We start from the raw sequence: 57,671 nt of genomic DNA on the forward strand, positions 1-57,671 counted from the left end.
CGGTGCGAGCCCGCCATCGGCGCGTGCTCCCCGGGCGCGACTGCGTCCCGCTCGTCGGCCTCGCACCGCGCAGGGCGCTCCAGCACCGTGTCGGTACCGAACGGAGGGCAGCCGAGGTCCTCGCAGCGCCGAGGGCTCCGTCGCTCGCGCGGCGCCGGGTAGAGCACCGGGTGGAGCACGTCGAGCCAGCCGTCGCTCGTGCCGTCGCCCGGGCGCGCGTCGCCCACCGCGGGCACCACCAAGAGCTCGCGCGCGCGCGTCGCCGCCACGTACGCGAGCCGCACCGCCTCCTCACGATCGCGGCGCAGCACCTCGTCGCGGCGCTCGACGAGCTCCGCGGGCACGCAGCCGGCGATCGGCTCCGCCCACAGGCCGAGCTCCGGATCCACGTGCCGCGACGGGAGCTGGTGCGCCGCCGGCGACGCCGGATCCGCCAGGATCACCACCGGGAACTCGAGCCCCTTGGCCCGGTGCACCGTCATGATCCGCACGCCCTCCGTCCCCTCCTCGACGACCGGCGCCTCCGCGACCTCACCCCGCTCGGCGTCGAGCTCGAGCCGCTCCACGAACGCGCGGAACGACGTCGCGCCGGCCGCCTCGAAGCGCCGCCCGAGATCCATCACCCGCAGCACGTTCGCGAGCGCTTGCTCCCCCGTCGGCCAGATCGCGATGCCCGCGTGCGCGCGCGTCTCGTCGAGGAGCCCGCCGAGGGTGTCCGCGATCGGCCGCCGGTTGCGCTCGCGGTGCAGCCGCCCGAGCACCGCGAGCGCCTCCGCGACCTCCCGGAGCGGCCGCGCCCCGCCCTCCACCGCGAGATCGAGCGCCCCGTCGTCCGGCGGTCGAAACAGCGGGTGCAAGCGCCGGAAGCGGTCGCGGTAGAGCAGGAGCACGTCGTCCGTCAGCGCGAAGAGGGGCCCGCGCAGCGTCGCGTAGACGCTGAGCTCGTCGTCCGGCCACTCGATCGCGAGCAGCGCGCTCCGCACCGCCATCACCTCCTCGCGATCGTGGAACGACCGTCCGCCCACGAGCACGTGCGGGATCCGCCGCGCCTCGAGCGCCCGCACGTAGGCGCGGGTCGCGTCCTCCCCGAACGTCTGGAAACGCTTGAACAAAAGACAGATGTGCCGCGCCTCGAGCGGCACCCGCTGGCCCGGGCGCTCGCGCTCCGTCACCGTCCAGCGCCGCGCGCCCGACGCACCGCCGGCGCCCGCGCCGCCGTGGATGAGGTGGTGGACGAAGGCGCCGACCGCGTCCGGGATCGACTGCCGCACACGGAAATCGGAGATCTTGCCGAAGTCGCCGTAAGGCCGCGGCACCGGGAGCGCGATGACCGTCGGCTGCTCCGGCGGATCGTCCCGGAACCGCTCGAGCGCGACGTACCGCGCCTGGGTCGCGGCGCGCTCGCCCTCCGCGGTCCCTCCCTGCATCAGCGGCGCGAACGCCGCGTTGACGGCCTCCTGGATCGACGGGGCGCTGCGGAAGCTCGTCGACAGGTACAGGACGCTCGCGCCGCACGCGACGAGCCGGGCCTTGGTCGCCTCGTAGAGCGCGACCTCGGCGCGGCGGAAGCGGTAGATCGACTGCTTCGGATCGCCGACCACGAAGAGCTTGCCGGGCACCGGGCGCGCCCGCGTCCAGTCGGCCTCGGAGAGGTCGTCGGCCGCGAGAAGGAGCAGGATCTCGGCCTGGAGCGGGTCGGTGTCCTGGAACTCGTCGACGAAGAGGTGCGAGAAGCGGAGGTTGAGCTCCTCGCGCACGCCGCGGCTCGAGCGGAGCAGGTCCCGGGCGCAGAGCAGCAGGTCGAGGAAGTCGAGCTTGCCGGCGCGGGCCTTGAGCGCGTCGTACGCCTCGATCGGCGGCCGGAGCTCGCGCGAGAGGCAGGCCGCGAGATCGGCGCTCGCGGCCGTGAGCACGGCGTCGAGCTCGACCTTCACGCGGTCGCGCTGCGCGAGCACCTCGGCGCGCGTGAGATCCCCGCCGAACGCCTTGCCTGAGCCCTTCCAGCGCCATTCCTTCCAGCGCGCGACGTCGCCGAGCTCGGCCTCCAGGCCGTCGTGGTCGCGCCCGCCCGTCACCTCCTCGCGGCGGCGGAGCTCCGCGAGGTAGCGGTCGAGGTTCCGGAGGCTCTGCGCGAGGTAGTCGCCCTCCCGGTCGGCCTCGGCGCCCAGGTCCGCGAGCGCCGCGAGGCGGTCCAGGATCTCGTCGATGGCGCGCTCGCGGTCGAACGGATCGCGCCGCCAGGGGCGCGTGAAGTCGCGGTGCTCGGCGAGCTTGAACGCCGCGCTCCGGAGCAGGTCGCGCGGGCCCTGCGCGCCGTCGCGCGGGCGGCGGCGCAGGATCCGGCGCACGCCCTCGGGCGGGTCGTTCAGGGTGCGCTGGAACCAGGCGTCGAAGGCCTGGTCGAAGAGCGCCTCGGCCTGATCCGCGGCCGCGACCTGGAACAGCGGGTCGACGCGCGCCTCGACCGGCCACTCGCGCAGGAGGTCGGCGCAGAAGGAGTGGATGGTCCCGATGCGCGCCGCCTCCAGGTGCGCGAGCGCCTCGTCGAGCCGCGCGCGCTCCGCCGGGCCCGCGCCCGGGTCGCTGCGCGCCCGCTCGATCTCGGCCCGGAGGCGCAGCTTCATCTCGCCGGCCGCCTTCTCCGTGAAGGTCACCGCGACGATGCGATCGAGCGTCCCGCCGCCCTCCTCGGGCGCCCTCCGCAGCACGGCGACGATCCGCGACACGAGCGCGGTGGTCTTGCCGGTGCCCGCGGCGGCCTCGACGACGAGCGTCGTCCGCAGATCGTCGCGGATGCGGCGGCGGGCGGGCTCATCCGCGAGCTCCCGCGCGCCGCGCGATCGGACCGCGTCGGCGGTCACGCGCGCCTCCGCGCGGGCTCGAGGCGCTGCCCGGGGGCGCGCGGCAGGAGCGCGCCGGCCAGGCTCGGGGAGGGGAGGAGGACGTGCCGCACTGGGTCGCGTGGGGGAGGCTGTCGGGGGAGTAAGGTGGCGCAGATCGGCGTGGAAGGAAACGCTGCCGTGCCCGGCGGAAGGCGGTCCGTTTTCCGGACGGGCTCATGTAGCCCCTGAGCGTGGATGTTCTTGTGCTAGCAGCAGAGAGAGCTGATCCATGCGCCTCGAGTCGATGAGCCCTGGAGCGCGGTGGGCGTACGCGCTCAAACCCGCGAGCTGGCCCAAGGTGCTCGTCCCGGCCGTGTACGGGCACGCGGTGGGCGCGGCCGTCGCCGGCCGGCTGTCCGCAGGGGCCCTCGCCTTCGGCGCGCTGTGGATGATGGCCGACGTCGCCTTCGTCGTGCTCCTGAACGACTGGGGCGATCGCGAGGTGGACGCCCTCAAGCGACGCATGTTCCCGGACGGCTGCTCGCCGAAGACCATCCCGGACGGCATCCTTCCCGCGAAGGCCCTCCTGCTCGCCGGGCTCGGGGCCGGTGTCTCCGCATTGCTCATGGCCTGGGTGGCCGGCGCCGCGCTCGATCGCCCGCTGCTGCTCCCCCTGGCCGCGCTCGGCCAGCTCGTCTTCGTCGCTTACACGCTGCCGCCTCTCAGGCTCAACTACCGCGGCGGCGGCGAGCTCCTCGAGATGGCCGGCGTCGGCGGCGTGCTCCCCGTGCTGCACGCGTATGCCCAGTGTGGCGTGCTGGCGCCGGCGTGGCTCGTCGCGCTCCTGCCGGGGTTGCTCGTGCTCGCGCTGGCGAGCGCGCTGGCCAGCGGGCTGTCCGACGAGCAGAGCGACCGCGCCGGCGGCAAGCGCACCGTGGCCACGCTGCTCGGCAATGCGGCCACGCGCCGGGTCACCGAGGCCCTCGCCGGCCTCGGCCCGCTCCTCTGGCTCGCGGCGTCCCTCCTCGCCGAGGACGCGCCGCCCCTCTGGTCGGTCGCGCCAGCGGCGGCCGTGGCGCTCTTCTTCAGGGCGCGGCTCCTCGAGAAGAGCCCCGAGGCGGTGACGAACGCCTTCGCCGCGCAGGCGGCCTACAAGCGCGAGCTCCACCGCGCGATCCAGTGGGGCATCGCCGCCCTGTCGGCGGCCGTGCTCGCCGCCGGGCTCCGCGCCGGGGGAGGGCCGACATGACGGGCGTCGCGGTCATCCCCCCGGAGGAGCGCGACGCGCTCGCGCGCCTCACGCCTCTGCTGGGCGCGCGGGCCTCGGTCGCGCCGGGCCGGCCGTGCGCGCCCACCCCCGTCGCCCTGGTCGAGCAGATCGTGAACGGCAGCGAGGACGCCGAGCGGGTGCGCGCCTTTGCCCGCGGGCTCGGCGAGGTGATCTGCGCCGTCGCCGACAACTTCCCCGACAACATCTTCTGGGATCTCGACTACCTGGCCTGCTGCCTGTGGCAGGCCGGGAGCGCGCCCGCGATCGGCGACTTCGCCCGCCGCGTGGTGTCGCTCTGCCTGGGCTTCGGCAACAAGTCGAAGCTGCGCTTCCGCTATGCGCACGACTTCCTCTATGGCTACGACTGGGCTCGCTGGGTGATGCGCAAGCCGGAGGAGCGCGCGGGCATCGGGCCCTTCGACGTCTCGTTCTTCGATTACCTCGACGGCCGGCAGAGGACGCTCGTCGAGCTCGTGGCCAGCAACGACCGCAAGTACTCGCAGCTGAACGGCCGGGAGTACCGCAACCCCTTCTCGTTCATCCGCGAGCCGCCCGAGGAGTCGCAGCTCCACTGCCTGCTCGCGCAGGTCGACCTGATCCCGCTCAAGGCCTGGCGCCTCGACGGCGAGCGCCGCTGGGACCTCCCCTTCACCGATCTGCGCGCCAAGCTGGCCGATCGCCTCGGCCTGTCGCGGGGCGAGGGGCGATGAGCGTCCGGCCGGGCGCGCTTCGAGCGTGGCTCGATGCGTCTCGGCTGGCCTCGCAGCCGAGCATCGCGCTCCCGCTGCTGCTCGGGCAGCTCGTCGGCGCGCGGGCGGCCGGCCGCCCGCTCGACGTGGGGACGCTCGCGGCGGTCCAGCTGTTCGGCCTGCTGAACCAGCTCTTCATCGTCTACGCGAACGACGTCGCCGACCAGGAGACCGATCGCCGCAACCGGACCGCCACGCCCTTCTCGGGCGGCTCGCGCGTGCTGGTCGAGGGGCGCCTCTCGCCCCGCGCGCTCGGCGCCGCGGCCGTCGTGTGCGCCGCGGCGCTCGTGGCCGTCTCGGCGGCGCTCGCCGCGGCGCTGGCGACGGCCGCAGCGCCGCTCCTCGTGCTCCTGGCGATCGCGGCGCTCCTGCTCCTCTGGGCCTACAGTTACCCGCCGCTTCGCCTGTCGTACCGCGGCGGCGGGGAGCTGCTCCAGATGGTCGGCGTCGGCGCGGTCCTGCCGCTCTACGGTTACATCGCCCAGGGGGGCGACCCCGCGCGCTTCCCCTTCGCGCTGCTCGCGTTCCTGCTGCCGAGCCACCTCGGCTGCGCGATCGCCACCGCGCTCCCGGACGAGCCCTCGGATCGCGAGAGCGGCAAGCGGACGCTGCCCGTGCGCGTGGGCGGAGAGCGGGCGGCGCGGTGTGTGGTCCTCCTGAACGGGCTCTCGCTCGTGCTCGCGCCGGTCGGTCTGGGCGCGGTGGGCCTGAGCCCTGGGGCGGGCCTGCTCGCGCCGGCGGTGGCGGCGCTCGTCGTGCTGCTGGCCCGTCCAGCGCCGCCGGGCTCGCGCCTGCTGCTGGTCCGGGTCGCGGCGGCGGGCGCGGCGACGCTGTCGCTGGTCGGCTCGACCCTCATCGCCCTCGCCGCGCGCTGAGGAGCGAGGGCGCGATGTCGCACGAGTTCCTGCTGCTCTCGTTGCTCTTCCTCCTGCCAGGAGGCGTCATCTGGCTCGCGCGCCCGGATCTGCGCCCCCTGATGAAGCGGATGGCGCTCGCCTCGCTGCCGTTCGCGGCGACCGAGCGGCTGTTCTACCCGAGGTACTGGGCGCCGAAGTTCCTGTTCGACCTGGCCGATCGGATCGGGTTCGGCATCGAGGACGTGCTGTTCGTCGTCGGGCTCAGCGGATTTTCCTCGACCGTCTATGCCGTTGTGTTCCGCCGCGCGCCGGTGCCCTGCGCGGCGCAGGGGGCGCGGCCGTGGCGGCGGGCGGCGGCGGTGATCGCGATCGCGATCGCGGTGGCCGGGGCGCTGCTCGCGGCGGGGGTGCCCGTGCTCTATGCGTCGGTGGCGGCGATGGTGGGGGTCACCGCGGCGCTCGCCGCGCTGCGCGGCGATCTGCTCGTGCCGGGCGTGCTCGGAGCGCTCCTGTCGGCGGCGCTCTACCTCGGCCTGTGCCTCGTCTTCGCGGCGCTCGTGCCCGGCGTGTTCGAGCGCACCTGGCGGCCCAGCGTGCTGCTGCCGGGGAGGGCGCTGCTCGGCGTGCCGCTCGACGAGGTCCTCTACGGGCTCGGCGCGGGCTTCGCGGCCACGGTGTTCCCGGCGTGGGCGTTCGGGTTCAGGTACGGGCGCGCCGGAAGCGACGGGGATTGAAATTCCCCCGGCGCTTCCGGCGCGTCTTTTCTTCCGTCGGAGCGGTGTCGCTCAGGGCGGCGGCGGCCGTCGCACGGCCGCCCCATCCATCAGCCTGAGCGTCAACAGCCGTCGCTCAGTTTGCGGTTACAACAACCTCTGAGCCGTTGTACGTGACCATTTGATCCGGAGCAGCCGTGACGTCGACGCCGGCGCCATGATTGGAGCCTACCAGCACGATCCTGAACGTCCTGCTGGCCGGCATTCCGGGATAGCTTCCCTTCCTTGCGCCGATGGTCAACGTCTTGGCAGAGTCGTCCCATGTGAGTGGGATTGTCGAGTATTGACCCTCCTCATAGCTGTAGGTGTCGCCCTCGTCCTCGTAAATAGTGAAGGACCCGTCTTGACCTGTATAGATCCGGATCTCCAGCGGGTCGATGCTCTGCGTTGCATACTGAATGCTGGGACCCATGGGGACAATTGAGCCCGCTTTGACGTAGAGCGGCATCTCGCTCAGCGGCGCGGGGGCCGAAACCGTACGCCCGCCGTCTGTCGTCGCGCCTGTCCAGAAATCGTACCAGGTACCCGCGGGAAGATAGACGGAGCGGCTGGTAGCGCCCGCGGTGGTCACTGGATTGACCAGGAAGGCAGGGCCGAACAGGAACTGATCCTTGATGCCGAATACCTTCTCATCATTGGGATAATCGAAGACCAGGTGCCGCATCATGGTGTAGCCTTCGCTGGTCACCTTCCATGCCAACGAGTAGATGTAAGGCATCAACCGATAGCGCAGGTTGTCGATCTTGAGGAGATTGGCCTTGGTGGCGGCGCTCCAGCTGTTGCTGTACAATTCCCTTGTCCCGCCGCCATGTATCCGGAAGATCGGGTTGAAGGCGCCATACTGAAACCAGCGGGTGAAGAGTTCATTGTTCGCGCTGGTGGTCCAGTCCACGTTGTGGCCCCAGTACCCGCCTATGTCAGTGGTCCAATAGGGCATCCCCGCGATCGAGAAATTGAGCCCCGCAGGGATCTGCCTGGTATAGGTTTGAAAATTACTGTCAATGTCTCCCGACCAGCACGTCGTGGCATATCGCTGCTGGCCGGCAAAGGCGCTGCGGGTGAGGACGTAGACTCGCTTCTGTTTCGGGCCGGTGGCACGCCAATGCTCGTACAACGCCTGGGAGTGTCCCAGGGGATAAGCATTCACGTACAGCGCCCCCTTGCCGAGCTCGGTATCAGCCGCCCGCACGTTGACGGGGTCCGGATAGCCCTGGGGTTCGGTGTTATCGGCCCAGATGCCGTCCCAGCCATGCGGCCCCAGCAGGCGATCATGGATCTGCTGGTACACCAGAGCTCTGGCGTCGGGGTTGAATGTGTCATAGAAATGGTGCGTGCCGCCGCTGGCGAACAGCGCTCCAATGTCGTCGAGCGCATTGTAGTTGGCCATCTCTCCCGCCTTCGTCTCCCTATCCACGCGTTCATACAACGGCCAGATCGATATCATCGTATGAACATTGGCTTCATGCATCTCGGAGACGAGGGCTGCTGGATCTGGATAGCGGTTTTGATCCATGAAGTGGGAGCCCCATGCGTACGGATTCCAGTAGTCCCAGTCTTGAACAATGCAGTCGACCGGAATGTTGTTGTTGCGGTAGCCGTCCTTGATCCTCAGCAGCTCGGCCTGGCTACCGTACTTGTCCTTCGACTGGAAGAGCCCGTAAGCCCACTTCGGGAACAACGGGGCTGCGCCGGTTGCGGTGCGGTATTGGGCCACGACCTGGTCGATGCTTGGACCATAGAAGAAGTAGTAGTCCACCATCTCGCCAGCTTCGGACGAATAGCTGTACTTGGTGTTGTTGGACTTGGTCCCGTCGAAGTTCGAGGCGGAATAGTTGTCCCAGAAGATCCCGTAGCCCCTGTTGGACACCAGCACCGGAACGTTGATCTCCGTGTTGACGTTGATGATACGTCGAGTCGTTCCTTTGCGATTTATTACGCCGTCCTGGTGCTGGCCAAGACCGAACAACGCTTCGTTGGCGGGTGAATCGAAGGAGGTCTCGATGCGATTCGTCCTGACACCCTCGATGGTCGCGGGTGTCAAGGTTTTGCTGTCTTCCGCCAGGATGACGCTATCGTTCAAGTCGGTATAGGTGACCAGGCCGTTGGTCGTGTCGACATTGGCCTTCAAGCGTGAGGTCGTAATGGTCACGGTTCCCGAGTTCTCTGCGATGCAAAAGCTCGGTGTGCCCCACTTCTTATTGACAGATAGAGACGTCTTGTCGGGGAGCGAAGGATCCGTGGCGTACTGGACTCTGATTATGCTTTCGTTACAGACTTCCAGTCTCAATAGGCCGGTTTCCAGGTTGAATGTAATGCCGTTGGCGTCGGCGGTATAGAGCCCGGTCTCCGGCGGCGCAGGCGGGCATTCGAGCTGGTCGCCGCCTCCCTCGCCTCCGGCACCGCCGGCACCGCCGGCACCGCCGCCGGCGCCGCCGACCCCGGTCGTGCTTGACCCACCACCTCCCATCCCGGTCGTGCCAGCGGCGCTGGTCGACGTGCCGCTGGCACCCGGACCGGGGTTGTTGGACTCGCCCGAGCATGCGCTGCCGAGCGGCAAGAGGCCGATCAGAACCGCGTAGAGATAACGGTTAATCAAGTTTTGCATGACTCCTCGCAAGCAACAGAGATCATAATAGTTCTCCTGACTTCGATGATTTATGTCAGCTGTAAGAGCGCGGATTGCCTCCATGCGGTCGGGGCGCGGAGCTGTTTCGCCCTCGCTTCGCACCGCTGAATCAGCATGAGAGCGCCTGGCGACAGCCCGCTCAGCCCCCTCGCTCGGGAGAGGCGGAGCGCGCGACGGAATACGGCGCGGGGAAGCAGCTGATGCCGGACGAACGCTGGGGGCGACTTGAACCGTTGCTCCCGAAGACGGAGCCGAAGCCGCAGGGCGGCCGGCCGCGTACTCCTGATCAGATCGCCCTGACGGGGATCTTGTTCGTGCTCAAGGCGGGGTCCCTCGGAGCACCGACCGCAAGAGCTCGGCTACAGCGGCACGGCTCGCTGGCGCGGACTGCGCGGCTGGCAGCAGGCTGGCGCCAGGGGGCGCAGCCTGGCTCCGTGATGAAGAAGCGCAATGAGCGCGGTGCGCACACAACCTCCCGCGTGGCTCAGCCGAATCCCCGGACGGGCCGATGGGATGACACCGGTGCGCCCGAGGAGCGTCTGAGCGTGGCCCGCCGCAAACTAGGTTACTCCGCTCCCGAGATTGCCATCCGGCCACACCGCCAGGTTCGCCGGATTCTTGACGAAATCATGCCCGGTGGACAGCATCCAGGCTTTCACGACAGGCGTCGAATACGCGATGTCTGTCATGTTCTCTGGCGGGTCGCCCTTGGCAAAGCGCCAATCACCCTCGATCGGCAATCGCTTTCTCGAAGGCCAGGCGAATGGAATCGGTGCAAAAATCGATGAAGAGCGAACAGATGACGAAGAGTTCGGTGCCCAAGGCGACCGAGGAGGACGAAGCGAAAGGACACCCCTCGACGGCAATGTGAACGCTCACATTGCCGATGTCAATTCCAATCAACCGGCCCGCGGGCATCCTCGAATCCGGAGGAGGACGAGGCTGGCGGGGGCTCCTCCGGAGCGCCGCGTCAAGAGGGGGAGCGCTGGATCGCGGTCATCGCTGGACCGCCAGACCCGCTCGAAGCATCGGAGGCAGCCGGATCAACCGTCAAGACGGCGTGCGCGAAGAGCGCGAGGGGGATGTGGGGGTGCCCGCCGGTGAAACAGCGAGCCTCATCGTGGTCAAGGGGGACCTCGCCCATCGCCCTCTCTCGAAGCGCTCTTCAATCGACCAGCGGCCTTCAACGGCACGGATCACGTCGATCGAGCAGGCGCGCCTGCTTCGGGGCCCGCTCCACCGTCTTCAATGCCGGTCGCGGCGCGGTCTCGAACGTTGTGCTCTCGGGCGCTCCGTGCGTTGGTATCGGGTACGATCCTCGGTCGATGACAGCCGCGCAACGCCGGGGCGGTGGCGTCCTGGAACGCCGACGCGCCGGGAGCGCCAGGGGATCGTGCTTCCCCTGGCGCTCCCGGCGCCTTCGTCATCGGTCATCGGATGGGAGCGGCGGCGCTCCAGCGCGCGGGCGGCGGCGTTTCGCTCGCGAAGCCTCCCGCTGTCGGGGGGATCGCCCGCGCACGTCGCGTCACGGCAGCATCAGGACGCACTCGGTCCGGCAGACCGGGCCACCGGCGCCGCCGCCGCTCGGCTCCTCGCAGATGGTCCGGACGATCGCGCCGGGGGGGCAGGTGGCTCCCTCCACGCACTCGATCCAGCAATCGCCGGGCGGGTACGCGTCGGCGCCGCCCATGCCGGTGCCGGTGCTGCTGCTGCTCTCGCCGGAGCAGACCTTCTGCTCGATCATGCCCGCGGGGCAGTAGGGCTCGAGGGGCACGCACTCGGTCCAGCAATCGCCGGGGTAGGGCATGGCGCCCACGCCGGTGCCAGTGCTGCCGACAGAGACGGAGCTGCCACCGCCGCAGACGGTCTGCGGGATGCTGTTCGGCGGGCAGTAGGGCTCGGTGGGCACACAGTCGGTCCAGCAGCCCCCGCCGGGGAAGGGCGTGCCACCCATGCCGGTGCCGCTGCTGCTGCTCGTGTCGGGCACGGGCTCGCCGTCTTCGCAGATGGTCTGCTGGGTCGTGCCCGGCGGGCAGTAGGGCTCGACAGGCACGCACTCGGTCCAGCAGTACTCCTGGCCGGGGTACGGGTCCTGGCCGGGGTACGGGCCGTTGCCGCCGTAGCCGGTGCCGGTGCTGCCCGAGCTGCCGACCGAGACCGCGCTGCCGCCGCAGACGGTCTGCGGGATGCTGTTCGGCGGGCAGTAGGGCTCGGTGGGCACACACTCGGTCCGGCAGCCGCCCCAGTCGCCGTCATAGGCGCCCGTGCCGCCGACGCCGCTGCTGCCGACGGTGCCGCTGCAGACCGTCTGCGGGGTGGTGCCCGGCGGGCAGTAGGGCTCGGTGGGCACGCACTCGGTCCAGCAACTGCCGTCGGGGGGGCGCGGCGCGGCGAAGCCTGGATCGGAGCCGCCGATGCCCCCGCCCGCGGTGCCCCCGCCGGCGCCGCCGGCGCCGCCGGTGCCCGCCCAGCCGCCCGAGCCGCCCGAGCCGCCGACGCCGACGCTGGTGCTGCTGGTGACGGACGAGCCGCCGTCGCAGTAGGTCTGCGGGGTGGTGCCGGGCGGGCAGTAGGGCCCGGTGGGCACGCACTCGGTCCAGCAGCCGCCGCCGGGGTACGGCGGGCTCGCGCCCGCATCGGCGCCGCCGGTGTTCATCCAGCCACCCGAGCCGCCGGCGCCGCTGGTGGTGCTGCTGGTGACGGTGGTGCCTTCGTCGCAGAAGGTCTGCGGGGTTGTGCCGGGCGGGCAATAGGGCTCGACGGGCACACACTCGGTCCAGCACGGCTCGGAAGGCATCGGCATGCCACCAGCGCCCCAGCCGCCGGAGCCGACAGCGCTGGCGCTGCCCCAGCCGCCGGAGCCGCCGGAGCCGACCGTGGTGGTGCCGCCGCACACGGTCTGCTCGATCGTGCCCGGCGGGCAGTACGGCTGGGGCGGGATGCACTCGGTCCAGCACTCGCCCGGATCGACGGGGATGGCGGTGCCGCCGGCGAAGCCACCCTGGCCCGAAGAGGTGGTGCCGCCGCTGCAGATGGTCTGCTCGCTCCAGTCAGGAGGACAGATGCTGTCGGGCACACACTGCTCCTCGCACATCTCGCCGATCTCGCACGGTGAACAGACCGTCTCCCAGTGAAAGCCAGGTCCGCAGTCGGGCTCTGGTGGCGGTGATGGCTCGTCCACGCCCCCACAGCCCTGCCCCTTGGCGCCGGTGAGCACAACGAGCGCGGAGAGCGCAACCAGACCCTGGAGAGAGGAGCGAGCGGCTGACGAACGCGAGATAAGAGAGGAGAAGATCGCGAAACGCATGGGGGTACTCCATCCTGCGTGCCTGTGCGAGACACGCGATCAAGGAACGATGGCTCTGCGCCGCAGCATGCGAGCGCTGCTGCGCGCGGCGTCTCAGCGCCGACTCGGAGAGCTCGCGTGGAGATAAAGCACCGGACATGCCAGGCGCGTCCGCCTGCTCGGCGGCGTCGCCGGCCGCACGGAGCGACGCGTATCGACCGGCTTTTCGCGGTCGCGCGGCGCCCGCTGCGCGCATCCGCCCAGCGCGACGGGGCCATAGTGTGACGGCGGACGCTGCCTACGTGTCACGTTGAGCCAACCGGCGCCACAGGGGGGGCCGGCAGGTAATTGGATTGAGTGACAACGGAATTTTCTTGTTTAGTTGGCGGGGTGGGGCGACCCGACCCAGGTTGAGGTTTTGTGGCCGGACGACCCAACCCGGGGCGACCCGACCCAGGTTGAGGTTTTGTGGCCGGACGACCCAACCCAGGTTGAGGTCCGGCTGGGATGATCCGACCCAGGTTGAGGTTCGCCGCGGGCCGGAGGCGACCCGGGTCGGGATACCGACCCAGGTTGAGGTGCTCGACCCAGGTTGAGGTAGCGGAGGGAGCGGAGGAGGGACCCGACCCAGGTTGAGGGGATCGGAGGGGCTCGCGCGATGTTGAGGTGCTCGCGCGTCCCAGGTTGGGGCAGCGCCCCGATCGAGCGCGGAGCTACTGCGCGGAGGCGGGCCGCACGTAGGGCAGCCGCGCCGCCACCTGCCGGACCTCCGAGGCCCCCTCGAGCAGCTGGGCGATCGGATCCCAGGTGCCCCGGATCAGCGACTCGCGCGCGCCCGGCTTGATCGTGAAGGGCACCGTGAGATCGCTCCCCGCCCGGACGACCTGCTCCTGCAGGTCGACCGTGACGGGGGTCTTCGGGTCGGCGTTCACGCGCGCCACGAGCGCGGCGCGGTCCTCGCGGCTCACCGAGACGCAGGGGATGCCGAGCGTCGTCGAGTTGCCGAAGAAGATCTCGGCGAAGCTCTCGGCGATGACGGCCTTGAAACCCGCCTTCGCGATCGACTGCGGCGCGTGCTCGCGCGACGACCCGCAGCCGAAGTTGCGATCGGCGATCAGCACCGTGGCCCCCGCGAAGCGCGGGTCGTTCAGCGGGTGCTCCCGCTTCTCGCCGCGCTCGTCGAAGCGCACGTCCCGGAAGAGGTGCTCGCCGATGCCGTCGAAGGTGACGCACTTCAGGAAGCGCGCCGGGATGATGCGGTCCGTGTCGATGTCGTCCCCCGGAACGTGAACGGCGCGACCGGTGACGGATTGAATCAAATCGAGTGCCATTGGGATCTCCCTCGGGTGCGAGCGTCGTCAGATTCCGAACACGTCACGAGCGTCGGCGATCTCGCCGCGGACGGCGGCAGCCGCGACCATCACCGGGCTCATGAGCACGGTGCGCCCGGTGGGGCTCCCCTGCCTGCCCTTGAAGTTGCGGTTGGACGAGGACGCGCACAGCTCATCTCCGATGAGCTTGTCGGGGTTCATCGCCAGGCACATCGAGCAGCCAGGCTCGCGCCACTCGAAGCCCGCCTCGCGGAAGACCCGGTCCAGCCCCTCGGCCTCGGCCGCGCGCGCCACCTCCATCGACCCCGGGACGGCCAGCGCGCGCACGTGCGGCGCGACCCTGTGCCCCTGGATGCGCCGCGCGACCTCCCGGAAATCCGAGAGGCGACCGTTCGTGCAGCTGCCGATGAACGCCACGTTGATCTTCGTCCCCTCGATCGGCTTGCCGCCCTCGAGCCGCATGTACTCGAGCGCCTCGCGGATCAGCGCCCGCTCGGACTCGTTCGCCACGTCCTCGGCCGCCGGGACCTTGTCCTTCACCGAGATCGCCTGCCCCGGCGTGATGCCCCAGGTGACCGTCGGCGCGATCTCGCTCGCGTCGATCCGGACGACGTCATCGTAACGCGCGTCCTCGTCCGACGCGATCGAGCGCCAGTACTCGAGCGCCTTCTCCCACGCCTCGCCCTTCGGCGCGTACGGACGCCCCTTCATGTACTCGAACGTCACCTGGTCCGGGTTGACGTAGCCGACCCGGGCGCCGCCCTCGATCGACATGTTGCACAGGGTCATCCGCTCCTCCATCGAGAACCCCTCGATGGTCGACCCGCCGTACTCGTACGCGTAGCCCGTGCCGCCGGACACGCCGAGCCGCCGGATGATCTCGAGGATGATGTCCTTCGCGTAGACGCCCGGCCCGAGCTTGCCCTCCACCTGGATCCGCCGGACCTTGAGCCGCTGGAGGCTCAGCGTCTGCGTGGCGAGCACGTCGCGCACCTGCGTCGTCCCGATCCCGAACGCGATCGCGCCGAACGCGCCGTGCGTCGACGTGTGCGAGTCGCCGCACGCGATCGTCATGCCCGGCTGCGTGAGGCCGAGCTCGGGGCCGATGATGTGCACGATGCCCTGCTTCCCCGACTCGAGATCGAAGAAGGTGACGCCCTGCTCGGTGCACGCCTTCTTGAGCGCGTCGACCATCCCCTCGGCCAGCGTGTCCTTGAACGGCCGCTTGCGGTTGTCGGTCGGGACGATGTGATCGAGGGTCGCGAACGTCCGCTCGGGCATGCTCACCCGCAGGCCGAGATCGCGGAGCATCCCGAACGCCTGGGGGCTCGTCACCTCGTGGATCAGGTGAAGGCCGATGAAGAGCTGGTCCTCGCCGCTCGGCAACGTGCGGACTTTGTGGAGGTCCCAAACCTTGTCATAGAGACTCTTACCCATGATGGCCTCTCGCGGTGCGCTGGATACGGGTGAAGGGGACGGCGTGCGAAGCGAAGCGGACCGGCCCGAGCGCCGGCGCCAGGGCGCGCCAGCGGCCTCCCTCGAAGGCGGCCGGCCGCCGCCGGTCTGGCGGTTCAACGTCGGGCGGGCGGCATGACTATGCGGGCGCGAGAGGATTAAGTCGAATGAAACTTTTTTCACGATCGATTAAGTAAAGCTACATGGACGCGTCGCTGCTCCCCGCGCTCGAGGACGTGCTGATGGTGGCCCGGTCGGGCTCGGTCGCCGAGGCCGCGCGGCGGCTGCACAAGACGCCGTCGGCGATCAGCCAGCAGGTGCGCCGGGTGGAGGAGCGCTTCGGGGTGGCGCTGTTCGAGCGCGACGGGCGCGGCGTGCGGCTGAGCCCGGCCGGCGAGGCGGCCCTCGGCGCGATCACGCGGCTGTTCGACCAGGCGGAGGGGGTGTTCGAGCTGCTCTCGGAGCTGGCGGGGGAGCCGTCGACGACCCTGCGCGTGGCGGCGAGCGACTACCTCGGCAAGGGGCTGCTCGTGCCGGTGATCCGCCAGATGCTCGAGAAGCGCGCGCCGGTGCGGTTCGCGATCACGACGGCGAACTCGGTCGACGCCGCGCGGGGGGTGGAGCGCGGCGAGGTGGATCTGGGCCTCGCGTCGGCGTCCTCGGCGGGCGGCGACCTCGTGAAGCAGCCGCTGTTCGTGCAGCCGTTCCTCTGGGTGGGGCCGCGGCTCAAGGGCACGGCGCCGGCGCTGCGCGAGCGGCTCCGGCACGAGCCGCTGCTCCGGCTGGCGCCCGGCAGCGTGGGGCGGCGGATGCTCGACGCGTACCTGGATCGCGAGCGGATCCGGCCCATCTCGACGATCGACGTGTCGAGCGTGTCGCTCCTCGTCTCGTACGTCTCCGGCGGGCTCGGCATCGGCCTCGCGCCGGCGCTCGCGCTGACCGAGGTGGCGCGCTCGCGGCTCGACGTCGAGGTCGCGGAGGTCGACCCGCTGCCCGTCGAGCTGATGACGCGCGAGAATTTCCGGCGCAATCCGATCGTCGAGCGCTTCGTCGAGCGGCTCGCCGCCGAGGGGCGCCGCGCGGAGCAGCGGACGCGGGCGCTCCTCGGCGGCTGACACCGCGCGAGGCGCGCCGCCGCTCGGCAGGTCGACGGGGGCGCGACACGAGGGCTCGCTTCGTCGACCGGAGCGCGCGCCCCGGGGCGCCAGAGCGACGGTCGGCCTGTGTGGCTCCTCAGGGCTCGCGCGTGTTGCCGCGCGTGTCCTTCAGCATCACGTCGTGGACGCCGCCCTCGTGGATGCTCACCGCGGACGCGACGGTCAGGCGCGCGCGCATGTACAGGTCGCGCAGCGAGGTGGCGCCGCAGTTGCACATCGTCGAGCGCACCTTGGCGAGGGTGACGTCGAGGTTGTCCTTCAGCTTGCCGGCGTACGGCACGTAGCTGTCGACGCCCTCCTCGAACTCGAGCTGATCCTTCTTCTTGCTGGTATCGCCGTGGTCGTAGCGCTGCCAGTTGCGCGCGCGGTTGCTCCCTTCACCCCAGTACTCCTTCATGAACTGGTTGTTCACGCGGACCTTGCGCCCGGGCGACTCGTCGAAGCGCGCGAAGTAGCGGCCCATCATGACGAAGTCGGCGCCCATCGCGAGGGCGATGGTGATGTGGTAGTCCTGGCTGATGCCGCCGTCGGAGCAGATCGGCACGTAGACGCCGGTCCGCTGGAAGTACTCGTCGCGCGCCTTGGCCACCTCGATCACGGCCGACGCCTGGCCGCGGCCGATCCCCTTCTGCTCGCGCGTGATGCAGATCGAGCCGCCGCCGATGCCGACCTTGACGAAGTCGGCGCCGGCCTCGACCAGGTAGAGGAAGCCCTCGCGATCGACGACGTTGCCGGCGCCGACATAGGCCGGCTTGCCGAGCGACTTCACGAAGGCGATGGTGTCGCCCTGCCACTCGGAGTAGCCGTCCGACGAGTCGATACAGAGCACGTCGGCGCCCGCCTCCACAAGCGCCGGCACGCGATCTCTGTAGTCGCGCGAGTTGATGCCGGCGCCGACGATGAGGCGCTTCTCGTGATCCACGTTCTCGAGCGGGTGCGCCTGGTGCGACTCGTAGTCCTTGCGAAACACCAGGTACTGGAGGTGCTGTCGCTCGTCGATGACGGGCAGGGTGTTGAGCTTGTGACGCCAGATGAGCTCATTCGCCTCCTGCAGATCGAGGCCGACCTTGCCGCAGTGGATCGACTTGAACGGCGTCATGATCTCGCGCACCGGCGTGCTGAGCGGCGTCTTGCCGAGCCGGTAATCGCGGCTCGTGATGATGCCGACGAACCTGCCCGTGGGCGTGCCGTCCTCGGTGATCGCAATCGTGGAGTGGCCCGTGCGATCGGTGAGCGCGAGGACGTCCCCGAGCGTCGCGTCGGGGCGCAGGTTCGAGTCGCTCACGACGAACCCGGCCTTGTAGTTCTTCACGCGCCGCACCATGGCGGCTTCCTCCTCGATGCCCTGCGAGCCGTACACGAACGACAGGCCGCCGCAGCGCGCGAGCGCGATCGCGAGCTCGGCGCCCGAGACCGACTGCATCATCGCGCTGGTGATCGGCACGCTGATCGTGAGCGGCGCGAGCTTCGGATCCGGCGGCGTCGCGCCCGGATCGGCCTTGAACCGGACGACAGGGGCCGTGAGATCGACGTTCGCGGGGACGCAGCCCTTCGTCGTCAGATTCGGGACGAGCAGGTACTCGCCAAACGTCCTGCTCGGCTCATCGTAGATGAATGCCATGTCGGCTCCTAGTGCAAGGATCCCCGGCTGTCAAACGCGAGCGGCGCCGTTCTCCGGTGAAAGTCGTGTAATATCGATGGTTTGCGGGGGCAACGGCTGGCTCTGACGGGCGGCGCGAGGGGCGAGGCGACCGGGGCCCGGCCGCCCGCCAGCGTTGCGGCGAGGCGGTGCAGGAGAGCCCGGGCAGGATGACCGGGCTTTCTGGGGGCCGGAGCTAGAGCGGGCGCACCGGCAAGCAGAGCTCGCAGCGGAAGTTGTTGGTCTTGGGATCGTGGAACTCGCCCTGGTAGAGCTCGAAGCAGGGCCGATGGTCGGGCTGATAGCCGCTCTCAGGGAGCCACTTCCCGAAGAGCTGGTCCCAGGCGGCGCCGATCGCGCGCGCGTCGCCGACCCACGCGCCCGCGGCGTACTTGCCGCCGGCGATGTCGGTCACGTTCACGTCGCCGTCCGCCTTGAAGTCCTGCGGGATCACGATGGCGGCGTCGAGGCGGCACTTGGCAGGCTCGGTGACCTTGGGGTTGTCATGCGCGATGTTGAGGCAGATGCGGTCCGGGGTCCACAGATCGCGGGCGCTCGCCCAGCGGACGAGCCGTTGCCAGGCCTCGCCGACGCTCCCTTCCGGGCCATAGGGGCCGACGGTTCGGACATAGGCAACGTGGTAGCTCGGCAGGGTCTTCACGGTCACGTTCATGATCTCCTCCTCGTCCTGGCGGGCGTCCGTGCCCGACGAGGAGGCATCTTGGTCGGGCGCGCAGGCCGCTGCTTTGCACGGATTGCGCACGACTTGACCCGGATTGCGATCCGCTTGCCGCGCGTTGCGCGCGTCCGTGGCGCCACCGTTGCGCCACGCGGACGCGCTCATGCCGAAGCGCTCCTTGAAGGCGCGCGCGAAGGCGCTCGCCGAGCTGAAGCCGTTCTCGAGGGCGATCTCGAGGATGTCCGCGCGCGGCCGCTGCACGAGGTGGCTCGCCGCGGTCTCGAGGCGCGTTCGCTGGATGAACTCGCGAAGGTTCTCGCCCGTCATGGACTTGAACACGCGGTGGAAGTGAAACGGCGAGAACGCCGCCACAGCCGCCAGCGTGTCGAGGGAGAGGTCCTCCGCGCGATGGGCCTGGATGTAGTCGACCACGCGGTTGACCCGCCGCTGGTACTCGGCGCGGCTCCTGTCTGACGTTGCCACAGGCGGAGGGTAGCTGATGGCTGGTTGCAGAAAAAAGTGCCTCGGCGGCGACCGCACCCAGGTTGCCGACCGCCGACCGCACCCAGGTTGAGGTCGCCGCCGACCGCACCCGGGTTGAGGGGGGCACGACCGCACCCAGGTTGAGGGGGGCACGACCGCACCCAGGTTGAGGTGATCGGGTTGCGACCGACGACGGTCGAGGCCAGGCGACCGCACCCAGGTTGCGCGCACCCACCCAGAGCGCGCGCCTCGGTTTGTGTGAGCCGGAGGTTCCGCTATCCAGCCGATGGCGCCAAGGCTAGCAGCCGTCGCTGCGACGGCCGTCGAGGTGGCGGACCACGTGGCGGCCGCCACCCGTCGCACCCGTCGCGTCGGCATAAGTCATTGAAATGATTGCTCACGATCCCTGGTACGGCATTTGTTCATATGCCCCGGCCATGAGCCAGCCTCGTGAGATCGCTCCCGGCGCCACCTACCTCATCACCCGTCGCGTCCTGCGCCGGCATCTCCTTCTCCGCCCGGATGCTGCCCTCACCCAGTTCCTGGTCTACGCTCTCGCCGTTTCGACCCGTCGATTTGGCATCGAAGTCCACGCTCTTTGCGCGATGTCAACGCATCTGCACCTCGTCGTGACCGATGTGCAAGGCGTTTTGCCGCGCTTCTTGCAGTTTTTTCACCGCATCGTTGCGCTTGGAACGAAGGTCCTCCGCACGTGGGAAGGACCGGTGTGGGACCACGAACCCACGAGCGTGGTGCGGCTGCTGACGCGCGCGGCTGTGGTGGAGAAGATCGCCTACGTCCTCGCGAACCCCGTAGCCGCTGGCCTCGTCCGCCACGCGCACGAGTGGCCTGGGGCCAAGTCGGATGTGAGCAAGCTCGGCGGTGGCGTGCTCCGTGCAGCGCGTCCATCGGTGTATCTTGATCCAGAGAATCGGCAGTGGCCGGAGGAAGTAACGCTTTCGCTCGCGCTACCACCCGCCATCGAGCACGACAACCCAGAAGGCTTTCGCCGTGAAGTCGCGGCCGAGCTTGAGCGGCAGGAAGCGCAAGCCCATGAAGAGTTGCAGCGGCAAGGGCCCCGAATATTAGGCATCAAAGGCGCCAGTACGGTCTCCCCTTACAGCCGCGCGACGAGCTTCGAGGCGCTGCGCGATCGCAATCCGACGTTTGCCGTCGGCCGTAACCAGGGCGATGCATGGCGAATCGCTGGTGCCGCTGTGCGAGCGTTTCGTGCGTCATACCGTGCGGCGCTCGAACGATGGCGTGCCGGGGTACGAAGCGCCGTCTTTCCGGCGGGCACGTGGTGGATGCGCATCTATCACGGCGCCAGCGTGGCGGACGTCGCGCTCACGATGTAGGCACCTCGGCGGTGCGTCACAGCGCCACAGCGGGGCCGGCTAAGGCGCCGTCGTGGGGAAGGTCCGTCTGGGGAAGGTGAAGCGAGCGGCAGCGTTCACGTGGCGCTGGGGATGCATTGCCGCGCTGGGCTCGCGCGAAGCCGCGTTAAGGTTGTGGCCGGCCGGGTCTGAGCGAATGGCACCTTGGGTGCCGGTGAAGTGGACCTCCCCAACCGATGGAGCGATCCGGCTGGGGCCATTCGGGTTGGGTTCGTGGCGGATGGTCGACCGAGCCAGGTCGTCTCAACCCGGTTCGACCGTTTTCAACTGGCCCTCTTCACCTGGTCGGCCGATCTCCGGCAGGCCGCAGGCCTCAACCCGGATCAGGCCGTAGGCCTCAACCTGGGTCGGGTCGGCGGGGGCGGCCTTCGGCAGGCCGCGGGCCTCAACCTGGGTCGGGTCGTCTACTCGAGCTCCAGCTCGACGAGTCGGATCTCTCCCTCCAGGAACCCCGTCTCCCGGAAGTACGTCACGTACTCCACCCGCCCTCCTTCCCGCGCGAGCTCCGCGTGCACGAGCCCGGCATAGGGCCACGCCTCCGGGGTAGGCGGGACCTCGGCGGTGAAAACTACCGCGCTGTCCGACCATGGCCCCTCCGGCGCCCGCGCCGTCCGGAGCGAGATCTCCGACGATACCGGCTCGCTGTACAGCGCGATGTACCTGCCGACGTGCTCGTTCCAATGCACCGACATCATCGGTGCCCCCGCCATGACCGGCTCCGCCTCCTCATGGCCCTCCACCCAGCGCCCGTCCGAGAAGAACCGCCACGCGTCGCGCTCCGTTGCCTCCGCGAGCGCGGCTCGCGCGACGAGGCACGGGCACGTGAGACCCGAGCACGCGCAGGCGTAGGCGTAGAGCATCCCCTCGCGGACGAGCGCCGCCGACGTGAGTGATGGCTCATCCGCACCGAAGAGGAGCGTCGGATCCGCAGCGCCCGGGCGTACCTCCGGGCGTGCGAGGGGCGCATCGAAGCTCTCCCAGACCGCGATCGACGAACCCATCATGTCGAAGTCGAACGCCCCGAGCCGCCCCGTCACCTTGCTGTAGAAGACGAGCGCACGGTCGGTCGCCTCGTCGACGACGATGGGGCCCGGCCACAGCGCATAGCGCGCTCCGCAGTCCTCCTCGCACGTCTCCTCCGCCCGAGGGTCGGAGTGCGCGAGGTTGAACGCGAGCTCCTCCTCGGTGAACGGCAGGAACTCCCGCGGCGCGCCGGCCGCGTCGAGCGGCTCGGTGAGCGACGAGAGCCCATCCGACGCATCCAGATCGTCGGTCGCGCAGAAGGTGCTCGACCTCCACAGCGCTCCGTCTTCCCCCGGCATCTCCAGGGTCGTGTCGCCGAACACCCACGCCGATCGGTCGCCCCACCGCGCGCTGTAGCCGCCGTCCCGCCCTCGAATCGCCGGGGCAAACTCCAGCGCGCCCAGGTCGCGCACCGCGCGCACCGCAGCCTCGGGCGCGTCCCCGCCACACCCGGCGCACAGGAGAGCGAACCCGGCGGCTCCCATGGTCCTTCGATAACGCATGCGCGCGAGGGTACCATGGGGAGCCAGAAAGCCGCCGCTGTCGGCGTCGCTCCGCCGCCGGACCACACTCGACCGCGGCGCCGACGGGCCGCCGCGCGCGCGAGGGCTCTGGCGGGGAGGATGGCGGCGATCCGCAAAAGGCGAGGAAAGCTACTCCGCTGCTCGGCTCACGGTCCGGAGGAACACCATCTCTCCGCCGCTATCAGATCTGCCGGCAGGCGGCAGCGCAGCGGCGGCACTCGTCAGCGCACGTCTTCATCTGCGTATCGCCAGTGAGCTTATCGCAGCTCGCCGCGCACTGTTCGCAGAGGCTCGCGCACACGCTCATCATCTGGGTGATCTGCGGCGAGCTGCGCAGGAGGAGCTTCGACGTCGCCTCGCAGATGTCGGCGCAGTCCTGGAGCAGCCGCATGTGCGGGGCGCTCACGTGAGAGCCTCCCATCTCGAGGCAATACTGAGCCGCGTGCGTGCAGATCGAACCACAATCCTGGGTGAAACGGGCCACCTCCCGGAACGATCTGTCCCCCGGAAACTTGATCATGAGAACCCCCTTGACCCAACTGGCCGACTCTCGCCACGAGTAAGCCTCGCGACAAGGCGGCAACTTCGGTATCTGGAGGGTGCATGGATTCGATGGCTTTCGCATGTCGGGCCATCCCGCATATAGGCCTCGGAACAGCGACCGACGCCGAGACCGCCGTGCCCTGAACGCGCCCCGCGAACAGCCGGGACGCCGCGAGACATGCGCGAACGCCCCGCTCGAACGGCTGTTCCCGCCCTGGTCGCTCTCTCTGCGCGACAGCGCGACACCACGACATGCTAGCTCGCGATCGACACCCGGACGTCGACGGTCAGATCGGCGAACCGCACCGGAGCGGCTGGATCGAGCAGGGTGGCGGTCCGTCAGGACCGTGCCTGAACACTAGCACCCAGGCGCGCGGCAGATACCCATCTTCAGGCGGGCGATCTCCTGGAGCTCCTCGGCGATCTCGAGCGTGCGCATCGCGGCGGCGCGCGCGAGCGCCTGGGCCTCCTCGGTGACCGCGAGGCGCGTGAGGAGCCGGCGGCCCATCTCGTGGTGATGGCCCTCGTCCGGCTGGATGACCTCGCGGTAAAGGCGCGCGGTCTCGGCGTCGCCTTGCGACTCGCAGTAATCGATGAAGGCCTGGTTGTGCACCTTCGCGAGCGCCTCCCGCGTGAACTGGCCCGCTGCGACGCGCTCGACCGTCGAGCCGAGCCCCTTCAAGTACCCGAACATCGGCGTGGGCGGCCCGAACTTCGCCGGGATTGCGGCGGGGTCGACGCCGAGCGCGCGGAGCCGCTCGGCGATGAGCCGGTAGTGCCTCGCCTCATCGCCGCACTGGCGGGCGAGGGCGAGCTTCACCTCCACGTCGGTCTCGGTGGTGAGCCAGAGCGCAGCCTCCTCGGTCGCCTCGAGCTCCTTCTTGAGCGCGGTCGCGAGCAGCGCCGGGATGCCGACGCCGCTCGCCGGCTCCGCCGCGCGGGCCACTGCGCCGATGTGGGCGAGGCGCTCACCGACCTTGCGGTCGAGCTCGTCGAGAAATTCCTCTGGCTTCATGCGGGACATGATGGGCGCGCCCTGTGCGGCGGGTCAATAGGCCGCGCTTCCGGCGGCCAGGTGGGTGTACGCTCCTCGAATGGCCTGGTGCTTCCTGCCGTCGTGGATCGATCTCGAGTCGGTCTCGATCTCGTTCGACCTCCCCGCTCGCACCGTCCTGAGGCGCACCGGAATCGCCGCGCTCGCCACGTCGAGCGCGACGGCGCTCCGCCTGACGCTCGCGCCGGCGCTCCTGCGGATCACCTTCGAGCCGTACCTCGTCATCAACCTGCCGCCGCCGCTCGGCGACATGGGGCTCCAGCAGGTCGAGTACGACTTCCGTTCAGGCGCGATGACGCCCAACGTCTTCTATACGGGAGGGCTCGTCCAGGTCGGAAAGGGATCGGCGGAGGACGAGGCGCGCGCCTTCATGCGCGGACTGGTCACGTCGACGCCCATGGCCATGCCCCCGTACGACCCCACCCGCGATCCCGATCTCGTCGTGACGGTGCGTCAGGTGCTCTCGAACCTCGAGTCCGGCAGCAGCACGGCCGTGCGGGGCGCCCGCTTGTCCGCGCGGCTGACGCTGCACCAGGAGCTCGCGGGCGGGGTGGGCTCGGACGGGTTCCGCATCCCGGCCGGCGCGATGATCGCGGCCAGCGTCGATATCGAGGGCACGCGGCAGGAGATCGAGACCGCGCCGCGCGTGCAGCGCATCGAGGTCGACTGCTCCTCGGCGGTGCTCCACAAGGGGGGAGTCGACCAGGCCGACGTCCGTCGCTTCGTCGTGAAGCGCGGCGGCGAGATCGCCGTCGAGCGGGTCGAGCCGCTCGGCGCGGCACGCCAGGCAGCGGGCGCCGAGTCGCTCGTGCGCCTGTTCGGCGCCCTGGTCGCGGGCGGCGGCGTCGCGCTCGACCCGCAGCGCCTCGGGCCGAGCGCCGTGGAAGGGCTCGTCAAGGAAGAGATCGCGCGCGCCCTGCGCCCCGCGCTCGTCGAATGGGTGCAGCAGAACGCCGACGTCGTCGTGGGGATGGACCTGCGGCAGGTGCTCGGGATACCGGTGGAGGGAGGCGCCGTGGCATGACGACGGAGAGCGCGGGCGCTCGGAACGTGCGCGCCGCGCTTCTCCGGGCGTCGAGCGCCCGAGGGGTGTTATAAGCTCCGGAATGCGACTCTCCGCGATCCACATCTATCCCGTCAAAGGTTGCCGGGGCCTCGCGGTCGACGCGGCCGCCGTCGACGCGCTCGGCCTCGCCGGCGACCGGCGGTTCATGATCGTCGACTCCGAGGGAAAGCCCCTCACGCAGCGCCCGCTGCCGCGCATGGCGCTCATCGAGACGCAGCTCTCCGAGAGCGCGCTCACGCTCGGCTTCGCCGGCCGGCCGCCGATCTCCGTGCCGCGCAGGGCCGAGGGCGCGCGCCTGCTCACGGTCGAGGTCTGGAGCAGCAGCGGCCTCCTGGCCGAGGATTGCGGTGACGAAGCCGCCGCGTGGCTCAGCGGCGTCCTGGATCACCCGGCGCGTCTCGTCCGCATCGGCGAGGCGTTCCGGCGGCCCGTCCTCAAGGCCTCGGTGGCAGGCCCGGAAGACGTCGTGTCGTTCGCCGACGAGTTCCCGCTGCTCGTGATCTCCGAGGCCTCCCTCGCCGATCTGAACGCTCACCTCGAGGGCCGGAGCGCCGCGCCGTTGCCGATGGATCGCTTCCGGCCCAACCTCGTCGTGAGCGGCTGCGCTGCCTTCGACGAGGACCGGTGGGGCCGCGTCCGCATCGGAGACCTCGTGCTCCGCGCCGGCGGCCCGTGCGCCCGCTGCGTCGTCACCACGACCGACCAGCTCACCGCAGAGCGCGGCCCGGAGCCGCTCCGCACGCTGGCCACGTACCGGCGCGACGCGCAGAAGCCCAGCGACGTGAACTTCGGACAGAACTACATCCAGGAGACGAAAGCCGGCACGTTGCGCGTGGGGGACGAGGTGACGGTCGTGTGACCGAGCGCCCGAACGGCTCCTGCGTGGCGGCTCTTCAGGTGTCGCGGCGGCTCCGGGGAGGGCATGCGGCGGGCCTGCCTGCGCGGCGCGGCGCGGATCGCGGCGCGGTCGTGATACAAAGGGCCCATGAGAAAGCACGCGCTTCGTTCATGGATCGTCTCGCTCGCCGTTGTGACCCTGCTCTCCTTCGTGTCGCTCGGCAGCGCGTACGCCGGAGAGGCGGAGAAGAAGCTCGCCCTGGAGCTCACGCACCTCGTGATGCCGAAGGACGTCTACAATGCGCTCCTCGATCAGCTGATGACCAACATGGGAGCCTCGATGCAGCAAGCGGGCGCGAAGATCTCGGCCAGGGACGCCAGCAAGCTGAAGGCGGTGGTCGCCGAGGTGCTGCCGTACGACGAGCTCGTCCAGTGGAACGTCGAGATCTACGCGGGGAAGTTCACCGCCGATGAGCTGAAGGAGCTCATCAAGTTCTACGGCACCCCGGTCGGAAAGAAGGCCGCGAAGCTCCTCCCGGAGATCAGCGGCGAGGTGGGGAAGAAGGTCGGGACGGTCATCGTCCAGCGGATGCCCGCGGCGATGAAGAAGGCCGGTATCCAGTAGAGGGCGCGGCGCTCGGCGGTGCGCTTTGCGCGCTACCGCCTCTGGGCCAGGAAGCCGGCGACGGCGTCGAGCAGCGCCCGCGGCTCGTCAGAGCGCACCCAGTGGCTGCTGCGCTCGAAGATACGTAGATCCGCGCCCGGGATGAGCCGCGCGATCTCCTCCGAGAGATCGGGTGGGCAGATCCAGTCGTGTCGGCCGGCGATGACGAGCGTGGGCACCGCGATTTCGGGGAGGCGCGGCGTGAAATCGAATCTCCGCATGAACCCCTCCAGGCCGACGTTCCACGCGTCGACGTTGTAGATGGTGCGCGCGCGGGCCTCGGCCGCCTTCTGTGGATCGAAGGTGGTCGAGTAGAGCGGCCCCATGATCTGGAGGAGGTCGGCGAACTGCTCGTCGCTCTCGAGCTCGCCGGCCCAGAGGCGTTCGCACGCCGCTCTCTGCTGCTCCGTGCCGCGCTCCGCGACGATCCGCTTCGCCCGGTCGATGAGACGATGGCTGGCCGCCGTGGCCACCAGGATCAGATGAGAGATGTTCCGCTGGTATTCGAGCGCATAGGCCATGGCCACCATGCCGCCATAGGAGGTGCCCATCACCACGATACGATCGAGGCCGAGGTGCAGGCGTAGCGCCTCCATGTCCTCGACGTTGTTCTCGAGGGTATACGTTTCCTTTGGCCCGCGCGCGGAGCGGCCCTGTCCGCGATGATCGAAGTAGACGAGCTGCGCCTGGTCGGCGAGCGGCGTCATCCCTCCCTTGTGCGAGGAGTGATCTGCGCCAGGTCCGCCATGTACCACGAACATCACCGGCTTTTCGCGCATCCGCGGGCCGTCGGGGGCGAGGCCCATGCCCTCGATGTCGAAGTAGAGCTCGGTGTCTCGGATCCTGGCGCGCACCGCGTCAGGGTATCCGATCGCGGGGCGCGGTGGCGCGGGCGTGGGGTGCGTAAGGAGTAGCAGTGGAGGCGCAGCTTGTTGCCGGGGCAGCAGGGATCGCCGGGGCGCTGTCGCGGCCGGTCGCCGTCAGGCGACGCCGTGTCGTGCCAGCCAGTCGAGCTGGCGGTGCCAGGCGTCGGCGGCGGCTTCCGGCCGGTAGCTCGGCCGATAGTCGGCGTAAAAGGCGTGCGGGACGTCAGGGTAGACCCGGATCTCGGACTGCGCGGCGCCGGGCGCGCGGCCGGTCTCGGAGGCGGTGCGGAGCGCCTCCTGCAGCGCGGTGACCGTCGGGAGGGGGATGCCCTGGTCCTGTCCGGCATAGAGGCCCAGCACGGGCGCCTGCAGCGCGCTCGCCACGTCGATCGGGTGCTTGGGCTGGGCCTCGGTCCGATCGCCGGTCAGGCGTCCGTACCAGGCCACGGCCGCCTTCAGCGCCGGGTTGTGCGCGGCATACAGCCACGTGATGCGCCCGCCCCAGCAGAAGCCGACCGCGGCCGCCTTGCGGACGTCGGCCTTTCCGGAGGCTTCGGCGAAGGCCACGCTCGCATCGAGGTCCGAGAGCACCTGACGGTCGGGCACGCGGCCCGCCAGAGCCCGGAACTCGTCGACGGTGCGGAGGTGGCTGGGGTCGCCTTGCCGAACGAACAGATCCGGGGCGAGGGCGTAGTAGCCGCGGTGCGCGAAGCGACGGACCACGTCGCGGATGTGCTCGTGGACGCCGAAGATTTCCTGGATCACCAGCACCAGAGGGAAGGGGCCACCGGAGGCGGGGTGGGCGCGGTAGCCGGGGAGGTCACCGGCGGGCGCGGGAAGGGTGATCGCGCCGGCGATGAGTCCGGCGTCGTCGGTATGGATGGGCTTCGGAGCGTTGCTCTCGGCGATGGGCGTGGAGGCGGTCATGGCGGGCGCCCAGCAGCCTCCGTGCCATGGACCGACCCGACCCAGGTTGAGGTTCGAGGAGGTTCGAGTTTCCGACCCGACCCAGGTTGAGTTTCCGACCCGACCCAGGTTGAGGTTCGAGCCTCTGACCCAGGTTGAGGTTCCGACCCGACCCAGGTTGAGGTTCGAGCCTCTGACCCAGGTTGAGGTTCCGGAGGTTCCGACCCGAGGCTCTGACCCAGGTTGAGGTGCCGGGGTGCCGGAGGTACCAGCGACGGAGCCGCAGCTACCCTGCAGCGCGCACACCCTCGCCGGCGACGGCCTGCGGCCGCCATTGCGCGACGTTGCCGGTGCGCTCGGCGAAGAATTCCCGCGTGCGCCGCCACGAGAGCTGCGCCGCGTCGGCGTGGTACGCCGGCCGCGTCTCGTTGAAGAACCCGTGGCGCGTCCCAGGGTACACGAACGAGATCAGCTCCCGCCCCGCAGCCCTGAACGCCTCCCCCACCGCTGGCGCCCTCGGGGTGATCGCCGGATCCTCCTCCGCATAATGCACCTGCAGCGGAAACCGCACGTTCTTCACCTGCTCCAGAGCCGGCGCCTGCCCATAGAACACCGCGCCCGCCGCGAGCGCCACGCCTGCGACCGCGAGCTGCCCCACGAGCCCTCCGCCCAGCGAGAACCCGACGGCGGCGACGCCCCCAGACCGCACGTCCGACCGGCCGACGAGGTGCGCCGCCGCCGCCCTCGCGTCGGGCAGGTACGTCGACGTGTCGCGGTTACCGAACCAGGCGAACACCTTCTTCAGCCGCTCCTGTTCGTCCGCCGGCAACCGCGCGACCACCTCGTCGCGGTCGGCCGCGCGCAGCAGGCTCACCCCCCGGGCCACCTCCGCCTCGGTGAAGGTCCGGTGCGTCGTGTCGTGCGAATACAGGTTCGGCGCGAACGCGAGGTACCCTTCCTGCGCGAAGCGCCTTGCCAGCTCGATCGTATGGACGGTGAGCCCCAGCCCCTCGTGGAGGATCAGCACCGCCGGCGCCGGCGAGCGCCCGCCCGACGCCGGGCGGACCTGCACCGCCTCCACCGGCCCGTGGGGCCCCTCGAACGACGTCCTCTCGACGCCTGCGCTCGCGGCGCTCATGCCTGCACCTCGGCCTCGGGCGCCTTGTCCTTGCGGGCGGGCTTCAGCTTGCTCGGCGGCCGCTTGCCGAACGGCTCCCCGGCCACGATCTCGGAGCGGACCCCGTCGACCCCCACCGGGATGTCTCCGGTCAGCGTCACCCGGTAGAGGACGCGCTCGACGTCGAGGTGCCCGAGGTCCTGTGGCCCCAGGTGCGCCGTGGCCCGGTTGTCCCAGAACGCAATGCTGCCCGGCTCCCACCGGAACCGCACCGTGTACGCCGGGCGGCTGATCTGCTCGAAGAGCAGGTCGAGGATCGCGCTGCTCTCGCGCGCCGACAGCCCGACGATGTGGCTGGTGAAGCCGGGGCTGACGAACAGCGCCCGCTCGCCGGTCTCGGGGTGGACGCGCACCACGGGGTGGATCGAGATCAGCGGGTTCTCGCGCACCTTGCGCAGGTACGGGCTGTCCTGGTCCTGCGGCGCGAACCGCAGCCCGAAGCGGTGCTCCGCCCGCAGGCCGTCGACGAGCACGCGCAGCGGCGCGGACAGCCCTTCGTAGGCTGCCACGAGGTTCGTCCAGGTCGTGTCGCCGCCGTAGGGCGGCAGGATATGCGCCCGCAAGATAGATGCCGCCGGCGGGTTCACGGCCGCGGTGACGTCGGTATGCCAGCGGTTCTCGTAGCTGAAGCGCCTGCCATAGCGGCGATCGTAGCGGCGGCTGTCGATGGCGAGGATCTCCGGGTGCTCGTCGAACGGCTCGTCCTCGTGCGGATGGGCGTAGGTCACCTCGCCGAAGCGCGCGGCGAAGGCGATCTGCTCGGCGTGGCCGAGCGGCTGGTTCCGGAAGAAGACGACCTTCCACTTCAGCAGCGCCGCGCGGATGGCCGCCACGGCCTCGTCGGGCAGCGGCTTCGAGATGTCGGCGCCGTGGATCTCGGCGCCGATGTGCCCTGCGAGCGGCTTCACCTGGATGGCTTGATCGGATGCTCTCTGGCTCATGGGTCTCCTCCGCGTGGTCCCCCCGCCACGTCCTTCGTGACGGTCGGTATGCGGGCGCCGTGCCAGGGTGCGAGCGGCGGCGTGCGCGTGGGGACACACGAGGCAGGTCGCGCGTGCGGAGGTTCGTTTGGCGGGGGACCGACGTGGCCGGGGCAGCGCGCGATGGTGAGCGTTGTCTGTCTATCTATGCGCCTTGCTTCGGCGTGAGGGTCCGGATACGGACGCGACGATCGGCGGATAGCACCGTGAAGGCCCCCTCGAGCTCTGCACCGCACTCGCGAAAGAGCGCTGACACCATCTCCGCCCGCTCTGCGTAGGGAACGCCCGCGAGCCGCAAGAGGACCACTCCACGGTGAGCGCGACCTTCGCGCACGACGAGCTCGCCGAAGTCCTTGTCGCCCGTCAGCACGATGGCATCGTGCTCCGCGGCCAGTCGGAGGACCTCGCTGTCCGAGATCGTCGGTGCGATCTCGGCGACGTGCAGGACGGCGACGCCATCCGCGCGGAGGCGCTCCAGCATGGGGGCGGCGATGTTCTCATCGGCCAGGATCAAGAAGCTGCTCGGAGGGTGCGGACCCGTTCAAGGCGCACGGCATCGACAGCAAAGGCGACGGCCGCCGAGAGGTCTTCCCGGGTGAGCTGGGGATGGGCCGCCAGCAGATCATCGAAGGTCATGCCGCCGGCCAGCTCCTCGAGGACATGCTCCACAGTGATGCGGGTTCCGCGGATGACGGGCTTGCCCAGCATCACCTCGGGGTCGCTCGTGATTCGATCCATCTCGTGCATGCCGTCCTTTCGCGACCCAGCGTAGCACCGGTGGACGAGCCGAGGGGGAGACGCCGAAGACCAAGCGGCGCTGGTGCCGCGCTTGCGGTGCGTTGCCCTCGGGAGGCCGCGCCCGAGCGCACGCTACCCACGGCGAACGCCGCGCGCTGTGCCATACTGCTTGGCCATGGTGGCCCCGGCCCATCGCATCCACTACACGTACGCCGAGTACCTGGCCCTCGAGGCGTCCAGCAACGTCAAGCACGAGTACCTTGACGGCCAGATCTACGCGATGGCGGGAGGTACGCCCGAGCACGCCGCGCTCGCTGCGGCGGTCATCGGCCTCCTCTTCCCCGAGCTTCGCAGAGGTCGATGCCGTGCTTACGACGCCGATCTTCGCGTGCGTGTGCCGTCGACGGGCCTCGCCACCTACCCCGACGTGACGGTCGTGTGCGGGCCGCTCGAGCGCGACACCCAGGACGAGCAGGCGGTGACGAACCCCACGCTCATCGTCGAGGTGCTGAGCCGCAGCACCGAGGAGTATGACCGAGGCGACAAGTTCGAGCATTACAAGCGCCTCCCCTCCTTGCGCCAGTACGTCCTCGTGTCGCACCGGGAGCGGTGCATGGAAATTTGGACGCGCGACGCCGATGGCGGCTTCACGTCTGCCATCGCGCGTGAGGGCGACGTTGCGCTCCTGGCGTCGATCGGCGCGCGGCTCGATGTCCGTGAGCTTTACGAGGCAGCGGCCCAGCCGGGGGCCTGAGCAGAAAGCAGGAGGCTGCTCAACGCGCCACGAGCACCGCGACGATTGTCCGTGTCGCCGCGCTCCGGCGTCCGCTTCGCCGTTCTCACCGTGTGCTGCGGCTCAGCCCCGCGCGGAGGCGATTCAGGTGGATCTCATGATGCTGGAGCGCCGTGTGGCCGATTGACCGTAGAAACTCCACGTAGACACGCATTGCGCCCGCGGCGCGAGGGATGTTCCCCAGCGCCTCAAACACGATTCCGATGTTCCAGCTCGACGCAGCTTCCCCCTCCCCCTCCCGATCACCGATCTCAGGCGATCGCCATCTGTTGATTGTAATGTTCGATGGCCTGCAAGGGATCCCCGAGGCTGACATGGGCATTCCCCAGGACGCCGAGCGCCTCCGCCTCGCCCAAGCGATCACCGAGCTCTCGGAACACCCGCAGACAGGTTGTCTGCCTCCCTGAGGACGAAAAGGAAATGTTCGGCGAGGCGCGCTTCTACGACCTTCGTCCCAGTACGGGGCGGCGACGAGATAATCGACGCTGATGAGGAGCACGATGATCTTGGCCGCTTCGATCCGGCCGACGGTCTGCCGGGCCCTGTCCTCGCCGGCTTCGACGTGCCCCTGATGCCAGGAGCGAATTACACCCTGACGCCGCAAGACGGCAAGATGCCTCTCCGGCGTGTCCCGATGGTGCGCGTCGGTGAGCGCGTAGGAGATGAAAACGTCGACTGGCGTGCGCTGCGCGGCCACGGCCGTAAGCGTACCAGGACCGGCGCGAACGGAGCTGCCCACGGCAGCAAGCGCCGTCTGGTCGAGCGCCGCGAGACCGGTCCTTTGCCCCCCGAGCCGTCAGGCTTCAAGTCCAGCTGACCCCTCGGCGGCAGGCGCCCACGGCGTCCAGCTCGCCGATCGGTACACATGGCTCCACGAGGCGCGCCGCACCATCCCATCGCCGATCCCCCGCCAACCACCGCGCGATCTCGATCCGCCCCGCGCTCACCGCCCGCCGCGCCGCCCGCCCCGTCGAGTAAGCTGCGCCGCATGAAGGTCCCCCGACTCACCGGACGCGCGCTCACCGCGGCGCGCCTCGCCGCCGAGGCGCCCGGATCCTCCGCCGCGCTCCGGGAAGTGATGAAGCGCAGCCTGGGCATCGATCGCCTCGCCTCGCTTCCGGACGCCTTCCGCGACGACGTCCCCGCCGAGGCGCGCCCCCTCCAGGCCGCGCCGCCGCGGCGCTGGGAGGACGCCGGGCTCGGCGCGCCCCCCGTCCGCGACTGGCCCAGGCCCTCGGTGGCCTACGCGGCGGCCTACCGCAGGGGCGCCACCACCCCGCTCCGCGTCGCCGAGCGCGCCCTCTCGGCGCTCGAGGCGCTCGCCGCAGAGCGCCCGTGCATGAACATCGCCGTCGCCACCTCGCGCGAGGCGACGCTCAGGGACGCCGACGCGTCGACCGCGCGCCACGCCGCGGGGCGGCCGCGCGGCCTGCTCGACGGCGTGCCCCTGCTCGTCAAGGACGAGTTCGACGTCGAGGGCCTCCCGACCACGCTCGGCTCGCCCTGCGGCCCGCAGCCGCCCGCGCCGCGCGACGCCGCCGTGGTCGCCCGGCTCCGGCAGGCGGGCGCCGTGTTCCTCTGCAAGACCGTGCTCACCGAGTGGGGCATGTCGCCGATCGGCAACAGCGTCCACCAGCGCATGCCCCACAACCCGCACCACAAGGAGCGCGCCGCGGGCGGCTCCTCCACCGGCTCCGCCGTCGGCGTGGCGCTCGGGCTCGCGCCGCTCGCGGCCAGCGGCGACGGCGGCGGATCCATCCGGGCGCCCGCCGCGCTGAACGGCGTCTTCGGCATCAAGCCGACCTTCGGCCGCGTCAGCCGCGCCGGCGACGGCTTCAAGGGCTCGGTCGCCCACGCCGGCCCGATCGCCAGCAGCACGGCCGATCTCGCGCGCTTCCTCGACGCCGTCGCCAGCGAGCCCGACCCCGACGACGACCTCACCGCATGGGCGCCCCCGCCGCCCCCCGGAGGCTTCGGCGCGCGCCTCGGCGCCGGCGTGCGCGGCCTGCGTATCGGCGTCGACGAGGCGGAGTGGCGCGACGCCTCCACCCCGGTCGCGAGCGTGTGCTGGGGGGCGCTGCGCGCGCTCGAGCGCGAGGGCGCGACCCTCGTGGATGTGGAGATCCCCCTCGCCAGGCACGCGGCCTCCATCGGCTACCTCGTCATCGGCCCCGAGTCGCTCGCGGCGTTCCAGCGCGCCTGGAGGGAGCAGCGCGGCCTCATCAGCGAGGACCTGCGCGTCACCTTCAGCCTCCTCTCGGGCGTCACCGCGCTCGAGCAGATCGACGCCGCGCGGCTGCGCGCGGGCATGCGGCGCGAGGTGGCGCGCGCCCTCGCCGGCGTCGACGTCCTCGCGCTCCCGACGACGGCGATCACCGCGCCCCGCTACGCGCAGGCCGAGGAAGGCCGCGCGTTCCTGGATCCCATCGCCCTCGACGGCATGTGCCGCTTCGCCTTCCTCGGCAACCTCACCGGCCTCCCCGCCGGCACGGCGCCCGTCGGCGTCGACGCCGAGCGCCTGCCCATCGGCCTGCAGATCCTCGGCGACGCGTGGGACGAAGCGGCCGTCCTCGCCGTCCTCGCCCACCTCGAGCGATCGGAGCTCGCGAGCGCGCGGCGCCCCCCGGGGGCGATCGATCTGCTCGAGCTACTTGATCCCATCGAGTCCAAGGAGAGGTCGCGATGAGCCAGAGCGCCGGAGGTCATCCTCCCGACGTGAAGCCGGCGCCAGCGCCGTGGACGCTGGCTGGCGATGCAACCCTCGTGATGCTCGAGCTCCCGGAGCGGCTGCTCCAGGAGCAGAGCTTCATCCCGGAGGCGCTCCGCCCCCGCTTCGAGGGGCGCTACAGCCTGCTGATGGCGCTCGACTACACGTCGTCGAACGTGGGGCCTTATCGCGAGCTCCTGTTCATCCCCGGGCGCTTCCGCACGCGCCGCGGCCTCTGCTGGTCCATCAGCAAGATCTACGTCAGCTCGTGGGACAGCGTGGTGAACGGGCAGCTCAACTGGGGTATCCCCAAGGAGCACGCCGATTTCGAGATCGCGCGCGAGGCGGACGGGAGCGAGCGCTTCCGGGCATCGCAGGGCGGCGACGTCTTCGCCGATCTGCGCTTCGCGGCCGCGGGCCCGAGCCTGCCCGCCTCGAGCGCGCTCGTGCCCGCGCGCCTCCGCCGGCTGGTGCACCACCGCGACGGGCACGACTATTTCTGCGCGCCGACCGCGCGCGGGCGCGCCCGCCACGCGCGCCTGCTCGAGGCGCGCGTCGATCCCGCGCGCATGCCGCGCGTCGACGAGGGTCGTGTGGTGTTCGCCGTCCGGCTCTCCGGCTTTCAGGCCGAGTTCCCGGTCGCCGACGTCGAGCCCCATCGCTCGCTCTGATCTCTCACCGCGGGCAGCTGCCCCGCAGCGGCGTCAGGGCCGCTCGGTCGCGCGAGCGCGCAGATCAGCTGAGCGCGATCATCGCGGCCGTCGCCGCGTAGTCGACGCGCTGCGCGCGGTAGGGGTACGTCGGCGGGAAATGCTCGAGCGCCGCGCGGAGGCGCCGGCTCGACGCCCTGTCGAGCGGGTCGAAGCGCAGGCCCACGGCGCGCCCCGGGTCGCCCAGGCGCCGGCCGTGGAGCGTGCGCGCGATGGTCGCCGTCGCGTCGATCCAGACCTTCGTGTCCGGGATCCGGAACGAGACGATCACCGGCTCACCCGTGAGCGGGCGGGCGCTCGTCAGCACGAGCATGCCGTCGATCGACAGGTCGATCGCCCGGGTCCCGAGCAGCCGGAAGCCCCGCTCGCGCACGGCCTGGCACTCCACGATCGCAGCGCGGCGCGTGGCGCGGCGCTCGCTGGCGAGCAGCATCTCCATGGTCGTTCTCCTTGGCGCGGTACGCTACGGAGGACGGCTACAGGTGGACAAGAAACTTACAGCGTAGCGTCCCGCGCTTCGGCGGGTCGATGACGAACGCTGGTCGTTGAGGAGCGGGTGGGGGGATGTCGGCGCCCCTGAGGGCGCTCGCGACGAGGCGCCCGCGGCCGCTGGGGGGCGCCGCCCCGCCAGGAAGGCGGGGCGGCGTGCGGCCGTGGGCTTCTATCCGCCGGTCAGCGGCCCGCGCGGCGCCGGCGCAGGGCGAGGCCGGCGAGGGCGGCGAGCATGGGCAGGAGCGCGGCAGCGCCACGGGTGCTGCCCGCGGGCGTGGGCCGCGCGGCGCAGAAACCGTTGCCCTCGGCGAAGATGCCGGTCGGGTCGTTCTCGCTCTCGGGCGCGCAGGTGCCCGCCGTGCTGTCGGTCGAGCTGCACACCTCGCCGGACGGGCAGGTGTTGCCCTCGGCGCCGCGGCAGCCCTCCACGCAGGCGTGCTCCTCGCAGATCATCCCGCTCGTCGCGCCGCCGCAATCGCTGTCCTGCCGGCACGCCGGAGGCGTCTGATCGTCGTCGCCGTTGTTGGGATCGGTCTCGCCCTCGTCGATGGCGCCGTTGTGGTTCGCGTCCTCCACGCCGTCGGTCACGCCGCCGTCGTCCGTGTCCGGATCGAGCGGGTTCGTCGTCGTCGTGGGATCGGCGTCCGCGATGCAGGTGCCCGCGTCCGCGTCGGTCGCCGCGTTGTCGCAGGGCAGGCCGAGCTCGGTGCCGTCGAACAGCCCGTCGCCGTCGCTGTCGGGGTCGAGCGCGTTGATGAGGTCATCGCCGTCGTGGTCGTCGCTGAAGTTCGGCTCGTCGCCGTCGATCACGCCGTCGTCGTCGCTGTCGGCGTCGTTCGGGTCGGTGCCGATCTCGTCCTCGAGCGAATCGACCAGCCCGTCGCCGTCGCTGTCCGCCGGCGTCCCGTCGTCCTCGCCGAGGTTGGGATCGGTCTCGCCCGCGTCGACGACGCCGTTCAGGTTGATGTCCTCGTGACCGTCGGGCACGCCGCCGTCGTCGGTGTCGGCGTCGAGCGGGTCGGTCTTGGTCGCGCCGGCGTCCCCGTCGGGGCGGCAGTGGCCCGCCTCCGCGTCGGTGCCCTCGCGGTCGCAGGGCAGGCCGAGCTCGGTGCCGTCGAACAGCCCGTCGTTGTCGCTGTCGACGTCGCGCACGTTGATGAGGCCGTCGCCGTCGGTGTCCTCGCCGGGCTTCGGCTCCTGGCCGTCGGGCACGCCGTCGTCGTCGGTGTCGGCGTCGTCCGGATCGCTCCCGATCGCCTCCTCCTCCGCGTCGGGCAGCCCGTCGCCGTCGCGGTCCTCGTCCACCGCGTCGTCGTCGCCGTTGTTGGGATCGGTCTCGCCCTCGTCGATGGCGCCGTCGTGATCCGCGTCCTCCGCGCCGTCGGAGATGCCGCCGTCGTCCGTGTCCGAGTCGAGCGGGTGCGTCGTCGTCGCGGGGTCGGCGTCCGCGACGCAGTTGCCCGCGGCGGCGTCGGTGGCGGCGTTGTCGCAGGGCAGGCCGAGCTCGGTGCCGTCGAACAAGCCGTCGCCGTCGCTGTCGGGGTCGAGCGCGTTGATGAGGTCGTCGCCGTCGTGGTCGTCGCTGAAGTTCGGCTCGTCGCCGTCGATCACGCCGTCGTCGTCGCTGTCGGCGTCGTTCGGGTCGGTGCCGATCTCCGTCTCGATCACGTCGATCAGCCCGTCGCCGTCGCTGTCCGCCGGCGTCGCGTCGTCGGCGCCGTTGTTCGGATCGGTCTCGCCCGCGTCGATCTCGCCGTCGAGATCGAGGTCCTCCTGGCCGTCGGGCACGCCGCCGTCGTCGGTGTCGGGATCGACCGGCGAGGTCTTGGTCGCCCCCTCGTCCGCGTCGGCGCGGCAGTGGCCCGCGTCGGCGTCGGTGTCCTCGTTGTCGCAGGGCAGGCCGAGCTCGGTGCCGTCGAAGAGCCCGTCGTTGTCGCTGTCGACGTCGCGCACGTTGATCAGCCCGTCGCCGTCGGTGTCGTCGGCGGGGTTCGGCTCCTGGCCGTCGAGCGCGCCGTCGTCGTCGGTGTCGGCGTCGTTCGGATCGCTCCCGATCGTCTCCTCCAGATCGTCGCTCAGCCCGTCGCCGTCGGTGTCCGTCGGCGGCACGTCGTCGGCGCGGACGTTCGGATCGGTCTCACCCGCGTCGACGACGCCGTCGAGATCGAAGTCCTCGTGGCCGTCGGGCACGCCGCCGTCGTCCGTGTCGGCGTCGAGCGGGTCGGTCTTGGTGGCGCCGGCGTCCCCGTCGGCGCGGCAATGGCCCGCATCGGCGTCGGTGGCCGCGTTGTCGCAGGGCAGGCCGAGCTCGGTGCCGTCGTAGAGGCCGTCGTTGTCGCTGTCGGGGTCGAGCGCGTTGATGAGGCCGTCCTCGTCGGAGTCCTCGTCGAAGTCCGGCTCATCGCCGTCGATCACGCCGTCGTCGTCGCTGTCCGCGTCGTTCGGGTCGGTGCCGGCCTCGAGCTCGTCGGGATCGTCGATCCCGTCGTTGTCCGAGTCGCAGCCGTTGTTGAACACGCCGTCGCAGTCGTTGTCGATCGAATCGCCGCAGACCTCGGCGCCCGTCGGCTCGCAGACGCAGGCGTGCGTGTCGGGGTCGCACGTCGGCGACAGCGGCCCGCAGTGCGCGTCGGTGAGGCACTCGACGCACTCGTTGGGCTCCGCCGCCGTGTCGCAGTGAGGCGTCGGCGCGGCGCACTGCGCGTTGGTCTCGCACGCGTCGATGACGACCTCGGTCGGCGGCACGCCGTCGGTCGGGCCGTTGCCGTCGGTCGGCGTGTCCTCTTCGGGCGAGCCCTGCTGCCCGGCGGCGTTGACGACCGCCTGGTTGGCGATGACGCCCGAGGCGCCGGCGTCGACCGTCACCCGGAAGGTCACCCGCGTCGACTGCCCGGCGGGGATCGACCCCCCCGCCGTCCCGTTCGCGCCCGTGCCGAGCCGCACGCGGACCGTGCGCGTCCCGGCGTCGTACTCGCCCTGGTCGTCGCCGGCCGCGTCCGTCTTCGCGCCCATGTTGGCGCCCGTCACGATCGAGAGCGAGTCGGGCACATAGCTGACGCCCGCGGGCAGCGGATCGGTGAGCACGGTGTTGATCGACGCGTCGTTGCCGCTGTTGACGACCTCGATCGTGTACTGGAGCTGGTCGCCCGGGAGCAGCAGCCCGCCGTTCACGTCGACGGCCGACTTCGAGGAGGACGTGAAGTCCGGCTTGAAGGTCGAGATCGACGTGATGAACCCGGCGAGGAAGTACAGGTCCAGGCTGCTCGACGCCACGATGGGCGCCGAGGTCTGCCTCGGGTTCACCAGCGAGGTGATGTCGAAGACGTCGATATCCATGCCGGCCATGGACCCCTGGGTCCCGGCGAGCTGCGGGAGGTCACCGACATTCGACACCGGCGCGCTGAAGTAGGAGCGCGTGCCGTTGAAGAAATTGTCGACCGGGTTCAGGGTGTCGCCGAGCGCGGTCCCGTTGAACGAGAACTGGTCTCCCTCGTGGGCCAGGTCCCCCTCGAACGCGACCATCCCGATCTTCGCGTCGTAGCCCGCGTTGGGCACCAGGAACCCGTCCAGGGTGGTGTTCTGGGGCGACCCGTCGGCGACCGTGTCGAGGCCGTCGAAGAGCGCGAGGTTGCGCGGCGGCTCGGAGGCGAGCTCGTAGAACACGACCAGCCACCACCCGGCGAAGTGGTTGTTGAAGTTGCTGTTCGTGAAGCTATCGCTGTTGACGCCGCTCACCCGGTACGCGCCGGAGCCTCGCTCCTGCACGATGGCGGTGATGTCCGCGACCGACTGGTAGTAGACACGGCCCGAGCTGATCGTCTCGACGCTGTCGATGGCGGTCACCGCCTCGGAGAAGCTGCCCGTGCCGGGCCGCTCCAGGGTGACGGCTTCGTCCGGGTCCCCGGTGGTCCCGAGGTGCGCGCCCCAGTAGAGGTACGCGTGGGTGACCGTCGCGCCGGCTGGCACCTGGAGCACCGCGGTGGTGCTTGCCTGCGCTGCGGTGATGCTGGTGCTCGCCTCCGCGTCGCCCTCCGCGGGCGAGTCGGCGCGCCAGTACGTGTCGGGCGCGCTGTCACCGATGTTGGTGCCGCAGGCGCCGATGTCGCCCACCACGGGCGAGTCGATGTCGTCCCTGCCGCACTCGTGGCCCAGCGTGTTCCCGATGAGGAGGAAGTCGCCCCGCTGGTCGACCTGCTCGCGCAGACGGGGCTCGGCGTACGCCGCGCCGCCCTGCCCGCCAACGCAGGCGAGCCCGACAAGACTACCTATGACCCAACGTCTCTTCACGGCGCCTCCTGCTGCTGCTTCGGCTTCTTCTCGAGGATCTTGAACTGCACGCGGCGGTTCTTCTGGCGTCCCTCGTCGGTGTCGTTCTCCGCGATCGGGACGTCGGGCCCGTAGCCCTTCGACGCCAGCCGCTCGGCCTCGATGCCGCGCTGGACCAGCGCCTTCATGACCGACTCGGCCCTCGCCTGGCTGAGCTTGATATTGTACGCGCGTCCGCCGCGCGGGTCTGTGTGCCCTTGCACCTCGATCTTGGTGATCTCCGGGTGCTCCTTCAGCACACCCGCCACCTCATCGAGGAGCGGATCGCTCACCTTCTTGATGGTCGCCTTGCCGGTGTCGAACTGCACCTGCTGGAGGATGACGATCTCCGTCTCCGTCATGCGCACGGCGACGGGGCAGCCGTTCTTCGCCGGATCCTGATCGGGCTTGCCCTTCTCGTCGGGGCAGGCGTCCTTGTCGTCTCGCACCGTGTCGCCGTCGCGGTCGCCGGGGCAGCCGTTCGTCGCCGGATCCGAGGTGCGGATACCGGGGATGTCGGGGCAGGCGTCCTCCGCGTCGATCACGCCGTCGCCGTCCCTGTCGGGCGGCGGCGGGCAGCCGTGCTTCTTCGGATCCTCGTTCGCCGGGCCGGCCTCGTCCGGGCACGCGTCGACGTCGTCCGTGATGCCGTCCTTGTCGCGGTCCCCGGGCGGCGGGCAGCCGTGCTTCTTCGGATCGTCGTTCGCGATGCCGGGCGTGTCCGGGCACGCGTCGACGCGATCGAGGAAGCCGTCCTCGTCGCGATCGGACGGCGGGCAGCCGTTCTTCTTCGGATCCGGGTCGCCGACGCCGGGCACGTCCGGGCACGCGTCCTTCTCGTTGACGATGCCGTCCTTGTCGCGGTCCGGATCCGCGCGCCGGACCTCGGGCGAGTACGCGAGCATCGCGACGGCGCGGAAATCCGGGGTGCCGATGCCCGAGGTGAAGCCGGGGCCGGCGGCGACGCCGAGCTCGAAGTCGCGGAGCGTCGGCGCGAAGCGGTAGCGCAGGCCGAGCAGCGCCTCGACGTTCGTGTTGCGGGCCTCCGGGTCCTCCAGCACCGTCGATACGGTCGCCTCGGGGCCGATCTGGAGCTGCTCCTCCGAGCCCAGCAGCAGGCCGACGCCCGCGCCGCCGTTGAACATCAGGCCTTGCCGCACCTGCGCGAACGTCTGCGCGGGGCGCAGATCGACGCCGGCCGCGGCCGACCAGACGAAGCCCGGGATCCGGCCGCCGGCGAGGATCTGCGGCAGGCCGCGGACCGACTCTTCGCCCACGAACGAGCCGTCGCGGTCGCCGGTCGGCACCCACACGAAGCCGCCGACGGCGAGCTGGAACGGGTCGAAGTAATCGCCGAGGAGGCGCAGGCGCAGCCCGACCCGGAGATCGCCGAGCTGCACGTCGCTCGGCGACCTGAACGAGAGGCCCTCGGCCGCGGGGCTGTCGCCCTGCTGCAGCACGGCGAGCGGCAGGTCGACGTTGACGTGCAGCCGATCCCAGAGCGTGAGCGAGGAGTTCAGGTGCAGGAACAGCTGGTGGCCGACGATCGCGCCGAGGTTCTCGTCGCTGCCCTCCCGCGTGAGCACGAGCGGGTTGTGCGCGTAGTCGCCGAGCAGCATCACGTGCAGCGTCGCGCTGCCGTCCTGGTTCGGCGAGGCTGCATACGGCGACGGCACACCGAACATCCGGTCGCCGGCGGGCGCGGGGCTGAAGCGGTTGAGGGCGAGGCCGCGCGCCGGTCCCGCTTCCTGAGCGGACGCTGGCGCGGCCCACGCCGCCGCGGCTAGGGCGGCGGCGCCGCAGATCCATCGAGGGGGCAAGGGGGCTCTCATGCGCAGGATCACCTTGGGTGCTTTGGGCGAGCGGCCGTCGACTGCTCCGGCGCGCAGGCAAGTTGGGGGAAACGCGGCGTACTCGACGAGGAGGATCGGCGAGCAGCCTCGAAATCCCGGGCCGTCTTATAGGCTTCGCAGGACGCTACCGGTGGACTTTTCGCTGTGCGGCCGTCCGAATTCGGATCGGCCTCGACAGGGCGGCTCTCCTGCGAGCCGGCCTTCGCAGCGCGGCCTATGCAAGGCGTGTGCGCGCCTCGCCGTCGCGTGGGGCGGGTGGTTTGTCGGGGATCTCGCGGCCCCAGCCGGCTCTGCGGCGGGCCGATTGAGGCCTACAGACATCAGCACTGCGGCCTCGGTGCGGCGGTATCGACCAGGATCGAGCGGGGGCGCGCCGGCGCGCCGGCGCGCTCGGCCGGCGGGCTCTGCGGTGCTCGCGGCCCCGGCGCTGCGTCGCCGGAGGCCTGGGTTCCCCGTGGGATCAAAAGTTCGTTCGGACGGTGCCGCTGAATTGAAAGATGTCAGGGTTCGAGCCGATCTTGCCAACGGCGGTGAACCTGGATCCTGGCGTGGCGGCCAGCATCGGCGAGCGGAGCGCGTCGATCGGTGAGGTCGACTCGGCCTGGCTCGTCGCGTAGGGCGAGCTCCTCGTGATCTCTGCCCGGAGATACGAGCTGCCGCTCGTCACGACGCCACCGAGCGGCGCCGGCGCGTCGAGGTCTCGGCCTGGGTACGGGCGGAGGGCACCGGCCGGTTCCCGCGTCCGCGTGAAAGGACCCGTGTCGGGCGCCGCCCAGGACTCGCTACGTCAGGCGCCGCGGGCTCATCCGGGGCCGCCGGCGGCTCGCGGTGGCCGGGCGCCGCGTCCGTCCGGGTCGTGTCGACTGGCGTATTCCGCGCGGGAGGCGCGTTCCAGCGCTCCATCTCGTGGGTGCATCGACTACCATCGTCTCCGAACGGCGGCTGCCACCGGCGACTCCAGACGACGGAGGTTTCGACGATGAACCTTTTTCCCGACGAGATGCGGCGGGATCCTTATCCCCTCTACGATCAGCTGCGGACCGGCTCTCCCGTGTTCCATGTCGCTCCGCTCGATCTCTGGATGGTCTTCGATTACGACGGGGTGAAGCGGGCGCTGACCGATCATGACGCCTTCAGCTCCGCGGTGGCGCCTCCCACCGGCAAGGCGCCGGACTGGATCGTCTTCTCCGACCCGCCGCGCCACACGAAGCTTCGATCCATCGTCCTGCGGGCGTTCACGCCGCGCTCGATCGCGGGCCTGGAGCCGCGCATCCGGGAGCTGTCGCGCGATCTCCTGGATCCGTGCATCGAGCGCGGGGAGATGGACCTCGCGGCGGACTACGCGGGGCCGCTGCCCACGATGGTGATCGCCGAGATGCTGGGCATTCCCCCCGAGGACCGGGCGAGGCTGCTGCGCTGGAGCGAGGTGATAGTGAACCTCAGCCACGCGATCTCCGGCGGCGAGGAGGCGGCGAGGGCCGTGAGCGAGCACGCCGTGGTGAAGGAAGAGATGAAGGCGTATCTCGCGGACCTGATCGAGGCGCGCCGGAGGGCGCCGGCGGAGGACCTCTTGACCCGGCTCGTCGAGGCCGAGGTGGACGGCGAGCGGCTGACCGAGGGAGACATCCTGAACTTCTTCCAGTTCCTGCTCGCGGCGGGCACCGAGACGACAACGAACCTGATCGACAACGCGATCCTGTGCTTCCTCGAGAGCCCGGCGGAGCTCTTCCGCCTCCGGGCGGCGCCCGAGCTCTTGCCCTCGGCGATCGAGGAGGTCCTGCGCCACCGCTCGCCGCTGCAGATGGTGTTCCGTGAGACGAGGCGCGCCGTCGAGGTGCACGGCCAGGTGATCCCGGCCGGGAAGCTGGTGCTGCCCGTGATCGGCTCCGCGAACCGGGATCCGCATCAATTCCACGACCCTGGCCGCTTCGACATCGGGCGCGACCCCAACCCGCACGTCGCGTTCGGCCACGGCATCCACTTCTGCATCGGGGCGGCGCTGGCGCGCCTGGAGGCGCGGATCGCGCTGCCGGATCTCCTCTGCCGTCTGGAGGGCCTCCGGCTCGCGAGCGACGAGCCGTGGGAGCCGCGCAAGGCGATCATCGTGCACGGTCCGGCGCGCTTGCCGATCCGCTTCGAGCCGGGGAGGCGCGTCGCGGTGCACGCCGCGGGGGCGCACACGCCGTGTTCCGGGTGAAGGCGGCGCCGCAGGAGGCCTGCGACCACCTCAGGTCTTGTCCGTTCCGCTCGACGACGCCATCAAGTCGTCCACGAACCGGCGCATCAGGCGCACCAGGTCGCTGAAGTCTTCCTCACTCCACTTGGCGAGGACAGGGGCCGCAAGCCTCTGACGCGCGGCGTCCAAGGCGTCCGTCATCTGCCGCCCCTCGTCGGTGATCACCGCCTCATGGATGCGACGATCGGCTGGGCTCGGTCGACGTTCGATCAGCCCTAGGCTCTCAAGCTTTGCCACCTGGCGACTGACGGTCGTGTAGTCGCGCCCGGCTCGGTCCGAAAGCTCGACCACGCCGATCGGCCCGAAGCGCTCGATCCCCACCAGCAGCCGAAAGAGGGCTTGATCCAGGGAGATGCCTGCCTCCGCGAGCAGCGCCTGATCGCGCTGCGGCTGGTTCATGAGCGCGGTCAGATCGACCATGGCTCCGTGGAGCTCGCGGAGCTCGCGAAGCTTCTTTTTTGTAATCCGTGTATTTTGCACAAATTCCCTTGACGCTTCGGAGGGCGCAGTTATATGCATGATACACATATCTGAAACGCGGTCCAAAAAAGCGGAGCTCGCGGTGGAATCTATTTTTTCGACGGATGTCCTGATCGTCGGCGCAGGTGCTGCTGGGTTGACCCTCGCCATCGAGCTCGCCCGTCGGGGCGTTGCGTTCCGGCTCATCGACAGGCAGGACGGGCCATTTCGCGGCTCGCGCGGCAAGGGGATCCAGCCGCGCAGCCAGGAGGTGTTCGAGGATCTGGGCATCCTCGACCGCGTCGTTGCGACAGGCGGCCTGTACCCACCCCCGCGGGTGTATCGCGACGACGGAGGCTACGAGGAGTCGCAGATCATGGAGCCTCAGGACCCGACGCCCGGCGAGCCCTATCGTCTGCCGCTCCTCGTGCCTCAATTCCTGACCGAAGCCGCGATGCGCGAGCGTCTGGCGGAGCTCGGGAAATACCCGGAGTTCAGCCGCGAGCTGAAAGGCTTCGAGCAGGATGGCGAGGGGGTCAACGCCCGCATCGCCGGCCCGACGGGCGAGGAGACCGTCCGCCTCCGCTATCTCGTCGGAGCGGACGGCGGCCGGAGCGTCGTGCGGCACGCGCTCGCGATCGGCTTTCCCGGCAAGACCCTGGGGGTGCGCGCGGTCGTCGCCGACGTCGTCCTGGAGGGACTCAGCAGGGCCGCCTGGCATCGCTTCAACGAAGGGTCGATGGAGAAGCAGATGTCGCTGTGCCCGCTCGCCGGCACCGACATGTTCCAGTTGCAGGCGCCGATTCCTCTCGAGGGTGATGTCGATCTCTCCGCGGAAGGCCTTACAGCGATGGTCACGGGCCGCACGGGCCGAGGCGACGTCGTGATCCGCTCGGTCTCCTGGGCCTCCGCCTACACCATGAACGCGCGCCTCGCCGACCGTTACCGGGACGGGCGCGTCTTCCTCGCCGGCGATGCCGCGCACATCCACCCGCCGACGGGTGGGCAGGGCCTCAATACGAGCGTGCAGGACGCCTACAACCTCGGCTGGAAGCTCGCCGCCGTTCTGGCAGGCGCGCCGGAGGCGCTGCTCGCGACCTACGAGGAGGAGCGCCGGCCGGTCGCCGCGGAGACGCTCGGCCTGACAACGAAGCTCCTGGAGGCGGCCAAGCGAGGCGCCATGCGCCGCGGACGCGAGGTGCATCAGCTCGATCTCGGATACCCGGAGTCGTCGCTGGCCCTGGAAAAGCCGAAACGCAGCGGCGGCATCCTCGCGGGCGGCCGAGCGCCGGACGCGCCCGTCCGCGGCGTTGCGGGGATGCCGACACGGCTCTTCAAGCTCTTCCAGGGTCCGCACTGGACCTTGCTGGGTTACGGGCCGGACCGGCTCTCGGCCGTCGAGCCGCGCCCCGGACTCCACATCCACGCCGTCGGGCCGCGCGGCGACATTGTCGATGATGGCGGCCATCTCCGCGCTGCTTATGGCGTGTCGCTCGGCGACTGGGTGCTCGTCCGGCCGGACGGATATATCGGCGCCATCGTGTCGTCCGATCATGCTCCCGCTCTGGAAGCCTACCTTGCCAGCGTCGGGCTCCCATCACGAAGATGACAAGGACGAGAGCGCGCTCTCGCCACGCCGCAGGCTGTGGAGTTCACCGAGCCAACGGCGCGGCCCCTCGCGTCAAGGGAGACGGAACATCGACCAGGGCACCTGGACGCCGGTACCACCGGTCTGGCCGATCAGGTTCGCGGGCTCCGCCGCGGGGTCCAGCGTGATCGACGCGATGTAGCGATCCCCCGTGACCGCCACCGGGCCCTTGACCAGGTTGTGCTCCGCGTCGTAACCGGGTGGTAACCGTCTTCCAACGGACGTGGATCCGGCATAAGATGAGAAGCAGGGGGGTTCAATCGAGATGGATTCCCATGCCGAGAAGTTTGCCAAGCTCGCCGAGCGAATCGAACGCGATTTGAAGCGTATCGATGATGCTAGAGTTGCTGCTCGGCTCAAGCCTGTGCGGGCACCAGAAAGGGTACCTCATTGGTTTACTCGCGTCCTTTCAAAGCTTCGACGTGGTTCGAAGGCTCAGCCGAGCGCCGAGGACGAGGGAGCTCGTCGATTTGAAGAGGCTCAACGCCGTCTGGAATCACTTGAGAGATACGGGGCGGAGCTGGCACGAGCGGCTGCGCAGGAGGCTGCGAACGCCAGGGAATGGGAACTACGCGCGATGCTCGCGGTTCGAGCGGGTGACGATGTCCTCGCGCGCGAAGCGCTCTGCCGGCAGCGCGAGGCGCTCGAAGGTGCATCGGCGCACGAGCGGCAAGCAGCAGCGATCTCGGCGGCGATGGCCGAGTACACGTCTGCTCTTGCCGCCATCAAGGCATCTCCGCGTTGATGGGGCTGCGACGGACGACACCAGACCGACAGAGCACGCGCCCGGGTAGCCCGCGTCGATGACGGAACGCAGGCAGGTGCGTCCTCCACGGCCGGGATGAGCCGCGTGACCCGGTGCTGCGCTTGACGTCGCCCGCCGTGATGATCGCACGCGGCGCGACACCCCCCCTCGATCACGCGAGGCGAGTCGCTCGCCAAGGCATCGGTGGGCCGCAGCGGCAGCCGGCCTCCGCCGACCTCAGGGACCCGCGCCGCAGGTCCTCGGCGGCACGTGCGCCCTGCGCAGGGCAGGTCGCGACGCCTGGCGCGCGGCTTGCTGTGCCTGCGCGACGAGCCGATGCGCCGCACCAACGCCACGCCCACGACGCCGCCCAGCTCGCCCGCCCAGGCGGCGCCGGCCCCCCAGCGCGACGGCCGGACGACGAGCACACCGCGCCGCGAGGCTCGCCTCGGCGACGTCCTCGCTGCGACCGATTTCTCGCCGGGCGCTCTCGCGGCGATCGAGCGCGCCGCGCGCCTCCCCCTCTCGGCGGGCAGCACCTTGCACCTCGTTCACGTGCTGCCAGCGCCCGCCTCGCCCGCGGAGGGCGAGAGCGCGGAGCAGGCCGCGCGGCGCTCGCTCGACGAGATCGCGGCCCGCGCCCTCGATGTCGCCCGAGGCGCGGGGAACGCAGGTCTGCAGGTCGCCCCGAGCGTGCTCGTCGGCAGAGAGTTCGTCGAGATCATCGGTCATGCGCGCAGCCGCGGCGCGGAGCTGATCGTCCTCGGCAGGCACGGGGAGCGCCCGATCCTCGATCTCCTGCTCGGGTCGACGGCCGAGCTCACCGTCCGTCACGCGGACACTCCCGTGCTCGTCGTACAGCGCCCCCCCGCCGGCGCCTACAGGCGGCCGCTGCTCGCCGTCGAGCTCTCGGACGTCGCGCTTCGGAGCGCCGCGCTCGCGACGAAGGTCATCGACCCCGAGGTGAGCCGCATCCGGGCGATCCACGCCTACCACGTGCCCTTCGAGGACAGGATGGCGCTCGCCCTCCCCTCGATGGAGTTCGCGGCCTACAAGGCTCGATACCATGACGACGCGCGCGCCGGCCTCAGGCGCCTCCTCGGCTCGTTCGACGGGCTCGGCGTGACGTGGGAGTCGTCGGTCCGGCGCGGCGACGCGAGGCGCGCGATCGTGCGCGAAGCCGGGCGGTGGAAGGCCGATCTCATCATCATGGGCACGCACGGGCGCTCGGGGATCTCGCGCGCTCTCCTGGGCAGCGTGGCCGAATCCGTCATGCGCTCGGCGCCGTGCGACGTGCTGGTCGCGCGCCCGTCCACGTTCGCGCTGGAGCTGCCCTGAGCGGCGCGGCAACGAAGCATGCTCCGGCGGCGCCTGGACGCGCGCGTCGACTCGACCCGCCGAGGGCAAGACGGCGTGAGCGCCGGTAAGACGGTGAGACGATAGGGGGTTGGCTCTGCGGCCCCTTCGGATAGGCTGCGCCGTCGCATGATGCCGGAAGCTGCCCTCACGCTGGCCATCCTCGGAGCCACGATCGTCCTGCTCGTGAGCGATCGCCTGCGGCTCGACGTCGTGGCGATGATGTCCTTGCTCGCGCCCACCCTGTCCGCCTTCATGAGCTCCACGGGGACCGTGGCGATCCTCCTGCCGGTGGTGGGGACCGTCGCGTTGAAGCGCGGAATTGCGCCCGCGAGGCTCCTCATGCCCGTGGGGCTGCCGCTGCAGCTCCTGGTGCTCGCGACCACCGTCATCGTCGTCCCGCTCGTGTGGGGCTTCTGACCGCGGGAGGCGCCGCGTCAGGCCGCCCGGCGACGCGCCGGGCGCGGGCGGGCCTCAAGGCTCCTTCTTCTTCCACTTCTTCTTTTTTGGCGGCGGCAGCTTCGTCTTTCGATATCCTCGGCGCGATCGTCCTCTCGACCATCGCCGGCGAGCCAGTCATCCATGCCTGATACCTTCATCCGCAATCCGATCCTGCCGGGCTTCAACCCCGATCCGTCCATCGTCCGCGTCGGCGACGACTACTACGTCGCGACCTCGACCTTCGAGTGGTACCCCGGCGTGCAGATCCACCACTCGCGCGACCTCGTGCACTGGCGTCTGCTCTCGCGTCCGCTCAACCGCGCGAGCCAGTTGAACCTGCTTGGCGACGGCGATTCGTGCGGCGTCTGGGCGCCGTGCCTGACGTATGCGGATGGCCTGTTCTGGTTGATCTACACCGACGTGAAGCGCTACGGCCGGACCAGCGTCGGCGGCGCGTCCGGCGCGTCCATGCGCGACTTCCACAACTACCTGGTGACCAGCCCCACCATCGACGGAGAGTGGTCGGATCCCGTTTATCTCAACTCGAGCGGCTTCGACCCCTCGCTGTTCCACGACGAAGACGGCCGCAAGTATCTGAGCAACATGCTGTGGGACCACCGGCCCGGCCGCAATCGCTTTGCCGGCATCGTGCTCCAGGAGTACTCGCACGCCGAGCGCAAGCTCATCGGGCCTGTCACGAACATCTTCAAAGGCACGCCGATCGGCTACACCGAAGGTCCGCACATCTACAAGCGCGGCGGCTACTACTATCTGATCACCGCCGAGGGCGGCACGTACCAGGGCCACGCCGTCACCATGGCGCGCTCCCGTGACCTCACCGGCCCGTACGAGCTGCACCCCGAGACGTACATCCTGACCTCGCGCGCTCGCGCTGACGTCGCGCTGCAGCGCGCGGGCCACGCTGACCTTTGCGATACGCCGTCGGGCGACGTGTACATGGTCCACCTGTGCAGCCGTCCCATTCCGAACCGCGGGCGCTCGACGCTCGGCCGCGAGACCGCGATCCAAAGGATGGTCTGGTCGGACGACGGCTGGCTTCGCACGGCCGATGGTGAAAATATCCCGCGCGTCGAGGTCCCAGCCCCCGGCCTGCCCGCGCATCCCTTTCCCGCCCCGGCCGCGCGCGAGGACTTCGATTCACCGCAGCTGCCGATCGACTTCCAGTGGCTGCGCTCGCCCTACCCCGACGAGCTGTTCAGCCTCACCGCACGTCCCGGTCATCTCCGGCTCTACGGCCGCGAGACGCTCGGCAGCCTGTTCCGCCAGTCGCTCGTCGCACGCCGCCAGCAGGCGCACTGCTACACCGTGATCACGTCGGTCGACTTCGCGCCCGAGGAGTATCAGCAGATGGCCGGGCTCATCTGCTACTACAACGCGAGCAAGTTCCATTACCTGCACATCTCGCACGATGAGACGGTCGGGCGCTATATCCGGATCATGTCGGCGATTCCGGATGGGGTCATGGCGGACGCCTTCACCGCACCCGTCCCCATCCCGGGCACCGCGCCCGTGCACCTGCGCGCCGAGCTCGACCACGACCGGCTCTACTTCGCCTACAGCCTCAACGGTACGGACTGGAGCTGGTTCCCCGAGCACCTGGACGCCAGCATCCTCTCGGACGAGGCCTCCGCGCCTGGCCTTCCCAACTTCACCGGTGCGTTCGTCGGCATGGCGTGCCAGGACATGTCGGGTACCGCGCGCCCAGCCGATTTCGACTACTTCGAGTACCGCGAGCGCGAGTACCTGATCGACCCCAGGCGCCCGCAGCGTCACTTTCCCGGGAGGGAGGCGGGTAAGGAACCTCGTTGTTGACCGCGGGTCGCTGGAGCTGTGGCGCCCGAGGGGGTCGACGACGAGCGCTTCGCCGAAGCGGGAGGCGCGATCGGGCTCGCGCTCGCTCGGCTGAGCTCTCTGCAGCCCGTCAGGGTAGTGAGCAGGCCGGGGCCCTCAAGGCTCCTTCTTCTTCTTCCACTTCTTCTTTTTTGGCGGCGGGAGCTTCGTCTTGTTCGGGTCCTTCGGCGCCCACGGAACGCGCGTGTCGATCGGCAGGATGTCCTCGTGCGGCAGGGCGCGCTCGCCCTCGCGCTTCACCGCGAACGACGCCGAGACCACGTTGACCTTGTGCGCGCCGACGTCGGACAGATCGCCTTTGACGCGGAGCCCGAGAGGGATGCAGAATATCCTCTTCCGCTCTTCTTCATCCATGTCGCTCGCCGGCGGCGCCCCGTCGCCCGGGCCGCGCAGCTGGCCGAGCCGACTCGGATCCTCCATCGCCTGCTGGAGCTGCTCGAGCACCTCCTCGGCGCACACGAGCTCCGGCTTGGGCTTCTTCCTGCTGCCGGACGGATACTGCACCTTGGACTGGACCTTGACCGTGACGGTCACCGGCTGCCGGTCAGGCCCCATCTGCAGCGCGCTCCCGGCGAGCGCCCCCTTGGCCCCGTCCACGATGCGATCCCACGTGGGGCCGTCCCCGGCCGACGCGCTCACCAGCCGGACGCCGAGGACCTGGCCGTCGGCGCCGAGCTTGACCTCGAAGGTCGCCCGCGCGTCGAGGGGCGCGGCCGAGGAGCGCACCATGTCCGCCAGGGTGCTCGCCACCGCGCCCGCGGCGGGGACGCTGATCCCCACGCTCTTGTCCTTGCTGTGCAGCGTCTCGTTCAGCACCGTGCCCGCGATCGCCGGATCCACCGGGCGAGCGCGCGGGGCGGCCGTCGGGGCGGCGCGCGGCGCGTCAGGGCCGGGGAGCACGCCGGGCACGGTCCAGAGGGGCGTCCCGAGCCCTGGGGCGAGCGCGATGCTCCCGCCCTCAGCGGGCGGCGCCCCGCCGTACTCGTCGCCGGGCGGCGCCGTCCCCGGGGCCCCCGGGGCCTCTGCGGCGGGCGCAGGGGCCTCGGCGGTGGGCGCGGGGGCACCGGGAGCCTCGACGGCGGGCGCGGCGGCCTCGGCCGCAGGCCGGGCGGCGGCTCCGGCTGCGGGCGGCGCCGTCTCCGGAGGCGCGGCCTTCGGCTCGGCGGCGGGGGCGGCCGGCGCCGGTCTCGCGCGTTCCATCGAGGCGACCTTGGCCGCTGCGGCGCCCGGCGCGGGCGCCTGCGCCTTCTCGGTCGGAGCGGCCTTGCCGATCTCGCCGGCCGCCTCCGGCTCACCCGCGACCGGCTCGCCCCCGGCCGGCGCCGCGGTTGCGGCCTGGGGAGCCGGTGATTCCAGCTCGAAATCGATGCCATCCACGATCGCGGACGGCTCGGCAGGGCCCTCCGGAGGCCGCTCCGGCGTCGGCGCGGCGAGGATCGCGGCGTGCGCCGCGACCGCCATGGCCAGGGCCACGGCATCGCGCCCCCGCAGGGAGATGCTCACCGCCTCCTCGTGCCAAGGCAAGCGCGCATCGACCAGTTCTAGCACGCCCCCCGGCGCGCGGACCTGCATCCCCGGTGGTCGCCCGCCCACCGGCGCGAAAAGCACGATCGCGGCGCGGCGCGGCGCGCTCGCGCTCGCCGCGCGGCCGCTGCGGCCGGTGTTTCGCGCCCGTCGTATCGCTGCGCTGTAAGCTGCGCTGTAAATCGCGTGCCGACGTGCGGTGTCAGAGCACCGGCGTGCCCGGCGCGGCGTCCTCGACCGTGATGGTGCGGACTCGCCCCTCGACCTCGGCGGTCAGCAGCATGCCTTCGGAAACGAGCCCTTTGCCGAAGTCGCGCGGCGGCAGGTTGCAGATGACGACGATCCGCTTGCCCACCAGCTCTTCCGGGGCGTAGCTCGCCGCGATGCCCGAGATGATGCGCCGCGGGGCGCCGTCGCCGGTGTCGACGCGCAGATCGAGCAGCCGGTCCTTCTTCTTCACGCGCTCAGCGCTCGTGACCACGCCGATCCGGAGGTCCAGCCGGGCGAAATCGTCGAACGCCACGGGGCTCTTGCCCTGGCGCGCCGGCGGGGCGGCCACCTCGGCGCCGCCGCTCGCCCCGGGCGCGGCCTTCGAATCGGCCTTCGCGCCGGCCTGCGCATCGGCCTTCGCCGGCTCGGCGTCCGGCCGTGGCGGGGCGAACCGGGCGAGCAGCTCGGCCTCTTTCTCCTTCTCGAGGCGCGGGAAGATGGGCGAGCCCCTGCGGAGCTTCTCTCCGGGGGCTCGCGAGGGGAGCGCCATCGGCCAGCGATCGCTGCCCTCCTCGAACGCGATCGGCGGCAGCCCGAGCTGCTCGCGCATCCTGCCCGCCACGACCGGCATCACGGGGGAGATCATCACGCTGATCGCCTCGAGCTGCTCGATCAAGGTCGCGATGATCGTCCCGAGGCGCGCCGGGTCCGTCTTCTTGGCCACCCACGGAGCGGCCTTGTCGATGTAGAGGTTCGCCGCGGCGATCACCGTCCAGATCGCGTCGAGCGCGCGCGTCGGCTGGTTCGCGTCGAACGCCGTCGCCGCGGCCGCCGCGGCCTGCCGCTGCGCCCCGGCGAGCTCCTCCTCGAGCGGGCCCAAGGCCCCCTTCGCGGGCACCTCCTCGGCGAACGGGAGCACGCGATTCAGCAGGTTGCCGAGCGCGTTGCCGAGCTCCGAGCCATACCGCGACAGCACGTCCTGGAGGCTGAAGTCGCCGTCCTGGCCGAACGAGATCGCGCGCATCAGGCAATACCGCACCACGTCCGCCCCGACGAGGGGCGCGCCGGCCGCCGCGCCCGGGCCGCCGGGCAGGGCCGCCGCGGCCGCCTCGGAGAGGGCGGCCGCCACCTCGACGGGGCTGATGGTGTTGCGGAGCGTCTTCGACATCTTCTGCCCGCTGTACGTGAGGAACCCGTGGGCGAAGACCTGGCGCGGCAGCTCCGCCTCGCCGTAGCCGGCCGAGAGCAGGAATGCGGGCCAGTAGACGGCGTGGAAGCGCAGGATGTCCTTGCCGACGAGGTGCACGTCCGCGGGCCAGAAGCGCGTGTTGTCCTCCGGCTCCCGGAGGGCGGTCATGTAGTTCGCCAGCGCGTCGAACCAGACGTACATGACGTGCTTCGGGTCGTCGGGGACGGGGATGCCCCACTCGAACGTGGTGCGGGAGACCGACAGATCCTGGAGCCCCTCGCGCACGAAGCTCACCACCTCGTTCAGGCGGCTCGCCGGCTGCACGAAGGTCGGGTTGCGCTTGTAATAATCGAGCAGCGCGTCTCCGTACCTGGACAGGCGGAAGAAGTAGCTCTCTTCCTTGACGCTCTCGGCGGGCTTCTTGTGCAGCGGGCAGACGTTCCCGGGCTGCTCCAGGTCCTTCTCGGTGTAGTAGGCCTCGCACCCGACGCAGTAGAGCCCCTCGTAGTGGCCGAGGTAGATGTCCCCGCGCGCCTTGATCCGGCTCCAGAGCTCCTGCACGGCCTTCTTGTGGCGCGGCTCGCTCGTGCGGATGAAGTCGTCGGGAGCGCAGCCGAGCTTCGGCCACGTGGCGCGGAAGACGGCGGCGATCTCGTCGGCGTGGGCGCCCGGCGCGACGCCGCGCGCCTCGGCGGCGCGCTGGATCTTGAGGCCGTGCTCGTCCGTGCCGGTGAGCATGCGGCTCTCGTGGCCGCGCAGCCGGTGGTAGCGGCACAGCACATCCGCGGCGATCGTCGTGTAGGCGGTGCCGAGGTGCGGGACGTCGTTGATGTAATAGATGGGCGTCGTGACGTAGAAGCGGCTCGCCATGGCAGCGCCCTCTTAGCATGGAGCGCTCTCCCGCGGCGAGCCGGCGCGGCGCCGATCAGATCAGCGCGTCCTCGGGGAGCTCGGCCTGGTGCAGGACTCCATCCGTGAACACCTGGCCGTCGATCTCGTAATAGAGCCGGAGCTGCACCCTGCGCGCGTCCGGCCGCGGCGACACCGAGCCCGGCGTCGCGGTGGATCCCTGGAAAATCTTGCCGGCGAAGCTGAACTGCTGGTTCGGGCCCCACCCGGTATACACGAGCGGGATCGTCTCGGCGTGGACGAGCGCGTCGTGGCCGTCGAACACGTGGACATCGATCCATGCGCTGGCGCCCCACGCCGAATGGCTGACCCACGCGTCGAGGTCCAGGTGTATCTGGATGTCTGTCCCCGCGATCGGCCCCTGCGCGGGCCTCGGGAACGCGTAGACCTTCGAGGCCCGAAAGGCCCGGACGTTCGTGATGTCGGGGCGCCGCTGCGCCCCCGCGCGGTAGACGACCGGCTGCGCCGGGATCCGCGGCGGCGGGCCGCCCACGTCGAACCAGTAGTTGTCGCCGAAGCGCGTGTCCCACGCCTCGCACCGGCGGCTGGTCTGCGAGAAGCCGTGGAACCAGATCTCCGCCTGGGTCGCGTCGTCGGGCACCGAGATCTCCAGGGCCGCGGGCCTGTGCGCGACGACGTGCCCGGGCGGGTTCCCCGGGGCCCGCACCTCCTCGACGACGCTCCCCTGCACGATCGCGCCGCGCGGGTGAAAGCGGACGTAGGCGGTGATGTCGCCGATCTCGGCGCCGCGCCATGTCGTGAAGCAGCGCGATAGGCGGCTCAGCTCATACTCGATCCTGAGCTTCCCCCCGCGCTCGATCGGACCCTGCTGCGCGTGCTGCCAGTCAGGCAGGAACTGGAGAACAGCGGTCGTTGCCATCGGGACCCTCCTTGCATGGACGCGTAGCCAGGAACGGGCAGCAAATGCAAGCGGGGCGACGTTTCGGTCGGCGTGAAGGCCGATCGCGCGTCGGCCGATCGCGCGGGTGCGGTTTCGGGGGGCGTGACGGCGGATCGCGCCCGCTCGGACGGCGCGACCCAAACCGGGCCCAGCGGTCAAGCGCTCGGCCTGGGGAGCCCGCCGTGACCGAGCCGCCGTGTCGGGCTGCGGTGGTCGCTCGCCCGCGGCGCGTTCATGACCCGGGCGCGCGACAGGCTCGGGGACGAGACCGCTCAGGAGTTCGCCCTGAGCGCGGTGAACTCGCCTGGATCGTGGATGGTGGGGGGAGTGGTCCCGCCACCGATGAAGTCTTCCGTCCGGTCGTACATGCCGAAGTGGGTCACCGGCGCCGAACCGCCCTTCGCCGGGAAACCATCCGGGCCTGCCTTGACCCCGAGGGCGTTCATCAAGCTGCAGTAGTACTTGTTGATCGGCGCGTTGGCGAGCGACGGATCGGTCCCCGTTTCCTGGGAGTACCCGTCGACCTCTTGCGGAGCGCCGTCGGCACACGTGATCTCGCTGTTGCCGGTCGTGAGATCGGGCGAGCCGTCATCGACGTTCACGGCCCAGCCGGTCTTGAAATAGCCGCCGGCGCTGCCGGCCTGGACGATCGGCAGGTTGTTGAGGTTGAGGGCGCAGCCGTCCGACATCTCCTGGAACCAGACGGCCGCGCAGTTGTCGAGGAGCGTCCCGTCGCCCTCGTCGATACGGTTCAGCTGCCCGACGAGGTGGGCGAACTTCCTTGCATAGAAGTCGTCGATCTTGAGGAGCATGTCGATCACACCCGGGACGCAGGGGCCCTGCACTCCCGCGCTGTCCAAGCGACTCGAGAGACCTTCGCTCTCTTGCGTCAGGCCGAGCCCCGTAAAGCTGTAGTTCCCGGGGTACTTCAGGAAGATGACGGGGTTCGCGTTGCACGCCGCCGCGAGCACGGCGAGGTTCGAATAGAGGTCGGCTCCGTCCAGGCTGTCCGAGATTCGCTGCATCAGCCGGTCTTCGCCGAGCGGGGTTGTGCTCGCCAGGTCGATGTTTTCTTGCGTCACGCCGAGCGCTGTGGCGAGGGACGTGTCGCACTGCGCAGAAGCCACCACGTGTCCTGTCGAGTGGAGGAGCTCCTTCCAGGCTGCGAGCTTCTGCTTGTCGGCACGGCTCATGTCGAACCGCTCGAGCCTCTGCAGATCGTCCTTCACGATGTCGAGGACGCTCTTGCCGCGCATCGCCGCGTAGGTGTCCGGAGACGGCGGCTTCCCCGCCTCGAAGACGCCCGTGAGGCTGCTGAAGGCCTGCTGCGCGTTGAGGCCCCTGAAGAGGGTCTCGGCGGCGGAGTAGGAGATCGCCGACTGAGAGTTGTCATTCTGACCACCCGTGTTCAAGAGCAACGGAGTGCCTTGCGGGCTGAGCTGTCGTGCGATGACGTGGTCCAGCGAGGGACCGGTCGGCATGGCGTTGAACTTCGTCGCCGTGTTGAAGCTGAACGGGTCGTTGCTGTTGGGAGTGACCGGGTGGCAAGTGAAGTACGACCCGACCACCTGCGTGTGGTGATCGTTCCCCTGCCCCCGAACCATCGTCGCCGTCCACTCGTTCATCGCGCGGATGCCTCGGGGCATGAGGAGCTTGTCGACGTAAGGCGCCAGGTGCTTGAGCGTCGTCGACTCGAGGTCCGCGGCGGTGAGCGGTCCGTGCGACTTCTTCGGGAACCACCGCGTCGTGATGCAGCCATAGTGCGTGTACATCACGATCAGCCGCTTCGGTGGCGTGGCCGGCTGCGCCATCACGGAGCGGTCGAGGATCGAGCCGAGGAACGGCGCCGCGACGCAAGCTCCGCCCAGCCCCCGGAGGAAAATTCTTCGGTTCACGCGCTTTGCCATGATCGTATTTTTCCTACCTCAGTGGAGATAACGCCCGGCTGACACCCGGAACGCCCTCCGGATGCCCGCGTTCGCCACGTCTCCGTCACCCCTACAATGCCCGCAGGCCCGTGAACGTATTTGGATTTCGCTCGGCCGGGAGCGCTCGTCGAGCGGAAGGATGCCCCGCGCGTCACGGGCGACAGCGGCGCCGGGAAAGAGCTCGTCGCGCGGCGGGAGGCGGCGGTAATTGGCGCCTATCGCGACGCGTCGCTGCCCGCGATGCTATGTTGAGACCATGACGAGGAGGTCGAATCGCGCCCTGTTTGCGTTTGCCGTCTCTGCGTTGCTGGGCGCATGCGGTGGGGAAACAGCGCCCTCCACCCCGGAGGCGGGCGGGACGACGGGCTCGCCCGCCGGCGGTACGGGGACAGGCGGCGCGGACGCGAGCAGCAGCGCCGCGGGGACAGGCACGGACGCGAGCAGCGGCGGTACGGGGACAGGCGGCGCGGACGCGAGCAGCGGCGCGACGG

45 protein-coding genes (2 of these 45 cut by a window edge) are annotated in these 57,671 nt (G+C 70.3%); 19 read left to right on the forward strand and 26 right to left on the reverse strand.

What is annotated here, in order from left to right; translation table 11 throughout:
- Positions 1 to 2,861: the 5' portion of a UvrD-helicase domain-containing protein gene (locus tag WME82_RS00440; RefSeq protein ID WP_438041206.1), read on the reverse strand. Its footprint begins 880 nt before the window's first position; only the first 2,861 of its 3,741 coding nucleotides appear in the window; it begins with the start codon at positions 2,859 to 2,861; its stop codon lies off the left edge, out of view.
- Positions 2,862 to 3,111: 250 nt separating this feature from the next.
- Between WME82_RS00440 and WME82_RS00445 the strand changes: the two genes are divergently transcribed.
- From WME82_RS00445 to WME82_RS00460, 4 genes are read left to right on the forward strand one after another with little or no spacing between them, the layout of a single operon-like run.
- Positions 3,112 to 4,071, forward strand: a complete 960-nt coding sequence (locus tag WME82_RS00445) for a prenyltransferase (protein WP_438041207.1) — start codon at positions 3,112 to 3,114, stop codon at positions 4,069 to 4,071.
- A complete protein-coding gene (locus WME82_RS00450) occupies positions 4,068 to 4,802 on the forward strand; it encodes a ferrochelatase (protein WP_437743595.1) in 735 nt (244 codons plus the stop codon). The genes WME82_RS00445 and WME82_RS00450 overlap by 4 nt, the downstream gene beginning before the upstream one ends.
- Complete coding sequence (locus WME82_RS00455) at positions 4,799 to 5,716, forward strand: prenyltransferase (RefSeq protein ID WP_437743596.1); 918 nt, start codon at positions 4,799 to 4,801, stop codon at positions 5,714 to 5,716. The genes WME82_RS00450 and WME82_RS00455 overlap by 4 nt, the downstream gene beginning before the upstream one ends.
- A 14-nt stretch (positions 5,717 to 5,730) precedes the next feature.
- The gene (locus WME82_RS00460) at positions 5,731 to 6,432 is read left to right on the forward strand and encodes a lycopene cyclase domain-containing protein (protein WP_438041208.1); all 702 of its coding nucleotides are present in this window, start codon (positions 5,731 to 5,733) and stop codon (positions 6,430 to 6,432) included.
- A 115-nt stretch (positions 6,433 to 6,547) separates the two neighbouring features.
- On the opposite strand, the gene WME82_RS00465 is transcribed toward WME82_RS00460, so the two are convergent.
- The 5 genes from WME82_RS00465 to leuC form a co-directional block, all read right to left on the reverse strand.
- A complete protein-coding gene (locus tag WME82_RS00465) occupies positions 6,548 to 9,076 on the reverse strand; it encodes a glycoside hydrolase family 31 protein (protein WP_438041209.1) in 2,529 nt (842 codons plus the stop codon).
- A 581-nt stretch (positions 9,077 to 9,657) separates the two neighbouring features.
- The gene (locus tag WME82_RS00470) at positions 9,658 to 9,837 is read right to left on the reverse strand and encodes a hypothetical protein (RefSeq protein WP_438041210.1); all 180 of its coding nucleotides are present in this window, start codon (positions 9,835 to 9,837) and stop codon (positions 9,658 to 9,660) included.
- A 785-nt stretch (positions 9,838 to 10,622) separates the two neighbouring features.
- Positions 10,623 to 12,173 carry a hypothetical protein gene (locus WME82_RS00475; protein ID WP_438041211.1) on the reverse strand — a complete coding sequence of 517 codons (1,551 nt, stop codon included), beginning with the start codon at positions 12,171 to 12,173 and terminating at the stop codon, positions 10,623 to 10,625.
- 923 nt (positions 12,174 to 13,096) lie between these two features.
- Positions 13,097 to 13,714: a 3-isopropylmalate dehydratase small subunit gene (leuD, locus tag WME82_RS00480; protein ID WP_438041212.1), complete on the reverse strand. Its 618-nt coding sequence runs from the start codon at positions 13,712 to 13,714 to the stop codon at positions 13,097 to 13,099.
- Between the two features lie 27 nt (positions 13,715 to 13,741).
- A complete protein-coding gene (gene leuC, locus WME82_RS00485; protein ID WP_438041213.1) occupies positions 13,742 to 15,151 on the reverse strand; it encodes a 3-isopropylmalate dehydratase large subunit in 1,410 nt (469 codons plus the stop codon).
- Positions 15,152 to 15,372: 221 nt separating this feature from the next.
- Between leuC and WME82_RS00490 the strand changes: the two genes are divergently transcribed.
- Complete coding sequence (locus WME82_RS00490) at positions 15,373 to 16,284, forward strand: LysR family transcriptional regulator (protein ID WP_044963587.1); 912 nt, start codon at positions 15,373 to 15,375, stop codon at positions 16,282 to 16,284.
- A gap of 118 nt (positions 16,285 to 16,402) precedes the next feature.
- On the opposite strand, the gene WME82_RS00495 is transcribed toward WME82_RS00490, so the two are convergent.
- Both WME82_RS00495 and WME82_RS00500 read right to left on the reverse strand, forming a co-directional pair.
- On the reverse strand, positions 16,403 to 17,947 hold the full coding sequence (locus tag WME82_RS00495) for an IMP dehydrogenase (protein WP_438041214.1): 1,545 nt from the start codon (positions 17,945 to 17,947) through the stop codon (positions 16,403 to 16,405).
- Positions 17,948 to 18,161: 214 nt separating this feature from the next.
- Entirely contained in the window at positions 18,162 to 19,127 is a 966-nt protein-coding gene (locus WME82_RS00500; RefSeq protein ID WP_438041215.1) for an AraC family transcriptional regulator, read from the reverse strand.
- 437 nt (positions 19,128 to 19,564) lie between these two features.
- Here WME82_RS00500 and WME82_RS00505 point away from each other — a divergent pair, with 437 nt between their 5' ends.
- On the forward strand, positions 19,565 to 20,485 hold the full coding sequence (locus WME82_RS00505) for a transposase (protein WP_438041216.1): 921 nt from the start codon (positions 19,565 to 19,567) through the stop codon (positions 20,483 to 20,485).
- Between the two features lie 443 nt (positions 20,486 to 20,928).
- Here WME82_RS00505 and WME82_RS00510 read toward each other — a convergent pair whose 3' ends face one another.
- The 3 genes from WME82_RS00510 to WME82_RS00520 form a co-directional block, all read right to left on the reverse strand.
- Positions 20,929 to 22,050, reverse strand: a complete 1,122-nt coding sequence (locus tag WME82_RS00510) for a DUF4185 domain-containing protein (RefSeq protein ID WP_438041217.1) — start codon at positions 22,048 to 22,050, stop codon at positions 20,929 to 20,931.
- Between the two features lie 202 nt (positions 22,051 to 22,252).
- Positions 22,253 to 22,591 (reverse strand): four-helix bundle copper-binding protein, encoded by a 339-nt coding sequence (locus WME82_RS00515; RefSeq protein ID WP_437297157.1) that lies wholly within the window; start codon positions 22,589 to 22,591, stop codon positions 22,253 to 22,255.
- Between the two features lie 381 nt (positions 22,592 to 22,972).
- Entirely contained in the window at positions 22,973 to 23,629 is a 657-nt protein-coding gene (locus WME82_RS00520; protein ID WP_437715035.1) for a ferritin-like domain-containing protein, read from the reverse strand.
- Positions 23,630 to 23,708: 79 nt separating this feature from the next.
- Here WME82_RS00520 and WME82_RS00525 point away from each other — a divergent pair, with 79 nt between their 5' ends.
- The 3 genes from WME82_RS00525 (at position 23,709) to WME82_RS00535 (ending at position 26,196) form a co-directional block, all read left to right on the forward strand.
- A complete protein-coding gene (locus tag WME82_RS00525; protein ID WP_438041218.1) occupies positions 23,709 to 24,692 on the forward strand; it encodes a hypothetical protein in 984 nt (327 codons plus the stop codon).
- Between the two features lie 82 nt (positions 24,693 to 24,774).
- Positions 24,775 to 25,593: an MOSC domain-containing protein gene (locus WME82_RS00530; protein WP_438041219.1), complete on the forward strand. Its 819-nt coding sequence runs from the start codon at positions 24,775 to 24,777 to the stop codon at positions 25,591 to 25,593.
- A gap of 126 nt (positions 25,594 to 25,719) precedes the next feature.
- A complete protein-coding gene (locus WME82_RS00535) occupies positions 25,720 to 26,196 on the forward strand; it encodes a DUF2059 domain-containing protein (protein WP_437743609.1) in 477 nt (158 codons plus the stop codon).
- A gap of 32 nt (positions 26,197 to 26,228) precedes the next feature.
- Here the strand turns inward: WME82_RS00535 and WME82_RS00540 are convergent, their stop codons facing one another.
- From WME82_RS00540 to WME82_RS00565, 6 genes are all read right to left on the reverse strand, one after another.
- The gene (locus WME82_RS00540; protein WP_438041220.1) at positions 26,229 to 27,089 is read right to left on the reverse strand and encodes an alpha/beta fold hydrolase; all 861 of its coding nucleotides are present in this window, start codon (positions 27,087 to 27,089) and stop codon (positions 26,229 to 26,231) included.
- A gap of 126 nt (positions 27,090 to 27,215) precedes the next feature.
- Positions 27,216 to 28,028, reverse strand: a complete 813-nt coding sequence (locus tag WME82_RS00545; protein ID WP_438041221.1) for a dienelactone hydrolase family protein — start codon at positions 28,026 to 28,028, stop codon at positions 27,216 to 27,218.
- 265 nt (positions 28,029 to 28,293) lie between these two features.
- On the reverse strand, positions 28,294 to 29,145 hold the full coding sequence (locus WME82_RS00550; protein WP_438041222.1) for a dienelactone hydrolase family protein: 852 nt from the start codon (positions 29,143 to 29,145) through the stop codon (positions 28,294 to 28,296).
- A complete protein-coding gene (locus WME82_RS00555; protein WP_437748140.1) occupies positions 29,142 to 30,125 on the reverse strand; it encodes a TauD/TfdA dioxygenase family protein in 984 nt (327 codons plus the stop codon). Before WME82_RS00555 ends, WME82_RS00550 begins: the two co-directional genes overlap by 4 nt.
- A 184-nt stretch (positions 30,126 to 30,309) precedes the next feature.
- Positions 30,310 to 30,678: a DUF5615 family PIN-like protein gene (locus WME82_RS00560; protein ID WP_438041223.1), complete on the reverse strand. Its 369-nt coding sequence runs from the start codon at positions 30,676 to 30,678 to the stop codon at positions 30,310 to 30,312.
- Complete coding sequence (locus WME82_RS00565) at positions 30,675 to 30,911, reverse strand: DUF433 domain-containing protein (protein WP_438041224.1); 237 nt, start codon at positions 30,909 to 30,911, stop codon at positions 30,675 to 30,677. Before WME82_RS00565 ends, WME82_RS00560 begins: the two co-directional genes overlap by 4 nt.
- Positions 30,912 to 31,077: 166 nt before the next feature.
- Between WME82_RS00565 and WME82_RS00570 the strand changes: the two genes are divergently transcribed.
- The 3 genes from WME82_RS00570 to WME82_RS00580 all read left to right on the forward strand — a co-directional run bounded on the left by WME82_RS00570 (position 31,078) and on the right by WME82_RS00580 (position 35,073).
- Entirely contained in the window at positions 31,078 to 31,656 is a 579-nt protein-coding gene (locus WME82_RS00570; protein ID WP_438041225.1) for a Uma2 family endonuclease, read from the forward strand.
- Positions 31,657 to 32,683: 1,027 nt separating this feature from the next.
- Entirely contained in the window at positions 32,684 to 34,381 is a 1,698-nt protein-coding gene (locus tag WME82_RS00575; RefSeq protein WP_438041226.1) for an amidase, read from the forward strand.
- Positions 34,378 to 35,073, forward strand: a complete 696-nt coding sequence (locus WME82_RS00580; RefSeq protein ID WP_438041227.1) for an acetoacetate decarboxylase family protein — start codon at positions 34,378 to 34,380, stop codon at positions 35,071 to 35,073. Before WME82_RS00575 ends, WME82_RS00580 begins: the two co-directional genes overlap by 4 nt.
- A gap of 64 nt (positions 35,074 to 35,137) precedes the next feature.
- Here the strand turns inward: WME82_RS00580 and WME82_RS00585 are convergent, their stop codons facing one another.
- From WME82_RS00585 to WME82_RS00595, 3 genes are all read right to left on the reverse strand, one after another.
- Positions 35,138 to 35,551: a PilZ domain-containing protein gene (locus tag WME82_RS00585; protein ID WP_438041228.1), complete on the reverse strand. Its 414-nt coding sequence runs from the start codon at positions 35,549 to 35,551 to the stop codon at positions 35,138 to 35,140.
- Between the two features lie 233 nt (positions 35,552 to 35,784).
- Positions 35,785 to 39,891, reverse strand: a complete 4,107-nt coding sequence (locus WME82_RS00590) for a DUF3344 domain-containing protein (RefSeq protein ID WP_438041229.1) — start codon at positions 39,889 to 39,891, stop codon at positions 35,785 to 35,787.
- A complete protein-coding gene (locus WME82_RS00595; RefSeq protein ID WP_438041230.1) occupies positions 39,888 to 41,741 on the reverse strand; it encodes an OmpA family protein in 1,854 nt (617 codons plus the stop codon). Before WME82_RS00595 ends, WME82_RS00590 begins: the two co-directional genes overlap by 4 nt.
- A gap of 1,000 nt (positions 41,742 to 42,741) precedes the next feature.
- Here WME82_RS00595 and WME82_RS00600 point away from each other — a divergent pair.
- Entirely contained in the window at positions 42,742 to 43,959 is a 1,218-nt protein-coding gene (locus WME82_RS00600; RefSeq protein ID WP_438041231.1) for a cytochrome P450, read from the forward strand.
- Positions 43,960 to 43,989: 30 nt separating this feature from the next.
- On the opposite strand, the gene WME82_RS00605 is transcribed toward WME82_RS00600, so the two are convergent.
- On the reverse strand, positions 43,990 to 44,517 hold the full coding sequence (locus tag WME82_RS00605; protein ID WP_438041232.1) for a MarR family winged helix-turn-helix transcriptional regulator: 528 nt from the start codon (positions 44,515 to 44,517) through the stop codon (positions 43,990 to 43,992).
- Between WME82_RS00605 and WME82_RS00610 the strand changes: the two genes are divergently transcribed.
- Entirely contained in the window at positions 44,516 to 46,066 is a 1,551-nt protein-coding gene (locus WME82_RS00610; protein ID WP_438045017.1) for an FAD-dependent oxidoreductase, read from the forward strand. The two genes, WME82_RS00605 and WME82_RS00610, sit on opposite strands and share 2 nt — an antisense overlap.
- A 72-nt stretch (positions 46,067 to 46,138) precedes the next feature.
- Here the strand turns inward: WME82_RS00610 and WME82_RS00615 are convergent, their stop codons facing one another.
- On the reverse strand, positions 46,139 to 46,267 hold the full coding sequence (locus WME82_RS00615) for a hypothetical protein (protein ID WP_437859423.1): 129 nt from the start codon (positions 46,265 to 46,267) through the stop codon (positions 46,139 to 46,141).
- A 103-nt stretch (positions 46,268 to 46,370) separates the two neighbouring features.
- Between WME82_RS00615 and WME82_RS00620 the strand changes: the two genes are divergently transcribed.
- The 4 genes from WME82_RS00620 to WME82_RS00635 all read left to right on the forward strand — a co-directional run bounded on the left by WME82_RS00620 (position 46,371) and on the right by WME82_RS00635 (position 50,480).
- Positions 46,371 to 46,850, forward strand: a complete 480-nt coding sequence (locus tag WME82_RS00620) for a hypothetical protein (protein WP_437906472.1) — start codon at positions 46,371 to 46,373, stop codon at positions 46,848 to 46,850.
- Positions 46,851 to 47,186: 336 nt separating this feature from the next.
- Complete coding sequence (locus WME82_RS00625; protein WP_438041233.1) at positions 47,187 to 48,188, forward strand: universal stress protein; 1,002 nt, start codon at positions 47,187 to 47,189, stop codon at positions 48,186 to 48,188.
- A 147-nt stretch (positions 48,189 to 48,335) separates the two neighbouring features.
- Positions 48,336 to 48,626, forward strand: a complete 291-nt coding sequence (locus WME82_RS00630; RefSeq protein WP_438041234.1) for a hypothetical protein — start codon at positions 48,336 to 48,338, stop codon at positions 48,624 to 48,626.
- A 162-nt stretch (positions 48,627 to 48,788) separates the two neighbouring features.
- Positions 48,789 to 50,480, forward strand: coding sequence for a glycoside hydrolase family 43 protein (locus WME82_RS00635; RefSeq protein WP_438041235.1), 1,692 nt, complete (start codon positions 48,789 to 48,791; stop codon positions 50,478 to 50,480).
- Positions 50,481 to 50,615: 135 nt separating this feature from the next.
- Here WME82_RS00635 and WME82_RS00640 read toward each other — a convergent pair whose 3' ends face one another.
- The 4 genes from WME82_RS00640 to WME82_RS00655 all read right to left on the reverse strand — a co-directional run bounded on the left by WME82_RS00640 (position 50,616) and on the right by WME82_RS00655 (position 57,147).
- Positions 50,616 to 52,022: a hypothetical protein gene (locus tag WME82_RS00640; RefSeq protein ID WP_438041236.1), complete on the reverse strand. Its 1,407-nt coding sequence runs from the start codon at positions 52,020 to 52,022 to the stop codon at positions 50,616 to 50,618.
- A gap of 223 nt (positions 52,023 to 52,245) precedes the next feature.
- Positions 52,246 to 54,312, reverse strand: coding sequence for a methionine--tRNA ligase (metG, locus tag WME82_RS00645; protein ID WP_438041237.1), 2,067 nt, complete (start codon positions 54,310 to 54,312; stop codon positions 52,246 to 52,248).
- A gap of 55 nt (positions 54,313 to 54,367) precedes the next feature.
- A complete protein-coding gene (locus tag WME82_RS00650; protein WP_438041238.1) occupies positions 54,368 to 55,231 on the reverse strand; it encodes a DUF6209 family protein in 864 nt (287 codons plus the stop codon).
- 293 nt (positions 55,232 to 55,524) lie between these two features.
- Positions 55,525 to 57,147, reverse strand: a complete 1,623-nt coding sequence (locus WME82_RS00655; RefSeq protein WP_438041239.1) for a DUF1552 domain-containing protein — start codon at positions 57,145 to 57,147, stop codon at positions 55,525 to 55,527.
- A gap of 289 nt (positions 57,148 to 57,436) precedes the next feature.
- On the opposite strand from WME82_RS00655, the gene WME82_RS00660 reads away from it, so the two are divergent.
- Positions 57,437 to 57,671 carry the beginning of an FG-GAP repeat domain-containing protein gene (locus WME82_RS00660; protein ID WP_438041240.1) on the forward strand. The gene runs 1,907 nt beyond the window's last position, so 235 of the gene's 2,142 nt are visible here — the first part of the coding sequence; the start codon lies at positions 57,437 to 57,439; its stop codon lies off the right edge, out of view.

This window comes from Sorangium sp. So ce128, from assembly GCF_051525245.1.
GTDB classification, from domain to species: Bacteria; Myxococcota_A; Polyangia; order Polyangiales; family Polyangiaceae; genus Sorangium; species Sorangium cellulosum_B.

Coding starts and splice junctions, on each gene's coding strand:
- WME82_RS00445 (WP_438041207.1), top strand. CDS start 3,112: ATGCGCCTCGAGTCGATGAGCCCTGGAGCGCGGTGGGCGTACGCGCTC.
- WME82_RS00450 (WP_437743595.1), top strand. CDS start 4,068: ATGACGGGCGTCGCGGTCATCCCCCCGGAGGAGCGCGACGCGCTCGCG.
- WME82_RS00455 (WP_437743596.1), top strand. CDS start 4,799: ATGAGCGTCCGGCCGGGCGCGCTTCGAGCGTGGCTCGATGCGTCTCGG.
- WME82_RS00460 (WP_438041208.1), top strand. CDS start 5,731: ATGTCGCACGAGTTCCTGCTGCTCTCGTTGCTCTTCCTCCTGCCAGGA.
- WME82_RS00465 (WP_438041209.1), bottom strand. CDS start 9,076: ATGCAAAACTTGATTAACCGTTATCTCTACGCGGTTCTGATCGGCCTC.
- leuD (WP_438041212.1), bottom strand. CDS start 13,714: ATGGCACTCGATTTGATTCAATCCGTCACCGGTCGCGCCGTTCACGTT.
- leuC (WP_438041213.1), bottom strand. CDS start 15,151: ATGGGTAAGAGTCTCTATGACAAGGTTTGGGACCTCCACAAAGTCCGC.
- WME82_RS00490 (WP_044963587.1), top strand. CDS start 15,373: ATGGACGCGTCGCTGCTCCCCGCGCTCGAGGACGTGCTGATGGTGGCC.
- WME82_RS00495 (WP_438041214.1), bottom strand. CDS start 17,947: ATGGCATTCATCTACGATGAGCCGAGCAGGACGTTTGGCGAGTACCTG.
- WME82_RS00505 (WP_438041216.1), top strand. CDS start 19,565: ATGAGCCAGCCTCGTGAGATCGCTCCCGGCGCCACCTACCTCATCACC.
- WME82_RS00510 (WP_438041217.1), bottom strand. CDS start 22,050: ATGCGTTATCGAAGGACCATGGGAGCCGCCGGGTTCGCTCTCCTGTGC.
- WME82_RS00515 (WP_437297157.1), bottom strand. CDS start 22,591: ATGATCAAGTTTCCGGGGGACAGATCGTTCCGGGAGGTGGCCCGTTTC.
- WME82_RS00520 (WP_437715035.1), bottom strand. CDS start 23,629: ATGAAGCCAGAGGAATTTCTCGACGAGCTCGACCGCAAGGTCGGTGAG.
- WME82_RS00525 (WP_438041218.1), top strand. CDS start 23,709: ATGGCCTGGTGCTTCCTGCCGTCGTGGATCGATCTCGAGTCGGTCTCG.
- WME82_RS00530 (WP_438041219.1), top strand. CDS start 24,775: ATGCGACTCTCCGCGATCCACATCTATCCCGTCAAAGGTTGCCGGGGC.
- WME82_RS00535 (WP_437743609.1), top strand. CDS start 25,720: ATGAGAAAGCACGCGCTTCGTTCATGGATCGTCTCGCTCGCCGTTGTG.
- WME82_RS00545 (WP_438041221.1), bottom strand. CDS start 28,028: ATGACCGCCTCCACGCCCATCGCCGAGAGCAACGCTCCGAAGCCCATC.
- WME82_RS00550 (WP_438041222.1), bottom strand. CDS start 29,145: ATGAGCGCCGCGAGCGCAGGCGTCGAGAGGACGTCGTTCGAGGGGCCC.
- WME82_RS00555 (WP_437748140.1), bottom strand. CDS start 30,125: ATGAGCCAGAGAGCATCCGATCAAGCCATCCAGGTGAAGCCGCTCGCA.
- WME82_RS00565 (WP_438041224.1), bottom strand. CDS start 30,911: ATGCACGAGATGGATCGAATCACGAGCGACCCCGAGGTGATGCTGGGC.
- WME82_RS00570 (WP_438041225.1), top strand. CDS start 31,078: ATGGTGGCCCCGGCCCATCGCATCCACTACACGTACGCCGAGTACCTG.
- WME82_RS00575 (WP_438041226.1), top strand. CDS start 32,684: ATGAAGGTCCCCCGACTCACCGGACGCGCGCTCACCGCGGCGCGCCTC.
- WME82_RS00580 (WP_438041227.1), top strand. CDS start 34,378: ATGAGCCAGAGCGCCGGAGGTCATCCTCCCGACGTGAAGCCGGCGCCA.
- WME82_RS00585 (WP_438041228.1), bottom strand. CDS start 35,551: ATGGAGATGCTGCTCGCCAGCGAGCGCCGCGCCACGCGCCGCGCTGCG.
- WME82_RS00595 (WP_438041230.1), bottom strand. CDS start 41,741: ATGAGAGCCCCCTTGCCCCCTCGATGGATCTGCGGCGCCGCCGCCCTA.
- WME82_RS00600 (WP_438041231.1), top strand. CDS start 42,742: ATGAACCTTTTTCCCGACGAGATGCGGCGGGATCCTTATCCCCTCTAC.
- WME82_RS00610 (WP_438045017.1), top strand. CDS start 44,516: ATGATACACATATCTGAAACGCGGTCCAAAAAAGCGGAGCTCGCGGTG.
- WME82_RS00605 (WP_438041232.1), bottom strand. CDS start 44,517: ATGCATATAACTGCGCCCTCCGAAGCGTCAAGGGAATTTGTGCAAAAT.
- WME82_RS00620 (WP_437906472.1), top strand. CDS start 46,371: ATGGATTCCCATGCCGAGAAGTTTGCCAAGCTCGCCGAGCGAATCGAA.
- WME82_RS00625 (WP_438041233.1), top strand. CDS start 47,187: ATGCGCCGCACCAACGCCACGCCCACGACGCCGCCCAGCTCGCCCGCC.
- WME82_RS00630 (WP_438041234.1), top strand. CDS start 48,336: ATGATGCCGGAAGCTGCCCTCACGCTGGCCATCCTCGGAGCCACGATC.
- WME82_RS00635 (WP_438041235.1), top strand. CDS start 48,789: ATGCCTGATACCTTCATCCGCAATCCGATCCTGCCGGGCTTCAACCCC.
- metG (WP_438041237.1), bottom strand. CDS start 54,312: ATGGCGAGCCGCTTCTACGTCACGACGCCCATCTATTACATCAACGAC.
- WME82_RS00650 (WP_438041238.1), bottom strand. CDS start 55,231: ATGGCAACGACCGCTGTTCTCCAGTTCCTGCCTGACTGGCAGCACGCG.